A 57671-nucleotide genomic window follows, 5' to 3' on the forward strand; every position below is an offset into this window, starting at 1 on the left:
ATCACCGACCTGCTGCCCTTCAACTTCCCCAAAACCGCCACTGCCTGAACAGGCCAGACGCCGCCCCCGATACGAAGGCCATCCGTCAAAAGCGCAGGCGTCAACGTGCGGGGAAAATCGCGCTTACGGAATAGGAGTGTCGTTTGAATGCGACCCTCGACCTGGGACGCGCGGTTACGGTTCACGCTGACCGCAGGTCAGGAGGGCGATGCACCGCAAGCAGGCGCATTGATCGAGGGATTACCTGCTGAGGTCGTCATGGCCGATACAGCCTATGACGCCGATCACTTGCGCCAAGCCATCGCCGCCAAGGAGCGCTCGCCGTCATTCCCAACAACCCGTCACGTGCACTCAAATATCCGCTGGACAAGCATCTCTATGCCCAGCGCCATCTCGTCGAATGCTGCTTCTCAAGGCTCAAGCAGTTCCGCCGCGTCGCAACCCGCTTCGAAAAGACCGCCCGAAATTACCGCGCAGTAGTCACTCTCGCTGCCATCGTTTTATGGATGCGATAAGTGTCCACACTACCCAGTGGCTACCATTTCCCGTACCAATTCCCGGCTTGTACCATTTATGTCAACGATCTGCCATGGCAGCGACACCGTCTTGTCGCGTTTAAGGCTTCATTTGATGCGCGCAAACTTCTCGATCTCGCTTTTCTGAAGCGCGAAAGCCTAATCTTATATGCTGCCGAGGTGATGAGTGGCGCTCCCGTTGAAAACGTTAGCAAATCAGCCGGATTCGACTTCGGAACTCCAGGGCGTTTCGCTTAAGATCGCTGACAAAAAGCTCGTCACCTTACCAGGTCTCAAGCTGCCGTTGGCAATGTTGGCCGGGCTCAAGACACCGATTCGATCCATCGGCGGGTGGTGGACGGTAGGAGGCCGAAGCAGATCCACGTGGCGATCAAGTTCCAGTCTCGCGCGCGCTCGCCATCGACGACGGTAGCCACTACCCAGGTCTTCCTCGGCTAGCAAACTGATCTCTTGAACACCTATGCGACGCTCAGCCTCCCCTTCGTCGTGTCGCCCAATAAGCCTGCTCATTCAACGAATAGGAGTCAACGTTGCGCACGACCGCCATGACGCTCACCGGCGCTCTATTCATTCTGGGCACTGTTAACTGTGCGAGCTCGGAGCAGATTTCTCTCCGAGTGGCATATGCCTTCCCATCTCGAGATGCCGCTTACCGAGAGAAGATCGCCAACGAATTCATGCGTCGCTATCCGGATTTTCAAATCAAGCTTGAATCCAACGCCGCTGATTGCCCCGCATTGCTACAACGAACGTTGCTCTCCTCGATGACAAACGATTTGCCGGACGTCGCCGCGTCGTCTGTTATCCCGATATGCCTATCCTCGCCCGGCGGGGATCGTTATGCCTCTTAATGATTTCATTGCCAAAGACAAGTCGTGGAACGATGTGGGTTTAAGCGCTCGCCTGAGGAGGCGATGCCTCGCATGGTACGTGATGTAACGAGTCTTCTGCCGAAGACGTAACTGCCTGAACGCCAGATTAAGATTTGCAATCTACAAGGAAATAGCAATGTCCGGGACACTGATCTCCGCCAAAGAGGCGATGAAGCGAATCGACGGGGCCGATGAGCGTCATTTCGTTGCACAGCTCGGTACTGGGTATGTGAGCCTCAGCAAGAATCGTCAGTATTTTCGCGGATACTCTTTCTTTACGAGCAAGTTTCCAGCGAAAGAACTACATGAGTTGCCCAACGATTTTGTGGCGCGCCATCTGGTCGAAATGTCCATTGTAACAGAGGCGGTGCAAACTTCTTTCAACGCGAGGAAAATGAACGTCGCGCTCTTTGGGAACAACTTTCCGCATGTGCATTGGAATATCATACCGCGATACGGCACGGACCCATTGCCCGAAGACGCTATCTGGAGCATTGATCGCGAAATCGTGGAGAGCGTACACCCATCCGATGAGGATCTGTCGAGTATCCGAGATCAACTCAAGCTCGGAATAAGAAGGCTTGCTAATCGACATGAAATCGAGGTGTCGTTTGAATGCGAGCCTCGGCCCGGGATGCCCAGCTAAGCGTACATCAGTTTCCCGCGCCGATATCGCGTAGTCTCTTCGTCTTTGTTGGGGTCGATGCAGAGCTGCCGCTGGCAGATCGAGCATCTTTCGGCGCGGGGCTATTCGCTTACATTCGTCGGAGCAAATTGTGAGTTATCCGGAAGCAAGGGAAACGAGGTTTCGTCTCTATCCAGGTGAAGAGGTCGTGGCGATTGGCCGGCACAAGCTTCTGACCTATTATCGTGCCCCTCGAGTTTTCAACCTGCCGCTTGTCGTATTCGTCCCCGGTGGCGGGCACCTCGGTCGGATTTCCTATGGCTACCCTGAAGCCAAGCAATCAGATTTCTTGGCACACTGGTTGGAAGCGTTAGGATATGGGATGCTGGCGGTTTCCTATCCAAGAGATGAAGGAAGTCACCAGAGCAACTCCGGCGACTTGACGGTTAGGGAATGGGGCGAACTAACAGCGATTGCTACAAACCGTGCCATCGAGACTCATGCGCTGACACGAAACGTGATAGCCTGCGCTTGGAGCATGGGTGGACGAGTGGCCAGATCTCTGAATATGGCGCTTTCCGCCAAATCGCTTCAACTTGAGGCCTTCATTTCACTTGCCGCAACGCCGCCGATCCCTGGCTTAGCTCCTCTTGACCTCACAACTGTCAACGTCCGATATACAGGCTACATTGATTTTTGCGCCCCTAAAAGCGGAGCTAGGACCTACGCGGATGTGTGGGAAGAAGACTTGAGATTCCAGGACGCCCAAGAAGGCAGAATGATTATTCCCGCCTCCGTATATAGAGAGGAATTTTTAGCAGAAACACCTGTGTCTATCCGCGGAGAAAGTGACAGGTTCGCCGATGGTCGCTTATACAAGTCCTTGGCTCACGCGGCATCTGATATGGGCACATTCAATTTCCCCGAGTGGCCTATTGTAGGCGCGATCATACCAAGTTCGCCGCGAGATGCTGTGCATGTCTTAGCTGATAAGGCGCGGTGGACGTTCTTTAACACCCAGAAACTTCTTGCCGATTGGCAGACACCATCAGTCGACTTTTCCGCGTTGCATCCCAAGGAGTGGCAGAGGCTCTGCGAAATTGTACTTAGCGTCGGCAATAGGCTGACAGAGCATGTTCCGGGGAATCATTTCTTTTTTGTCGGCGAAAGCGGCGCTCGGCAAACCGCGCAGTCCATCTTTCGACTCGTTCAAGCCTCCTCACGCTTAAAGAAAGAGATATCGGAAGTCCTCGATCCCTCAATGAGGACACACGAGCAAAGATATTCCGTCTCATGATCTTCAGCTACTCACTTAGCTGAACTGTCCAAGCTCGAGTCCTCCAGCGTGTAGTCACAGAACAGGAGCCGACTAGCTCAACTAGCGCAGAAAGCAATCTATTCCATAAATCACTTCCAGCTAAACTAGAGACATAGTTTGAGGACCGCCAGACTTCAATGTATCGAAGAGGCGTCATTTCAATCGTATCGATGCTTTCCATATATGAGCTATTATTGAAGCGCGGATCTTGGGTGAGATCGACCATCAAGCCTTCAACCACCGCATCTAGATTCGGAAGTGTCGGTACTGAGCGTCTGAACAATTCAAGCGTTGATTTTTGAATTCCTTCAGTCGTTACGTCGTTCATCAGCCAGATCGCAGTAAAATAACCCTGACGACGAAGCAGCCGCAGGGCTTCCTTGAGGGTCTGCTCCGTGTCGACAAGATGAAAGCCATTTCCGATAACGATCCAATCGACCTTGTCTTGCGGCAAGCCCGTGGCTTCGGCTCGTTTGAGCACAAAATCGAAACTCCCGGCGCCGTTCCCAAGTCGGATTGCTTCATCGCGCATTGCTGCGTTAGGCTCGACTGCGTACCCCGAAGCATTCGCCTCCGCGAGCGCTTTGGTAAGTATCCCTGTCCCGGCGGCGAGTTCTACAACCACAGGGTTATCCTTGTCTTTCGCGATCATGTGCCGGATGCTCTCAACGACCCGGCTAGAGTACGGTACCCGAGCGCTATAGTGAGATGCGCATGGTGAGAAATCCGTTTGCTTAATGGCTTCAACTGACATCCTTCGATCTCCAATGATGATGATTATGATGGATGATGATCGGTCCACGCCCGGGTTGACCAAAGGCCAGAACAGGCTCCTTCGCCTAATTTCTGTTATCTCCAATCGACTCCGAGCTTAAACAGGCCGTCACCTTGCATCGTCGGTACAGGAAGGCGCCTACACAGTATCTTGCCACCCCGAGAAAACCGTACCTCCTTTGGAGAGCTCCAAGGTGCCTCGATATTGTGAATCCATCCAGCAATTTGATCAGCCTCGACCTCATCTCCTGGATTGACCGCGGGTTGAAACAATCCGGACTCAGGCGCGCAAACGGTTTCAGAGATGGGCAGGCGACGGATCAAGATCGTTTCCGTATCACTTTTCCGAGCCGGCTCGCGTAGAATTTTCAGATAGGCGAGTATGCGTAAGATCCCCTCTGTTAAGAAACGCAGAGCGTCAATGTTGATGGTTGCACCTCCGCCGAGCTCCGCAGCTATAGCTGACACTCCGACCCGTTCGCACGCGGCAAAGATACTTCCCGCGTTGTGATCTTCTTGGTCCAAAACGAATGTCATCGGCATTCCGAGGACTCGGGCCAGTTCAAAAAGCCTTTCCCGCTGTGTTGTCTCGGATATGGGCGGAAGCATCGCGCAACACGCATATTCGACGTTATGTCCTCCGGAGTGCGTATCCACAACGAGTGCAGCTCTGGGTAACAAGGAGGCTTCGATAAAATGGGCGAGGACCTGAGTAGGCTTTCCAATTGGCACCCCAGGGAACGCGGTATTTAGATTACCGTCATCAAATGGCGAGAGGCGCGATCCCGAGTGGACCGCGGGGCCGTTCAAACCGGGGATAATGATGACTTGACCACTTATCGTCCGGCATTTTAGCTCTTGCGATAGCAGCCGAAGGGCGATCTGACCTTCATACTCGTCACCGTGGCAGCCGCCAAGCAACAATGCGCAGGGACCATTCCCATTCTTGACGGAGATCACGGGTATTGCTGTCCAGCCGAAAGCACTTCGGCCTGTTGAGATGGGAACGCGAATAAGCCCTGAGTGATAGCCATCGCTAGCGAGATCTGTCGTTAAGACCGCGGCACTCATCTTTCGTGAAATCCGATCATTTGTTTTTGTTGCGAATGTTACTTCGGTTACGTGAGGTTGACGCAGTAAGCCTTTTTGCGAATATCGCTCAAATATTTCGGTCAGCTTTTCAGTGACGGCTTGCTTACCAATCGCCGAGGCGGATCGTTGAATGAGACTGGAAGAGAAACTCAGTGCCAGGAAGTGCGAAAGGCTCGTATCAAACTCCCAATTCCAATGCCGAACGTTCACGTCTTCAAATCTGCGGTCAGCACCGAGTTCGCTGTAAAAATCGATCGTTGAGTATGTTCCTGCCGCGGTGGTGAAAGTGCCTCTGCGGTACTCTGAAATGCACTGTTCGACGAACTCATGATATTCGGCAAGTGCCGGACTGTCCCAGTACCGGTGTCGATTGTGAACAAGCGCCAAGATGCCGCCTGGAAGTAATGTGCGCGCGACCTCGTTGTAGAACGCGGGCCTATCAAACCGATGGGCCGCTGTAGCGGCCGCGACGGCAGACACAGACCTGTCCGGCAATGGCAATTGCTCAGCTGGTGCAATACGGAAGGTGATTTGCAGACCGCTAGGTGCTGACTTAACAGCAACATGAGTCATGTCAGCGTTCGGATCGACGCCAATGACGGAGAGTCTTCCCTTCACTTCCGCGGCGAGCACCCTTGTGAAAAGTCCTGTGCCGCTCCCAACGTCCACAATTGCACCATCGAGATGTTTGTTGGTGACGTGATCAATGATGACCCTTGCGACCTCAGCGGGATAGCTGGGCCTATAAAGGTCATAGTTTTCGCCCTCGCCAGTGAACTCGGACCAAGGGGTCTCAAAATTGTGAAAGGTGGTTGTCATCGAAACGCTCTCGATCTCTAAAACAGTTACGCTTTGATAAGGTCGCTCACTATCGCGAGACCTTTGCGGAGTTCGTTGTGATCGGCGGCGACCCCGAGTCCTATCCGGAATCTTGTGTCACCTAGGGAGGAGCCGACGGCAAAGGAATCTCCGGCCCCGACGACAACGCCTCGTTGCTTCAGGGCTTCGACGAAATCGTTGAGGTTGGGGCCATTGGGCAGTTTGATCCAAAGGTGGTAACTTGCGGGATCGATATCGAATGGCATGCCGAACGCCTGCTGGGCGATATTGCGCCGATTTTGGATTTCGACGCGCATTGAATTTAGAATTTCAGCTGCCAAGCCGGTCGCTAGCCAATGGGTCGCGATTTCCGCGATGAGAGGCGCAACCATCCAATTCGTCGTTCTAACCCCAGGCCAAAATACCTTCTGCATCTTCAACAAACTTGGACCCGCAACGTAGGCGACCCGAAGCTGGGAGGCCAGAGATTTACTGAGACCCATGATGTACCAGCTGCGTTCGGGCGCGTACGCAGAGAGCGGAGGAGGAGCCTTTTGCGGGAGAACACCATAAATGTCGTCCTCAAAGATCGAAAGATCATAACGGCGTGCGATCTTCGCGATGTCTTGCCGCCTCGTCTCGGTCATAATCGCTGAGGTGGGATTATGAAGGGTGGGCATGCAGTATAAGGCGCGCGCGTTCCCGTTGAGTTTTATGCACGCTTGATTGAGGCTTCCGGGCTCGATCCCCTCCGCATCAATTGAGATCCCGTGCAACTTTACTCCTAACAACTGCGATAGCGGTTTGATCGCGGGATAGGTGAGCGCCTCCGTCAGGAGCACGCCACCTGGTTTAACATAGTACGCAAGCAACATAGCGAGGATGCTCTGCGTACCGTTAGCGAGCACTATTCGGTCCGGATCCGGCGTTCCTTCAAATCGCCGTGCGAGCCAATTGGCACCGGCTTCACGATCTTTCGCTGTGCCGGTGAAACGAGGAAATCGAATAGCCTCCGCAACGTCCGTCTTCGCAAGATAGGAAAAGGATTCCTGGATTGCTGTCCGGATAAGCGGACTCGGAGGTGGAAAATTGCGTCCGAAGTCGATGAGCCGTGCGGAAGCCTGTGCAACTTCGCTAACGTTCGAAAGATCGTCCATTTTTGCGTCCTTGGCTTCAAACTACAACGATGTTCAGTCGGCTTAACGGGCAAGACCCGCGACAGTTGCCAGCGCGATCGAGCCGGCGATTGCAAAGCCCGTCGCGATCGGCACCGCAATTCCACGAATGGCTGGGACGCGGATTGCAGTGGTCACGTGTAACGGCGCGAGTATGATGAAGGCTGCCGCAACAATCGTCGGAAAAACATCGTCCGATAACAACGGGCGAGCGAGCAGCAGGATAGTAAGGACTGGCGTATCGTACGAAACCGGAATGCCAATAAATCGCGCGTCAGATGTGAGTCCGACATTTTCGAAATGGCTGAGCCTGATCGCGCCCGCCAATACCAGCGCCAAGCTCGCGACGAGCGACAGCATCGTGCCTTGACCAAGAAGGATAATGATCATGGCCGGGAACACAACGCCATGAATGAGATCGGCAAATCCATCGAAGCTTTTCCCGAACTCCGCCACGCCTGGACGGCGAAGATGGCGCATCTTCCGGGCAACATGCCCGTCCCAATGATCCAGAGACCAGGTCCAAAGCATTGCCGCAACGCCGAACTCTATCTTTTGGTTTAAGGCCAGGAACAGCCCGATGACGGCAAAGAGATAGGCGAGGGCGGTGATGGCATTTGCGTAATCACGCAGATACCCGATCATCGCGTTGCTCCTGTCGGCGGGATGGAACTTGCCGCGGGAAATGCGGGACTCATCGGCGGCGCGAAAATCTTCTCCGCTAGGCGCAGATCATCTTCGCTATCGATCTCGAACCAGAGGGTATCGCTGCAATCCGCCGCTGAAAGCTGCAGCTCTCGCTTCTCGACAAGCAGCGCGAGGATCTGCTCGACATAGGCCGTACGATGCCCGCTTTTCACAGCGCGGTGCAGTGCTGGCACGAGCTGTTCGCGTGAGGCGTCTGCGGAAAAGCGCGTCAGGTTGATGGTCTTGAAGAGACCCCTGGCCCGGGCCTCGACGGGCGTCTGGTTCATGGCGAACGTGACGACAGAACCATCGTCAGCCAGCTCGACGGCGGAGCCACTCATTGCTGCGTTGAACGCCGCCACAGCCGCCACGCTCTGCTGGGTAGATGAGACCGTTCGAAGTGTTCTTTCGAGGACTTCGCGCTCAAAGAACACATCGCCTTCGAGAAAGACGGTGTCGCCGGCAAGCATTGTATTTCGCGCTAGCCATAAGGAATAGGCGCTGCCGGTCCGATCGAAGATGGGATTGTGGACATACTCGATGTCGACCTCCTCGAACCGATGGCCGCAGGACTGTTCGATGGCTTCTTCGCGATAACCCACGACGATGGTTGCTTCGCGAGCCCCGAGCTCAGACAACTGATGCAGCGCGTTGTGCAGCATCGCGGTTCCGTTCACCTCCACCAAAGGTTTCGGAACAAATTCCGTGTAGGGGCGCAGCCTGGAGCCCATTCCTGCGGCAAGGATCACCGCCCGTGTACCATTGAGCATTTTGAAACGTCCTTCTGGCAAGCTTCAGGCTGGTTGCCTGGTCTTCAGGCTGTTCAGGGTCTCGACGACGCGTTTCAGTCCCGTCTCCAGCAGGTCTGGTGGAGCACCGAAACAGAGACGCAGGCCATTCACGTCGCCAAAGGTACCGCCGGCAACGGATCCCACATCGGCTTCCTCCAGGAGCAATCGTGCAATGTCGTCGGTGGATCGAAGGTGGCCGCTGGCCGGCAAAGCTGAGACAAGCCTACTGAGATCGAGATAGAAGAAGAACGAGCCGTCGGCGCCCAGCGAGCTTACGTCCTGCAGACCAGAGAGGATGCGAAGACCATTGTTGCGAGCGTCGGACAGACGCTCATGCATCCTTCGTTCAAAACTGCCGTCGCCGACTTGAAGGTGATGCAGGATGGCATGCTGTGCGATTACATTGGCATTCGAGGTCGTATGGCTCTGCAGCTTCTTGGCCGCGGAAACGATCTCTGGAGGAGCTGCGAAGTAACCCAGGCGCCAACCGGTGATCGCCAGCTCTTTTGAGAAGGCGTTGACCAGGATTGTCCTTGAACGGACGCCGGGATGCGCCATGACGATCGACTCATGGCGCGAACCGGTGAATACGAAGCTGGAGTAGCTTTCGTCGGAAACGATCCAGAGCTGATAGTTGATCGCGAGATCGCCGATAGCTTGTAGAGTCGTTCGATCATACACTGCGCCAGTCGGATTGTTCGGCGAGTTTATGATAATGGCTTTCGTGCGCGGGGTGACAGCGGCACGGATTGCATAAATTTCGGGAATATATGTCGGGGGACGGGCGTCAACGAACACGGGCTTAGCGCCGACGAGAAGAACCTGGGACGAGAATGTCGGCCAGCAGGGACGAATGATGATGACCTCATCACCGGGATTGAACACGACCAAGGCAGCGTCGAGCAGGCCCTGCTTTGCACCCGCAGTGATAGCGATGTTATCCGTATTCCAGTCGATGCCTGTTTCCGCAGACAGCTTTGCGGCGACAGCGCCGCGAAGCGGCGTCAGGCCGATGGAATCGGTATACCGGTTCGCCCCGGCATTGATGGCGGCAATCGCTCCTTCGCGCACGGATGATGGTGGCTCGATGATGACTTCGCCGGCGGCCAGATCGATGATCTGACGGCCGGTCGCGGCAGCTATCTTAGCCGCCTCACGGGCGGCGGCAGTGCCCGAACCTGACAGCAAAGACATCCGTTGCGCCAACATGTGCGCTCCTCCTGCATCGATTGTCGAGTTTGTTAAGGTGATCGCAACCGCTTCGCCGCCGGTACGCGATCTGCCTCGGCGGATATCACTCTTCCGTTTGACAACCGCGTCGTAGCCAAATGGGCTTAAGAGTTCATTGAGACCGGCGCCCCCTTCATCGCGCCATGGCGCCCTTATGCACTTACACGAAGAAGGAGGGGCGCGGTTGGAGCAGACTTGAGCACACAGTATTTTGGAATCGAGGAGCCAACGTATCGATCGCGGCCGTCGGCCAGAACAGATTTTGAGTGAGTTTGCATGCTGAACTCCTTGCGGTTGATGTTTGCGTAGCCCGATGCTCATCCGTCAAATAGTTTGCTCCCATCAGTAGATCAAATACTAGCGTTGGTAGTTGACCCGGGCGCAAACGTAAGTCGTTAGAATTGAGACGAGAGTTGCGGCTCTACGGTGCTCGGAGTCGAGTACGTCTCGAGTGGCCCTTGGCGATGGCTTCTATCATTTGCAAGCATGTCCATGCACAAGGCGGTTGAAACATGCCGCCGTCCGATCCTGAGAGTGCCGCCCGCGCTACCGACGATGCTTATTGAGCTCAGAGTGGTGCGGATAAGCGATGCATCGATGTGAACGACATCGGCGGTCGCGATCTTCGCCTTGAGACGGGCCCCCGCCCGCCCCGCTTGAAGATCATGCGGTGGCGCACTGCACCCCACCGCTCGCGGATGCGTATCAAGCTGGAGTGGTCGGGAAGAGCGTCATGCGGTCCTTAGCCGACGAACCATCGGATGGCGACATTGGCTTGAGCCTCCGATCGTCGACGATGCCTAGTGACAGCGCAGCGAGCATCAACCCTACAGCGACTTCCGGATAATCGCCCGGCCATCGCCGAAGAAGTAACAGTGAGACTTCGTGGTGTAGCCGAGAAGAATAGAGTACGCGATCGACCCGAACCGCTCGGGGATTTGGTGGCGAAGCGAGGAGGTGACGAACAGCTCTATCTGATTCTGTTCCTTCTCAGCATGTGGCGCCCTCCGACCGCGACTCACAAGGAAAACGGAATCAGTCCGCGCGAACTCTTTTCGACAACCTCCACTCGGCAGCGCTGTCACGTGGCGTTCAGCACCTTGGCGGCCGCCTTGATGCCTCGTGGGCGTCCGAGACTCACTAGCTTGAGGCCGCGCAGACCCCGCCTGGCGAGCCTGCGCAGGAACGCCATCCGCGGATGGGCCGACATCCATGCCGGGGATTTCCGGCCGGCCATCCTGCACGATGATCGCGACGATCCCCGCGACCGAGACATTGCGACCCTGCTGGCGCACCCTCACGCAGGTGGCGTCGATCCACAGAGAGGGCCATCGCCCTCGACCGGACGGGCGAGGAACGCCCCGTCAACTATCAAGCCTGCTAATTGATCTAGATGTCAGAAATGGCGAGTGATTGCCGAATGAAGGTTGGGCTGCTCAGTCGGGCTCCTCAACCGTCGCTCCTGAGGTGTTCGGCATGAAATGTCAACCACAATCTGTACTCGCCAACGGTCCTGATCGATGCACCGCATCCTCGCCCGCAGAAGTGCTGCGTGCACAGGTGTGCTCCAATCTTGAACTCTCCTTCCTCATGGAAGCGCATGACGGCCTCTCCGCTGCGATCGCCGAGCGGGCAGGGTTCAAAGGTCTCTGGGCGTCCGGTCTTTCAATTGCCTCCTCTCTTGGGTATCGTGATGTCAACGAAGCGTCATGGTGCCAACTTGTCGATGCAGTCGAGCGGATCGTGGACTCGAGCAAACTGCCTGTTCTGGTTGACGGCGATGGCGGCTTCGGGAATTTCAACAATGCACGCCTCCTTGCCCGCAAGCTCCGTCAACGAGGCGCTGCCGGCGTTGCGCTGGAGGACAGCTGCTTTCCGAAGATGAACTCGCTCATTGGCGATCGTCACCCCCTCGCCGATATCCACGAATTCTCCGGCCGCCTGCGGGCAGTCAAGGATACAGTCGCGGAAGACTTGGTCCTCGTGGCCCGGATCGAGGCGTTGATCGCGGGGCATGGAATGGACGAAGCCATTTTACGCGCTCATGCTTACGCGGACGCGGGTGCGGATGCGATCCTCATTCACTCGCGAAAGAGCACCGCGGACGAGGTTCTTTCCTTCACGCGCACCTGGCAAAGCCGATTGCCCGTCGTGATCGTGCCAACGACATACTATCGAACACCAGTCTCTGCGTATCGTAATGCCCGCATCTCAACAGTGATCTGGGCCAACCACTCAGTGCGAGCTGCAATAGCAGCAATGGGACAGGCCTGCCGTCGCGTCATTGCTGAAGAAGGCGTTGCCGGCATTGAGCCCAATATTGCGACGCTCGACGAGGTCTTCGAACTGTTGAGGTATGACGAACTTGCCCGCGCGGAAGCGCGCTATCTTCATCCTCTTGACTGAGGGCAATGACCTCGCATTTACACGCAACAGACTCGTTCTCGAAGGACCACCGTCATGCAATCGGCCGCCTTACTGTTACGCTCCACCGCATGTTTCAGCGAAGCACAGGCGTTCCCTCTCAAAATTGGATGCGCCATAGACGGGCGCACAGCTCTTGCGCGGCTGATCCGAACATGCTGCAGATCTACGGGGCTCATTTCTCTTTTGAAGAGGCGCCAACGCGGACGGTGATCCGTCGTCCTCTTCAAGAAAGCCGGTAGACTCCACACCGCGACAGCAACCACAACCACAAGTAACATTTGAGACCGAGGGAGAGCGCTTATGTTAACGCAACGGATGGTTCTGCTCAACTCTTCGGGCACAGCCGCCAACGTGACAAATCTGCGTGGCGGCGCCGTTCGCAACGTGTTCTCCTTCAGTATGCGCCGCTGGCGCAAGCAACTGACCCGGCTAGGGTTGATTGGGACCATAGTTGTCGCCTCAGCTGCGGCTGGCAGTGTCACCGATGCGCTTGCGGGAGACGAGGCGAAGGCTGCCATGCAAACCCAAATCGGCCGGGTGCAGCCGGGCGCTAAAGCCATCTCTCTACCGGTTCCCGCATGTGGCGAGACAACCCAAAAATTTGGCTCCAATGATCCGAACGATCCCGTCGATGGCACCGTCAACAAGATGATCACCGAGTGGCTGCTGGCCGGCAACAAGGCCGCTTGGAAATCCAGATTCGGTCTTGATAGGCCCGCTCTTGGCGACGCAGAGTTCGAAATCGACACCTCCGGTTACGGGAAGGATCTCTTCCTGACCGGCCCCGAAGCCAAGACCCGCGGCATCGATCCGCATCGGAAGCAAGTACTGCCGCACCGCGGTCTGTTCGATAATTCCAAGGGCATTCTCGAAAACACCATTTCAGCCGCCGACAACGCGCTTAAGCACGGTTTCCACGGTGTCGAACTCGATCTTCGCGCAGATAGGAGCGGCCATGCCTGGATGATGCATGACACTACACTCGGGCGGGTTACCGGCGATCCGAACAATTGCCTGATTTCGGATGTCCCTACCGAGGAAATCAAGAACATGAACCTCTCGATATGGAATCCTTTCAATAATGAACGAATTCCGGCGCTTGACCGCAACGGCAATCCGCAAAAGATGGAAGACCTGCAGAATATGATCGATTACGTCCGCGAGAAGAATAGAAACGGCGAGGAGTTCAACGTTATCATCGACCCCAAGGACGAGGTATCGACGATCAGAACAATCAAGGCGCTGTCGGCGCTTGATAATGCTGACGTGCGGAGGCACCTCGGCATCAAGATCTATTCAACCTATGTGCCCACTACCGACCTGATTATTGCGAGCTGGGACAGCAAGACCAGAAAAGTACTTGATCCACTGAACTTTGCCAATGTGACTGTCTCGCCTGATAACAAGCTCAATCTGATTCCGCTTCTCATCAAGGCGGAAGACGTCCAGTCGTCTAACATCGATAAAGACCAGGCGACCCAGGCCAGCGATTGGCTGACCTCCTTCGATAGGCTGGGCAATCTCACCATGGTGGAAATCTCCCGTTTCAAGGGAACCGACAACTTCGACAAGATGAATCAGGTGACCGCGAAATTCCAGGCAGCGGGCAAGAAGTTCGCCAGTACGCCTGTCACGGCGTCCTATATCTCGGAAGCGTTCTCCGTTAACGGGCAGAAGTTTTACTATAGTGCTCAGGGCGTGCCGATCACCCTGCCCGGCCGTCCCGACATGGAGTTCCGCGCCACTTTCGGCGCGCTTGAGCCCTATGCCGACGTGCTGCTGTCCGACAATGCTTATTTGGAGACGCTCTATGCCGCCGGCTATATCACTGAGGGCAGCCATGCGGATTATGCCTTTCCGATAGATGCCCACTACAACCCGGCATCCATTATCGCCGCACCGAAGGTTATCAGTGGCAAGCCGAGCTGGATGAGCGATCCACGTCATCGGTGAGCCTATGGCCCATGGTGATCTGCACCACGATTGTTGCACGCCCCCTGCAGAAAGCTGCGAAGGGATATGATGAGCTGGCCAGTCGAAGGAATCCAAACATGAAGTCCTGCAAGAGTAGGACCGCGTCAGTTGGCGGCCCGCCATCGTGAATCGGCGGACGAGACAGCGCTTGACCTCCGCCTGCCGCATTCACGCAGAAGCACGTAGTGCTAAGCTCGTGCATGAGAGCAAAAAGCAGCAACCAGCCTAACCATCACATCGTTCCGTCGGCTGCCGAACGATCGCCTGCTGCTTGGCATGAAGGGCATCCGCGCCGTGTGCAGCGGTGCCGTTCAGTACGTGGCGACGTCGGGGAATACTCGCCGCGTCTGGCCGGCTCTCCTGTTCGCGCCGATGCATGAGGAGCGACACGACATGAACGTGATCACATCAGAACGCAATTCCCTGATCTCGGAAACTTGGGCTGCGAGGTGCGTCAGCCGATCCCGGCCAGGCCCGGACAGCGCGAGCGCTACGATTATGAGTACCGCCGCAACGGCACCGTCAATCTCTTCGTTAACTTCGATCCGCATCGTGGCTGGCGCAACGTCAAGATAGCAGACCGCCGCGCCGCCGTGGTCGCCCACTGCATGCCTGAACTCGTCGACGTCCATTATCCCGATGCCGCCAGTATCCGTGTCGTGCAGGACAATCTGTCGATCAGTCCGCCGGCGCGCTGTATCAAGCATTTGCGCCCGCCGAGGCCCGTCGCATCCTGCGTCGCCTCGAATTCTACTACACACCGAAACACGCCAGTTGGCTCAACATGGTCGAGTGCGAGATCAGCGTGCTGCAGCGCCAGTGTCTCGGCCGCCGCATCGACGACGCCAAACGGCTCCGAAAAGAGATCGCAGCATGGCAACAGAAGCACGAGACCGCATCAAATGGATGTTCACAACCGACAAAGCCGGCGCCAAACTCGGCCGCGCATATCCAACCATCGCCAAAGAGTCAAAATTACTGTGATGAACCACTAGCTAGGTCCAGCGGGCTTCCATAGCGATCCTTCAAGAACCTGGCGGCGCGCTCATGGATTCCTAGTTTTGAGCCAACAACGCCGCGTGGATTGTAGCTATCGACGACTCAAGCCAAGCTGAATACGCCGGAGAAGACTGGCAGCTCATATCGGGCGACAATATTGTTGAAGCGAACATGGGTATCTATCAGCTCTTCGAGATCGAACGAGAATGGAATGCCCATTTGCTTTACGACGAACGGTGTCAACACCGTCGGAGCAGGTGCTACGCCGATCTTCGCCAATTCTTCCAATCCATTAATCGTGTTCTCTGCAGCCTCAATTCCGGCCAGAAGGCAGCTTCCGGCTCCGAACCGACCAAACACGTCGACTGCGTCGGTAAAGATCGGCATGTACTCTTCAAAAGTGTATTCGCCCTTCAGGCCACGGATATACTTTCTTCGCATTCCGGCATCGACGATATCGACCCCCGTGTTGAATCGCGAAACGCCAGCATCTCTCAGAACTGAAAGGTAATTTCTTCGCTTATTTATCCCTGTCGTTTCGGATGCCCGGCGGAACCACCTGGGATACGTAAATACTCTTTGTATACCCCGCCTCTCTGAGCCGACGAGAGATTGTCGAATGTCGGTCCAATTCGGTCTTCTCATCCTTGATGCTTCCAGTGCATAGCCAAACGATATCGTATTTGTCATCAAACGTGTGGCCATTCCTGTCCGCATAATTCAAACACTCCTGAAAATTGGCCTTGTAATTAGTATCACCTCCTTGAATGGCCAGCGCCTCCCATTCATTTTCTTTAAAACAGAATTCGCGCGAATAACAGCAGTAAACATGATAATCGAACACGAAACTCCGGGCGCCATTCGCGCGCATCATACCGAAATTGTACATACCCGTAGGCGAGCGTTCGGGGTCAATATGTTGTCGACAACGGACTTGTTCAATCTCGTCGTTTATGGATGCAAGGAGGACCTCTCCGTCAAACATAAATGGCGAGTTCGAATTGATCCGTACGGTGATCTTTTTGACGAACTGCGGGCCAAATATTTCGATTTCGAGTCTCGGTATGATTTGCCCAAGAATTGGAAATGATATATCGGTCGTGAGAAGTTGAATTCCGTCTCTCAGTGCGCCAAGTCTGAAGACTTCCTCGATACGAACACCGTGCCTATTTTTGAGTGCAAGATCGAATTTTGCGATCCTCTTTTTCTGAATGCTCATGGCCGCACTCCACCTGCTGCAACGGATTCCTTAGATCGACCGAGCGCCATGCCTGCGACTTAAAATCCGTCACACGCCATGGCGGCCCCGACGAGATTGCTTGCTTTTGATGTCTGGGGCTTGCAGTGCTGCAGCTGCTTTCATGAAACGGCGACTTCCTTTGTCGAACTGCTTCAGCCTTGCATCCTTCCTCACTAATGATCAGAAAGCGATCATGCGCGCCAGGCGCGGATCGAGATTTGGTTGTGGATGCGCCATCAAGGCCGAGCAGGTGGATCAGCCGAAGCGCTGCGGCGAGATCAATCCGAGTAACCTGCAGTCCATCCTTGCTGGCCGATGCGCGCGCACGAGTTGTCATCACTTCCCAGTCTCTCAGTTGTGACGTTAAACGTGCGCCACGGTGGTCACAATTTACTCCATGCGATTTCACGACGGCCGTGATCGCAACAGATTGTTTGCCACTTATAGGCAATCGGCGTGCCACAAGAGATGCTGTGCGAGCCGTTGACGAAACGATGCGCTTTGCACTGCGCCAACGTAGAACCGAGTCTCGGTGTCGGGTCTCTGCCATAAACTTATCAAACCGAACAGTGCTGAACGCGACAACACGGAGCGTTCATCGATATCGAAGCCTGGAGCATCGTTTCTTTTTAAGAACTTCAACAACTCGATGGCTCGATGACGCTTGAGGCGTTTGCCGATGACGGAAGCCCGAGGTGACATCGAGCGCTGCAGACAGCAGGCATCCACGGCGCACGTATCTGGGCCGCCCCGGTACCCCAGGCATCACCGCCAAGGCCGGTAGCTCGCGTTCGAGTGCCTGGATCTGGCTTTTCTCATCGATGCCGAAGGACAAGGACCCCGTTCGTCGCTGGATAGGTAGCTAGAGTCTGACCGGCGAAGCCGGATGCGCCCTGCACAACGGAAATGCATCGTTCTCTCCACTTGCAAACAAGATTTGAAACAACCAGGCCGCGTGTCATGATGAGGAATGACTGTACGATACGATATTCGATCCGAGACGAATGGCTGGACGGTTTACGACATCCGCACCGGTTTTGCTGCTGATCAATGACGTCGCCCAAAATGGCCTTCCCCTGGAAGACGCCGACGACCTGGCCGATCTGTTGAATCACCTACAATCAGAGCAAGCCTACGTCACTAAGGGCTTCGCGGGCGCCGCGATTTTCGCTCTGGTCGCCGCCCTTTGGTGTGGCGGAGGATAAACGTGTATCGACGGGAGCTTCCACGGGTCTTCGAACTTCGCGACTTGGTCCAGTATTCATCATCGCGAGACGCTATTTCCAGAATTTTGAGAAATCGCTGTCGGAGATCCCTCAAAAACTGAAGCAGTTCCCGCGACATCGAGCGGGACTTCCGATGTCGACGAAGGCCTTGGCCATGCCGTGAAGGCCCAGCGCGTTGTGCTGACCAGCGGTCAAGCCGCCAATCGGGGCGATTGGCGATGGTGGGGGCATATGATCTGCACGCGCTGACGGTGACAACTGCTGACTCTAGTAGGTTTGTTGTTCCCACGCATGAGCTAGTGACTAGGTCGTTTTGACAGACACGCCTCGCGCACCAACAGTGCAAGCCCTGCACAGGAGATCCTCTATGTCGTCGACCGCACTGCGCAGCAGCTCTCTTGCGTTGATCCTTTTTGCCAGCGGGATCGTGGGGAGCGCGCGGGCAGACAATCCGCCGCCGCGCGCCAATGCCACAACGCCAGCCGGCCAGAACGGCGGCCCCGGCGAACGCGCCGGCCAAGCGCCGAGTACGCCGTCGGCGGTCGAGCAGCATCGCCTGCCGCCGGACTCCAGCACCAGGCAAACGCTTGATCTCCCTGGGCGGACGCTCTCTTTCATCGCGACGGCCGGCTCCATCCGCCTGTTCGACGAGAAGGGCGAGCCGGAGGCCGACATCGTCTATACCTCCTATCAGCTTGACGGCACCGATCGCGGCACGCGCCCGGTAACGTTCTTCTTCAACGGAGGACCGGGCTCATCATCGGCCTGGCTGCAGCTCGGCAACGCCGGACCGTGGCGGCTGCCGATCAATGCAGACGAGGTCACGCCATCCACTTTTCCGGAGGTGAGGCCAAACGCGGAGACTTGGCTCGATTTCACCGATTTGGTGTTTATCGACCCCGTAGGCACAGGCTATAGCCGTTTCGTGGGAACCGGCGATGATGTGCGCAAGCGGCTCTTTTCCGTTGACGGCGACGTCAACGCGCTCGCGCTGGTGGTCCGTCGCTGGCTCGAAAAGCATGACCGGCTGTTGTCGCCGAAATACATCGTGGGTGAAAGCTATGGGGGCATTCGCGGGCCAAAGGTTGTGCACCAGTTGCAGATGCGGCAGGGCATAGGCGTCAAGGGCCTGATAATGGTCTCGCCACTCTTCGACTACGGCCAATATGCCCGCACTGGCCTGCTGCAATACATCGCAACACTGCCGAGCTATGTCGCGACCCTGCGTGAAGCCGAGGGTCCGGTAAAGCGAGCCGATCTCGCCGACGTGGAAGCTTATGCACGCGGAGAGTTTCTGATCGACCTAATCAAAGGTCAGGCGGACAAGGAAGCGACCACGCGCCTGGCCGACAAGGTCGCGGCGCTGACCGGCATCGATCAGGCGGTGAGTCGCAGGCTCGCGGGCCGCTTCGACCTCGCCGCGTTTCGCCGTGAGTTCGATCGTAAGAACGGCATGTTAATCGGCAAATATGACGCCTCAGTGCGTGGCCTCGATCCGTTCCCGGACTCGGATTTCTATCTTTCCGGCGATTCGTCGAGCGACACGCTGCTCGCACCTCTGACCAGCGCCACTGTCGATCTCCTTACGCGCAAGCTAAACTGGTGGCCGGACGGCTCCTATGAGCTAGTCAACCACGCGGTCGGGCAGGCGTGGGATTACGGCCGCGGGCCTCCGGAGTCGCTGTCGGAGCTGCGCCAGATTCTCGCAACGGACCCGAAGATGAAATTGCTAGTCGGGCACGGCCTGTTTGACCTCGTCACGCCTTATTTCGGATCACAGATCGTGCTCGACCAATTGCCGCCATTTGCTTCAGCACCGCGCGTCAAACTCGTAGTCTATCCAGGCGGCCACATGTTCTATTCACGAGATGGCTCGCGCCACGCGTTTCGTGCAGAGGCCGAAGCGATGATGAAGTAACCCGCACCGAGAACTAGGTCACAAGCATGCTCGTGTTCGCACGAGCATAGTTATAGATGAAGCTGATCATGGCGCCGGCTTCGAGGCAAACTCCCTGGATGGCCGTGAGATCGATCTCTTTGCCGACCAGCCAGCTATGGATATCGCTTCGGCAATGATCTTGCCCTTGCCGTTGACTACGCAGATGGCGGTTTTGCGCTGAGAAATATCAAGCCCGACGTGTAAGTTCATGGTTCCCCCGGTTTTGGTTATGGACCAGGGGAGCCTCCTCCTTGTCGCTTGTGCCGCATCATTGTTGCCGACTCGGGTGAGGTTTGCCTTTCCCGACTCTGCGGGCGCTTGAAAACGGTTTCTTGAGTGTTCCTATCTACCCTTGCATTGCGTCAATCTTGTACAACCATCAAATTTCTACTGCCGTGGTAAATCTCCTCAGAGAGCAGTTCTGCACAACTGGCATCTTAGGAGCGTCAATGGGAAGCACCTCTGAGTGTCGTTCACAGCTAGTCGTAACTGTACACGGAATACCGAGAGGTTCGCGTTGCGCGAGGCAGTCTTACCCTTACGCGGTATTCCGCCGATAGTTCTGGCTACGCCCGCGCCGATCACGCACCGTACCGCCGAGGAAAATTTGGGGCTCGGTTACCTGGCGAGTATTCTCAGAAGCAAGGGGGCGAATGTCCAAATCATCGACGGTTGGCTGGGCGGTCTGACGAGCGACGAGATCGCAGATTCGATAGCCCGGCTGCCGGTTCCGCTGTGGATCGGATTTTCCTGCTATGGCTCGGGCAATCGAAGTCATGCAGCTGCTTCGTCAGCGTGGTCTACAAACCCCGATGATCGCCGGCGGCTACGGGCCGACCTTTCACCTGGATGAGTTCCTGAACGCTGGGTTCGACGTCGTGGTCCTCGGCGAGGCCGAAGAAACTGTCTGCGAGTTGAGCGAGCACTTCGCATTCGGTAAACTGGACCTCTCCGACATTTCAGGTATCAGCTACAAACACGACGGCAAGATCGTTCGTAGCGGGCGCAGGCCAGCGGTCGCGAACCTTGACGCCATACCTTTTCCTAGCCGCGACGCGATCCGCGCCTCACTTGAGCGGCGGAGCGCTGTGCCCGTGCTTTCGTCACGCGGCTGCGCGGCCCACTGCACGTTCTGCTCGATCGTTGCCTTTGCGAAGGTATCGGATGGTTCGCATTGGAGGCAGCGTTCGATCGAAAACGTCGTCGACGAGCTGGAGCAGGTTAGCCGCCTCGGGGCGACGTGTTTCAAAGTCATCGACGACAGCCTTATTGAGCCGCCTCGAGACGAGCTGTGGTGCCGTGAACTTGCCGACGATATTCAATCGCGAGGCCTGCGCGTGCGCTTGCGAGGTTCGATCAGAGCGGATCGCGTGACCGACGAGGCAATTAGGCAGCTCAAGCGAGCGGGCTTCTTCGCGTTTTCGTGCGGTATTGAGAATTATTCGGAATCCGCATTGAAGAGGATGGCGAAGAGTGCAAGCGTTGATCAAAACCTGCAAGCCCTTGATGTCTTCAAGAAACACGGCATCTACGTGCAAGCCGGGCACATTCTCTTTGATCACGGCGCGACGATGGAAGAGTTGCGGGAAAATCACCGTCGCATGTCGGACTACGTTTGGACGATCAGCAAGGGAATTTTCTCCGAGATGTATGCGGCCGAAGGAACGCCGTTCACGAGGCTGCTGCGAAAACGAAATCTGATCGACGCCAACGACGATGGGAGTGGCAGCCGAAACTATCGTCTGGCCGACGAAGACGTGGTTCAGGCCTATACGGGCCTAAAGCGCTGGCACAAGAGCCTCTTCGCCTTTACGACAAAGCGATCGACGCCATCAGCGCGCCAAAGGCACTCGAGGACGAGGACCTGGTCAAATTCCACGCGCTTGCGACCGAACTGCGGCGGCACGACCTCGCCTTCATGGAACTCCTCCTGGACGCCGTTGAGTCGCGTGAGCATGACGTCGATGGCCTTGTTGACGCTCAGGTCGCAGGGAACAAGATCAAATGCCAGACGCTGGCGACACGGGTTACCACGCCTACGCGTCGGCCGGGCTGGTGTATGACGCCGCACAGGCCGTAACCAAAAACGGCGAGTACGTGCAAAGCGCTTTCCGGTCTTCAAGGCCAGCAGTGCACGAGCGCCTGAACCGCGACGAGAGTTCGGAGACGATCAGCTCGCCGTCTGAGGTTGTTTAAGTGGGCAGATGGCGCGCAGCCCGACCGTAGGGTTCTATCATGCCAAGCCGGCGGCGGCCGACGCGGTAACGCGCCACCTGTTGGGCAAGGTGCTAGAGAGCGTTAGCCGATCAGGTTGCAAGTACCCTGCGGCCACGAAGTAGTTTGTGGATTCTGCGGGGGTGTAGGTGTCGACGATGCGGCCAACGGCATCCCAGAGACCATTGACCGTACGTTCGGCGGCCTTTCGCAAATTTGCTTTGAGCTTGGCGAAGGCATTCTCGATCGGGTTGAGGTCGGGGCTGTAGGGCGGAAGATAGAGGAGCGTCGCGCCAGCAGCTTCGATCATCTCGCGTATGCGCGGCCCTTTGTGGCTGGAGAGGTTGTCCATGATGACAATCGCGTCTTGCGGAAGCTCGGGAACGAGCACCTTTTCCACGTAAGTCTCGAAGGCATCACGGTTGCTAGGGCCATCGAGCACCCAGGGCGCGATGATGCCGCGCGTGGTTAGAGCAGCCACGCAGGTTGTTGTTTTCCAGTGGCCGTGCGGAACGGCGGCTCGTAGACGTTCGCCGCGCTGGCAGCGGCCATGTGTTCGCGCCATGTTGGTCGACGCCCAGGTCTCATCAATGAAGACGAGCCAGTCACGATCGAGCTTGCCTTGGCTCTCGCGCCAGGCTTCCCGCCGCGTCAAGACATCCGGGCGATCTTGCTCGGTGGCATGGGCGGTCTTTTTTTGCGCGTGATGTTGTGGCGCTCGAAGAAGCGACGGATCGTCCCATAGCCGAAGGAAAGATCTTCTTTGCTCAGGCTGTCACGCAATTCCTCGATGGTGATGTCAGGGGTTGCCTTGAGCAAGGCCATGATCCTCGCCTGATGGGCATCGATCCGGTGGGACTTGCGATCACCGCCATGAGCTCTTGGCTGGGCATCCCCTTGCTCTCGCTCTAGCATCCGCCATCGGCTGACGCTCGCCGCACTTACTTCAAACCGCTCGGCAGCCTGCCGGCCGGATACGCCGCCCGCAATGGTGGCAAGCCCTCGTTCCCGAAGTCCCTCGACAGCGGTTTCGCCATGCCCGCCGGCCTCCCGTCCCGGCGGGTAGCTTGAATCACCAAAACGCTGATTTGTGAATCCCCAACGATTCAGTCAGATGGGCTAACGCTCTAGTCACCATTAGCATCGACAAGTCCCGCGGTCAGAGCGCCAAAGATCAGTCCATCCACGCCTGACTCAGACCAAGGCCGTTGCGCTGAATTGGTTCGGCTTCAAGTGAATGATCGTGAACAAACCGTGGTGAGAACCCTCGTCCGCCCCCTCGAAACCGATTATCACTTGCCTCCCGGAAGCGCGGAAACCACAAACGAGGGTCTTCGATCTGGCGTTCGTTTCGGGACCCGCCACCAAATCGATCGAGAGAGCCCAGCAATCTCAAGAGATTGCTGGAGTTCGTTTTGAGTCGCTTTGGTCAAGCGATCAGTAACGGGAGGTGCCACCCGAATGTCCTCTGCACTGGCGCGTAAAGCCATAGCACGGGTTGATGCCGCATCCTGCATGCGTGCCCGACACCGTCGCCCTGCACTGCGCCGCTCGGTTTGCTGTCGCCCGCGATTGAAGAACGGACGACTTTAGATACCGACAACGAAATCCTGTCCCGCGTCGTGGGCCGGTTGTCGGTTCCAAACCAATGTTGTCGTGTTGACGACGCTAGGCAAAGCGAAAAATCAGAAATTTTCAGTCTGGCGCGTTGCTTGCTTTGTTTGCGCTGTCGGCGTCGATCGCCTGCGAAGGCATCGTGCATAGTTTGGCAACATTAAGCGAAGACGTGGAGACTGGCTGTGTCGCGAACTGAGATAGAGCGATTTGTCAACGATCTAGGGAAAAAGGGCAATCTGCTCGAGAACGCAAAACAGAGTGCTACAGGTCTTGCATCAATTGTAGCGGTCGGAAAAAGTCACGGCTACAATTTTACTCTTGATGAAGCGAAGAGTTACATCCGGTGTCGAAGCCGACAGGAGTTGATTAGTAAGCAGCTCGATGCGACTGCCGGCGCCAATCCTGATTCGAGTGTTGCGATCTCGAGCGGCGTTGTGCAGGCCGCCGGGTTGGCCAGGTCCGCTGCGGAGGTGCCCACGAGCGGCGTACAGGTCGCGGAAGCGCACTCTCACTTCGCCTCGGCAGTCGAGCCCGTCGCTGTTGTTCTGGTTGTTGTTGTTGCGGTCGTGGCCTGACATGCCTGTCGCTCTGACCGCATTGGCTCGTGCTCAAGGAGACGAGAAGTGCGACGAGAACATGAAAGCTGGCCTCGTCCGGGGTGAGATCATTGCCATTAGGCTTATAAGATGCTGCTTCAAGGTTTATCCGTAACGTGATGACGCGCGCTGCCACCGAACACTACCGACAGAGTTTTGACCGTCGCACCCCCGAGCAACTGCGCACCCTGTCGCACGTCAAGCGCTTCACGGAGCGGTTAGCCGGTGACGTGGAGTTCCGCAAGGCGCTTTCGGAGAACGTCGACGCCCCTCGCACGGTAACAGAGCGCTACGGCATCGAAGTTGACCCAATGGAAATGTTGCCGCTCTGGCACGGAGACTACCAAAAATACCGCTTCAAGCCGGAGTCTGCCCAGTGGCCGCTGGCTACGATGTGGGACGAGCATCTGCGCGAGATGTTGCGCCATCGCGACCTCCTGCGCGACGAAGGCGAAATGTCGACGATTAACCCTCGTTTCCATGCCTGGCGCGAGCGCCAAATCCGGCGCTGCAACGACGAATTGGGCGCATCGGCGCTGTCGGTCACGTACCCGATCATCGCTTTCGAGTTGAGCGAAGGCTGCACCGTTGGTTGCTGGTTCTGTGGCCTCTCTGCCGACCGGTTCAAAGGCTATTACGACTACAGCAAAGAGCAGGCAGAGCGTTGGCGTGGCGTAGTTGGCGTCGCGAGCGAGGTGTTTGGTTCGGCAGCCCGTACTGGCTTCTGCTACTGGGCTACAGATCCTATGGACAACCCACACTACGATCGCTTTCTGTTCGACTACTATCGGATCACGGGCGCATTGCCGCAGACAACGACCGCTGCGCCGCTTAAGGATCAGGCACTCACCAGACGCGTGCTCAGACTGTCCAGCCTGTATGGCACCACGCCGAATCGTTTCTCCGTGCTGAGCAAAGCACATCTCAATCAGATTCATATGACGTTTTCGCCAGAGGAGCTGCTAGGGGTCGAACTCGTCCTGCAGGGCAAGGAGGCGCCGACCGCAAAGGCTTTCGCCGGACGCGCGCGCGAGCGGAAGGGGAAGCTCAGGTCCGCCATCAAAGATGATGCAATCGCGTTGCTGGAACGCGATCATACCACGATCGCCTGTGTTTCCGGCTTCCTCGTAAATATGCAGCAGGGACGTTTGCAACTGGTGACGCCGGTACCGGGGAGCGAACGCTGGCCTCTCGGTTACCGCATCTTGGGTGAACGTTTCTTCAGGACGCCTGACGAGTTCCGGGAGGGGCTGCAGAGCATGATCGACCAGTATATGCTCGAGAGCCCAGCCACCCACCTGCCGATCCGCTTCCGCAGAGACCTGCAATACAAAGCAGGGAACCGGTACTTCCAGCTCCGCGCCCGCAACATGGAATACCGGGTGCCCGACCACGTCGCTCCGATTTCCGTTGGCGATCTCATCGCGTTCGGCAACTGCACAGCGTCGGAGCTGGTTATGCGGGTCACGACTGACGGAACGAGCGTACTTGCAGTCGCTGACTTGCTCGATCGGTTGTACGCGGCCGGGGTAATCGAAGACGACCTCGACGACCGCTTCGCCTGGCAGACCAGCAATTGGACGACGAGCCGCATCGAAGCTGCCAAGTACGCAGGCTCCCGCACGGACGGACGTAGATCATGCCGATTCGCACTGAGGTACTACGTCAGTATCAAGGAGCTGCGGCATCTTGCCATCTCGCAGTGTGGAGTGGGGTGGCAAGCCGTTTCGCATCCACCGTCCGCGGCTTCATGGCGCGCACAACCGACGTGACCGCAGAACTTGTTCTTGGCGTGCCGGGCTCTCCTAGGCTGCTCGAACTCATTCGGTCTACCACCTGCCTGAGCTCCGCCGGATGGGCTTTGGTAGCTCCACGCTGGAGGCGACCGAAGGACTTCCGCGCTCGCGCTTCGAGCCAAGTCCTGATTTTTTGCACATCGGCGAGTACGACTGGAACGCTGCACGCTCTTCGTCAAGAACGGCTCGACCCGACCCTTGGTCAATCAACTAGTCTGCCAGACGACCGTGCCGCTGGCTGTAGAGGCCGTAGCGCGTCGTGGCGCCTGAGCTTCACTGTCGGTCGTGCTACTAGCTTGCGACGCTCTTGGATTTTGATAAAGCCCGTATGAATGACGACGTCAATCCGTTCATTGATGATGAGAAACAGTGAGCCGTGCTCGGGCGTGGCGCCGCTTAATGTCGGGAGCGGGGCGGTGTGTCGGCTCATTCACCGCTCAGCTCGAGCAACCTCCGCTGGACTTGCGCGTTCATGCTTTCCAATCTCCAGGCAACGAACGTGACACGGAACCATGGCTCGAAGCGCGCCGCCTATGGCATTCGCTGAATTAGTTGACTTCATGTTCACGGCTCCAATCACGGAGCGCGCAGAAGTTCGCATTGCCGTCCAGCGCATGAGGCTGTGGCCGGGCGAACGCGCCCAGCCTACATCACCAGAAATAATGTGGCATCACATGAGTATCGATGTGCCAATCGTCTTAGTCAACATGCCTATGTCGGCGGTCGAAAGACCGTCCTTGGCGCTTGGTCTGCTGAAGTCAGCGCTGACCCAGGCTGGTCTGCAAGCCACTATAGCATATCCCAACATCTGGTTTTTGGAATACATAGGCATTGCCGACTATGGGCCTCTTGAGAGTTGCCCGCCAGAGGAGGCGCTGGTTGATTGGCTGTTCGCGGGGGTTGCTTTTCCCGACTTCGAGCCTGAAGAAAGCGCCTTTCTCGACCTTTATTTCGAGCGCAACCCGATACACGCAGGCAAGTCTTTGGCCGAGCGTCGCGCGAATTTCCTCAGGCTGCGCTCGCTAATCGGCGGGTTTATTGATTGGACGGCTGACAAGATATTGGAGCAACGGCCGGCCATGGTCGGGTGCAGCTCGACCTTCACCCAGCATGTTCCCTCGCTCGCGTTGCTGCGCCGACTGAGCGAGCGCTCACCGGATCTTGTCACTCTCATGGGCGGCGCAAACTGCGAGGCGGTAATGGGGCGGAGCACTCACATGCGTTTCCCATGGGTCGACTATGTCGTGTCGGGCGAGGCCGACTTACTCATCGGCCCGCTGTGTTGGGACATCCTTAATCGCGGCAGAGACATTCCGCCTGCTGACCTGCCATTCGGCGTTTTCGGTCCGGCGCATCGCGAGGCCGGTTATCCGGCGGCGTCGACGCGCGACTTAGTGCCCCGCGCAGTGATCGAGAACATGGGTGACCTGCCGCTGCCCGATTTCTCGGACTATTTTGCCGAGCTCAACGCGTCGCTCTACGCCGACCGCATCCATGCCGGGCTGCCGATGGAGTTCTCTCGAGGCTGCTGGTGGGGCGAGCGGAGCCACTGCATGTTTTGTGGGCTGAACGGCGGATCGATGACCTATCGCCAGAAGCCCGCGGGGCAGGCCGCAGAGGAGATGATTGAGATGTCGGCGCGCTACGGTTCGTCACGCATCGAAGCGGTGGACAATATTCTGGCCACTGACTACCTTGAAAAGGCGCTGCCTCGCCTCACCGCGCTACCCGAAAAGCTCGCGATCTTCTTTGAGGTCAAAGCCAACCTGAAGCGCCACGAAGTGGAGAAGCTGGCTGCCGCCGGCGTCCGCTGGATTCAACCGGGTATTGAGAGCCTGGATACTCGTGTTTTGAAGCTGATGCGCAAAGGAACGAGCTCAGCGCATAATGTCCAGCTCTTGAAGTGGTGCCGTCAGCACGGTGTGCGGGTCAGTTGGAGTTTGCTGTGGGGCTTCCCCGGCGAGAGCGACCCATGGTATGCGGAAATGGCTCCTTTGCTACCGCTGCTGCATCATCTACAGCCGGGACCTGCGGTGCGTTTGCGGTACCAGCGCTACAGCCCCTATCACTACGCAGCCGAGAAACATGGATTGAAGCTGCGCCCGGCCGTCTCCTATCGCTACGTCTATCCGTTGTCGGAGCGCGATCTGGCGGATCAGGTTTACTACTTCGAAGACAGTGAAGACGACGATGTCGGCGGTCATTTCGCGGCGCGCGACGCCAGTCGCCGCCCGGGGTTAAGGGCTGTCGCCAAGGGTATCGATGCCTGGCTGAAAGCTTGGTACGAGCCGAAGTTGTCTATGCTGTCGATGCGGGACAGCGGCGACGAGATCATAGTCGAGGACACGCGAGCCATTGCAGTCGAGCGCGAACACCGGGTCAGGGGCCTCGAGCGGGAAATTCTTCTGGCTGCGGACGAAGGCTCGCCTGAAACCCGCCTGCGCGAACAGCTGAGCGGGACGAATGTAATGCAGGCCGAGATTGAGGCTGCGATAGCTGACATGATCGCTCGCAAATTGATTGTGCGGCTGGACGCGCGGCTGGTTGGGCTCGCGCTCTGGCATCCATATACGCCAATCCCTCCGATGACTGCGTTCCCTGGAGGCTATTTCGACCGACGTGCCGCGCCATTGGGTACCTCGCGCGAATGAGGAAAACTGCGGGGGGCACCTCGGCGGCAGACGCTTCTTGTGGGGCGCACGACGAGATGCCAAGTATGGCGGAGCGAAGATTTCGAGCTTTTGGAAGTTTTTTCCCTGCATGTTCCTCTAAGCAAACCGATCTCTTGCTTCACCGACAGGATATTCTCCCCGCTCCCTTGCGAGAGAGCCAGCGTCGAGCGTGATGCCTGTCGCACGATTTCTCACTCGATGATGAGACCCTCAAAAATGGAGGCGAGAGCATTCTGACAAAGCAAGGGTGATCTCGGGCAATTGCTCTTTTGGCGATCGTCGCCATTGACCGTCCGTGTTGTTGTGTTGAGCTGTGTCTGGTTCAAGACGTCGATGTCCCAAGCCCGACAGTAAGACGGCAGCATTCCGCCAGCGCAGCGAGAGGCGCGTTGTTTCTCCAGGAAACGCTCGCAGAACGTCATTGGCACGTTGGTTGCTTGAGGGGGTGATCCGTTACGACTACGATGGCAACCCTTGTCTAAGAGTTCAGATGAAACTTGCTCGATTGATCCAAATCAGTGCCATGCTGATGCTGCCGCGCCCGTCACGTGCGTGGCCGTCGCGGGGCCTCTCATCTGCTGATGGCGTTTCGGTCTCCCGGCAAGGACAGGATTGCTCCGCCCCCCGGAACTGGATGGAACGACGCCAGTCAAGAGGTGCTGCGCACCATGTTCGAGGCGATGTACCGCGAGCCGTTCCAACAGATTGGTCTGGCGGACCTCCGCCTCCAGCTGAAGCGCGGCGATCTGACACCAGCAGCGAATGCGCAGGCAGTGTTTTCGGAGCTAACAGCCGACGGGATGCCGTCGGTGTTCGCTCGTAGATAGGCAATTAGCCGATGCAGGACGGTTGGGAACTTCGAGAAGCAATGAGGCGACGAGAAGAGCTCAAAGCCGAGATCTTCCGCGCTCAATCGGATCTGGCCAGGCGTAAGGCTGAGTTGGTGGACCTCGAGCACAGGACTCTGAAGAACCTTGACGCTAGCACAGAGCTGATCTGCTGGTAGCAGGGTTTGCCTGTCGCTCGCGCGATGAGGTCGCTTTGGCCTGATGGTCGGATTGTGTGATGGAAAGTTGGTGCTATGCAGAAAACGATCGATAGCAAGCTCGGAGTGGGTGCAGCTTCCGATGACATCCGGACAACCGCGAGTCCGGTGTCGCAATTTCGCGGGATCGATCATATTGCGATTGCTGTGCTCGACCTTGATGCCTCAATTCAATTCTTTCGGGACGTGCTAGCGTTTGAGTTGAAGCGCCGTTTTCACATCAAGGGTCGAGCGACGGGCATGCTATCTGCTGAGTTCGAGAGCAGGGGCATCAGGTTTGTTTTGTGTCAGGGTACTGAGCCGGCTTCTCAGGTCTCCGAGCTCGTGCGGCGTCACGGCGTTGGAGTTGCTCATATCGCTCTTGAGGTCGACGACGTGGATGCTGCTGTAGAGACCCTAAAGTCTCGTGGCCTGGGATTTGACACGAATGTGATACGTGGCCCTGGACTGACACAGGCCTTCTCGAGCCGCTCCATTGAGACGGGGCTTAGCTTCGAAATCATTCACCGAGATGGAGAGAGTGGTTTCCTCGAATCGAACGTCCAGCAGCTTTTTGACCAGCTTGAACAGTCCGGCAAATATTGAGCGAAGCGGCGTACGGCCTTAGACCTCCAGTCGTGCTCCGACGTAGGCGTGATTTCCATAGCTCCGTCCTCCTCCAAGGCTCCATGATGGATTTCCGGTTGCAAAGTTCGGCAATGAATTTCCTGAACGAGGTCTCGAGTCGGTTTCCCTCAGCTGTCTCGCTTGCGTCTGGTAGGCCGAGTGACCGGTTTTTCGATAGACTAAACCCCCATGCGCTGTTGAATGCATTCGGTGTGTACCAAAGGTATTGGGCTGGCGATCGTGGCCAAGTATGGTCTCAGTTATTGCAGTATGGTCGAACAGCGGGGATCATCAACGAGCTTGTTGCGCAACAGGTGCGATCCGATGAGGGGCTCCCCGCTAACGCGGATCGCGTCCTGATCACCTCAGGATGCCAGGAAGCGCTCGCTCTCTGCTTGCCGGCGCTGTGTCCCGAATCTTCCGATGTGCTCCTGGTCTGCAATCCCACCTATATTGGAGCAATTGGTGCAGCTAATGCTGCGAGGGTGCCTATTGCAGCGTTGTCCAACTCAGCGTCTTGCGTTGCAGACGCGATCGAGTCCGCCGTTTTGCAATTGGGCCGAAATGGTCGAAGTGCTCGGGCAATATATCTTATTCCCGATTTTGATAATCCGACAGGACGCGTCCTCGATGTGGTCGCACGACGGGAGATCCTCGAAGTGTGCGCCAAACATCGGATCGTCGTTTTGGAGGACAATCCATATGGGCCGTTTCGGTATGAAGGAGATGCGGTGCCTCCGATGGCCGTTTTGGATGAGGTCGGAAGTGTTATCTACCTGTCCACATTTTCCAAGACGCTAAGCCCAGCTCTTCGCGTCGGAGCAGCAATACTGCCCGATACCATCTTTGGAGACGCAGGTGCTTGCCGGACACTTTGGGAAGATCTGGTTCAGCGCAAGAGTTTCGTTACCGTGAATACGAGCCAAATTAGCCAAGCGATTGTGGCGGGGCTCTTGATCGAACAGCGGACAAGCTTACGTGGCTGGATCCGGCCAGCGCTGGATTGGTATCGTGCAAATCGCGACCTTATGTTGTGTCAGCTGGACGATGTGTTTTCGCCTTTGTCGGACCAGGTTCGATGGAATCGTCCTGCCGGCGGCTTCTTTCTGACTCTCGATCTTCCCTTCAGATTTGACGCGAACACCGCGGACGAGTGCGCAACGCATTACAATGTCATTGTTATGCCGATGAGCTTCTTCGCACTGGATAACTCTCAAGACTGCCGGATCCGATTGGCGTTCAGCTCGGTTGCTCCCGAGCAAATCTCGGCTGCTGTGAGAGGTTTAGGTCATTATGTGGCGCGGCGCGTCGGGCGGCAATTGCCCAGGCTACGCGACGGCTTGGCTGGAGCGTGAAGATGGCCGATCGGTCTCCTCCGCTGCACGCCGGCGCGCGTCTCTCGGTGGCCACACGCTCGGCGCGTCACACACGTGGAGGGTTTGTCATGGACGTGGGCTACGAACATCACGACATATGTGTGTTGGCCTCATCGAGTTGCGAAGTCGGCGATTGGGGTGGGCAACCACCTGCAGCCTCACCAATTGGTTCTACCGTCTTCGTTGGTGGTGGTACGCTAGCTATTAGGTGTGCAGAGCTAGCAATGGAGATGGGCTACGTCATCGGCGCGGCCCTGTGTGCCGACGCCATCTTCCGCGATTGGGCCGCTCGCGCCAATATCGTGTGCCTAGCGAGCGTTGAAGAGCTTGCCAAATTGCTCAATACCGAACCGGTGGAGTGGATATTTTCTGTTGCCAATCCGATTATATTGCCGGCGGACGTGTTTGGGCGAGTGCGTCGAGGCGCTTTCAATTACCACGGCGGTCCCTTGCCACGGTATGCGGGAACTCATGCGACGTCTTGGGCGCTGCTGGCCCAAGAGACCGAATATGCCATCGCGTGGCATCGCATAGATCATGGTGTTCATACGGGTGACCTGGTGGTTCAACGCCAAGTCCTGATTGGACCTACCGACACCGCCTTAAGCCTGAACCTCAAATGTGATGAAGCCGCAGTCGAGGGATGCCGCGAGCTTTTAACTGGGTTAACGAACGAAAGGCTTGCCGCCCGTCCGCAGGCGCTAGCGGACAGAAGCTATGTTCCGCGGCGCCGACGCCCAGATGCTGCGGGCTGTCTGCGATGGGATAGATCCGCGCAAGATCTCTCAGCGATGACGCGCGCCTTAGACTTTGGGCCGCATCATTCCAACCCTTTATGTCTGTCCAAGGCTCTTGTGGGCGACGACGTTGTCGCAGTCAGGTGCTTGGAGGTGTCGTCTGGCCGCTCGGGCTTATCGGCGGGTTCCCTGGTTGAAATCCACCCCAGCCACTGGCGTGTGGCGACAGGTACAGATGATGTTGATGTTTGGTTTGACAGCCTGGATGGTGAGGCTCTGGATGCGCGGGCACTCGCGAGACAGTCCGATCTGGATCTAGGGCATCGCCTCCCGATTTTAAGCGATGAAGAGGCTCGGGGCATAACCGTTGCCCATGAAATGTTGGCGCCTGGGGAGAGTTTTTGGCGACAGCGGCTTGAGCAGTGCAAAATATTGCAGCTTCCCTTTCTGTCGTCTTCAGAAGCTGTGGTTTCCCCCAGACGGCAGTCGAGTTCGTGGCTCGTTCCAAGTGCTTTGGCCGAACTGTCACCAGTTGATCGCGCTGAGTACTTGCTGAGTGCTTTACTGATCTATCTCGCCCGCATCACAGGTGAATCAGAGCTTCAATTGGGTTGGACTCCCGTACCGACTAGATCGCGAGCCGGGTTTAAAGCCGTGGAGGTGCTTGTCGCGTCTGTCGTGCCAATGGAAATTATCATAGATCTCGGTCATGATTTTGCGGAGGTGCGCAGGGCGGTGGCGGCCGAGTATGCTCAGCTGAGGGAGCACGATAGCTTTGCGCGGGATATTATCGCGCGCTACCCGACCTTGCGGGCTCATGAGGCGCTACGATCGCGCCGTCCCTGGTCGGTTGGCGTTACGGTTACTGCAAATAGCGGGTCTGCCGCTGGTGATCTTGCAAGCCTGAGTTTTAAAGCGCCCCTATCCGGTGATTTGCTGACGTTTGAGGTTTGCGCTCTGGAAGGGAGCTTTCGATGGCACTTTGATGCAGGTCGCTTGGCGCCCAAGCAGATCGACCGCATGACGCAGCATTTGCAGAATTTGTTGTGTGCTGTGATGGCCGATGCGCAGCAGCCGGTAGGACGAATTCGGCTCCTGTCGTCCGCTGAGCGCGCCTACGTCCTGGAGGAGTTGAACCGGACGGCGGCCCCCTATCCGGCGGAGCAGTGCATCCATCAGCTGTTCGAGGCGCAGGTGCGTCAAGCGCCGGACGCGGTGGCGGTGGTCGATGCGGACGCGCGCTTAAGCTATGGCGAGCTCAATGCACGGGCGAACCGCCTCGCGCATCATCTGATCGGGCTCGGGGTGAGGCCCGGGGATAGTGTTGCGACAATGCTGGACCGCTCCGTTGCGCTTGTGGTGGCGCAGTTGGCGACCCTGAAGGCGGGGGGAGTTTATGTCCCGATCGATCGCGCTCTTCCATCTGCACGACAAAGCTGGATACTGGCCGACTGTGATGCGCGCCTCGTGCTTAGCGAGAGTGACGATGACGATCTGGTTGAGGTGACGATCCCTGTTCTGCCCATTGAGCCGCTCATGGCCGGAACAGGATGTAGTACCAATCCAGGCCTGGCATTGAGCGCCGAGGCCGCCGCTTATGTAATGTACACCTCCGGCTCGACCGGCGTTCCCAAGGGAGTTGTTGTTCCTCATCGTGCTGTCAACCGGCTCGTCATCAACAACGGCTATGCGGAGTTCAGCTCGAGGGATCGTGTGGGATGGCTGGGCAATCCCGCGTTTGATATCAGTACGCTGGAAGTCTGGGCACCGCTGCTACACGGTTCGAGCCTGATTGCGATTCCATACACTAATGTGCTGGAGCCAGAAGTGCTGCGCAGTCTGGTTCAGCAGCACCGCATTACCGTCCTGCATTTGACAGCGGGGTTGTTCAGGCAGAGCGCTAATGATCTAGGCCCGGTGCTGGCGAGTTTGCGGTTGCTATTAGTTGGAGGTGATGCGGTTGATGTGGCGGCAGTAGCACGGGTGTTGAGGCAGAACCGACCGCAACATCTCTTGCACTGCTACGGTCCGACCGAGACGACGACCTTTGCGACAGTCTGCGAGATCAACGCGATTGATGAGCCATTCCAGCGGCTTCCCATTGGCCGACCGATCGCGAACACGCAGGTTTACCTGCTGGACGGTCATGCTGAGCCCGTTCCGTTTGGGGCGGTGGGGGAGCTTTACATCGGCGGGGCGGGGGTCGCGCATTGCTATCTGAACCGTCCCGAGCTGACGGCGGAGCGGTTTGTGGCCGATCCGTTCAGCGCTGAGGCGGGGGCGCGGATGTACCGGACCGGGGATCTGGCGCGCTATCTGCCGGACGGCAATCTGGAGTTTTTGGGCCGCAACGACGACCAGGTGAAGATCCGGGGCTTCCGGATCGAGCCCGGCGAGATCGCGGCACGGCTCGTCGAACACGCATTCGTGCGCGATGCGATCGTCGTGGCGCAACAGGATCGCACCGGCGAGAAGCGTCTGGTCGCCTATGTGGTTGCGGCTGCGGAGCACGCCGGCGAGGCTGAGGGATCTGACCTTGCCGGCACGTTGCGCGCGCATGTGAGTGCGCGGCTGCCCGACTACATGGTGCCGGCTGCGTTTGTGCGGCTAGCGGCGCTGCCGCTGACGGCAAACGGCAAGCTCGACCGCAAGGCGCTGCCGATGCCTGAGGATGCGGCCTATGCGCGCGCGGCCTATGAGCCGCCGCGCGGCGAGACCGAGACCGCGCTGGCGACGATCTGGGCGGAGCTTCTCGGTGTGGCGCGGGTCGGACGCCACGACAGCTTCTTTGAGCTTGGCGGCCATTCGCTGCTGGCGGTGCAGCTGATGGCGCGTCTGCGGCGGCTGTCGCTGGGGATCGCGGTGCAGACCTTATTCGCCAAGCCGGTGCTGGCGGATCTGGCCGCAAGCCTGGGAACTCATCAGGAGGTGGCGGTCCCGGCCAACCTGATCACCGCGAGCAGCACGGCGATTACGCCGCAGATGCTGCCGCTGATCGAGCTGACGCAGGGCGAGATTGATCGGATCGTCGCCATGGTGCCTGGTGGCGTCGGCAACATCCAGGACATTTATGGTTTGTCGGCGCTGCAGGACGGCATCCTGTTCCATCATCTGCTCGCCAGCCACGGCGATCCGTACCTGCTGGTGTCGCAGATGGCGTTTGCCGACCGTGACCTGTTGGATCGCTATCTTGCCGCGGTTCAGCGGGTGGTGGATCGGCACGACATTCTGCGCACGGCCTTTGTCTGGGAGGGGCTGTCGAGCCCGGCCCAGGTGGTGTGGCGTCGTGCGCCGCTGGAGGTGAGCGAGGTCGAGCTGGACGGGTCTTCTGGCTCCGGCCACGAGCAGCTTAAGGATCGGTTTGATCCGCGCCAGCACCGCATCGATCTCGGCCGGGCGCCGCTGTTGCGGTTTGTGATCGCGCGCGAGCCCGGCAGCGCGCGCTGGCTGCTGCTGGAGCTGCAGCACCATTTGATCGGGGATCAAACCACGCTGGAGGTGATGCATGCCGAGGTCCGGGCCGTGCTGGAGGGGCGCGAGCATGAGCTGATAGCCCCGCAGCCGTTCCGCAATCTGATGGCGCAGGCGCGTCTTGGTGTTGATGCCAAGGCGCATGAAGAGTTCTTCCGGGGGCTGCTGGCAGACATCGACGAGCCGACCATGCCGTTCGGGTTGAGCGAGATCCGCGGCGACGGCAGGGGGGGTCATGAGGCGCGGCGGATGCTGCCGCAGGCGCTCAACGCGCGGCTGCGGGAACAGGCGCGGCGGCTGGGGGTGAGCCTGGCGAGCCTGTGCCATCTGGCCTGGGGGCAGGTGGTGGCGCGCAGCAGCGGCCGCGAGCAGGTGGTGTTCGGCACGGTGCTGTTCGGCCGCATGCATGGCGGCGCCGGTACCGACCGCGCCATGGGCCTGTTCATCAACACCCTGCCGCTGCGGCTTGATCTCGACGGCACCGGGGTCGAGGCGAGCGTGCGCACCACCCACGCCCGGCTGGCCGAGCTGCTGGCGCATGAGCATGCCTCGCTGGCCTTGGCGCAACGCTGCAGCAGAGTTGCGGCACCAGCGCCGCTGTTCAGCGCGCTGTTGAACTATCGTCACACCACGCCAGCGGCCATGTCCGGTTCTGCATCGAATGATGGGCTAGAGGGGGTGGAATGGCTGGGCGGGGAGGAACGCACCAACTATCCCCTGTCCTTGTCGGTGGAGGATTTTGGCGAGGCGCTCGGTCTGACGGCGCAGGTGGCGGAGCCTGTCTCCGCGGATCGGGTCTGCGGCTACATGCAGCGCGCGCTCGAGCAAGTGGCTGAGGCGCTGGAGCATGCCCCCAATACGCCGGTGCGAGACCTGGACATCCTGTCGTCCGCTGAGCGCGCCTACGTCCTGGAGGAGTTGAACCGGACGGCGGCCCCCTATCCGGCGGAGCAGTGCATCCATCAGCTGTTCGAGGCGCAGGTGCGTCAAGCGCCGGACGCGGTGGCGGTGGTCGATGCGGACGCGCGCTTAAGCTATGGCGAGCTCAATGCACGGGCGAACCGCCTCGCGCATCATCTGATCGGGCTCGGGGTGAGGCCCGGGGATAGTGTTGCGACAATGCTGGACCGCTCCGTTGCGCTTGTGGTGGCGCAGTTGGCGACCCTGAAGGCGGGGGGAGTTTATGTCCCGATCGATCGCGCTCTTCCATCTGCACGACAAAGCTGGATACTGGCCGACTGTGATGCGCGCCTCGTGCTTAGCGAGAGTGACGATGACGATCTGGTTGAGGTGACGATCCCTGTTCTGCCCATTGAGCCGCTCATGGCCGGAACAGGATGTAGTACCAATCCAGGCCTGGCATTGAGCGCCGAGGCCGCCGCTTATGTAATGTACACCTCCGGCTCGACCGGCGTTCCCAAGGGAGTTGTTGTTCCTCATCGTGCTGTCAACCGGCTCGTCATCAACAACGGCTATGCGGAGTTCAGCTCGAGGGATCGTGTGGGATGGCTGGGCAATCCCGCGTTTGATATCAGTACGCTGGAAGTCTGGGCACCGCTGCTACACGGTTCGAGCCTGATTGCGATTCCATACACTAATGTGCTGGAGCCAGAAGTGCTGCGCAGTCTGGTTCAGCAGCACCGCATTACCGTCCTGCATTTGACAGCGGGGTTGTTCAGGCAGAGCGCTAATGATCTAGGCCCGGTGCTGGCGAGTTTGCTGTTGCTATTAGTTGGAGGTGATGCGGTTGATGTGGCGGCAGTAGCACGGGTGTTGAGGCAGAACCGACCGCAACATCTCTTGCACTGCTACGGTCCGACCGAGACGACGACCTTTGCGACAGTCTGCGAGATCAACGCGATTGATGAGCCATTCCAGCGGCTTCCCATTGGCCGACCGATCGCGAACACGCAGGTTTACCTGCTGGACGGTCATGCTGAGCCCGTTCCGTTTGGGGCGGTGGGGGAGCTTTACATCGGCGGGGCGGGGGTCGCGCATTGCTATCTGAACCGTCCCGAGCTGACGGCGGAGCGGTTTGTGGCCGATCCGTTCAGCGCTGAGGCGGGGGCGCGGATGTACCGGACCGGGGATCTGGCGCGCTATCTGCCGGACGGCAATCTGGAGTTTTTGGGCCGCAACGACGACCAGGTGAAGATCCGGGGCTTCCGGATCGAGCCCGGCGAGATCGCGGCACGGCTCGTCGAACACGCATTCGTGCGCGATGCGATCGTCGTGGCGCAACAGGATCGCACCGGCGAGAAGCGTCTGGTCGCCTATGTGGTTGCGGCTGCGGAGCACGCCGGCGAGGCTGAGGGATCTGACCTTGCCGGCACGTTGCGCGCGCATGTGAGTGCGCGGCTGCCCGACTACATGGTGCCGGCTGCGTTTGTGCGGCTAGCGGCGCTGCCGCTGACGGCAAACGGCAAGCTCGACCGCAAGGCGCTGCCGATGCCTGAGGATGCGGCCTATGCGCGCGCGGCCTATGAGCCGCCGCGCGGCGAGACCGAGACCGCGCTGGCGACGATCTGGGCGGAGCTTCTCGGTGTGGCGCGGGTCGGACGCCACGACAGCTTCTTTGAGCTTGGCGGCCATTCGCTGCTGGCGGTGCAAGTGCTTGAGAAACTCCGGCGGCGGGGTTTGATCCTCGATCTTTCCGTGCATTTCACGAATCCTCGTCTCGATCAGTGCGCCGAGAAGGTGCGCCCCGCATCGAAGAACCATCGAAAATCTGCGAGCCAACTTATTCCACTTCGACTCGCGAACAGTCAGCCACTTATCCTCTGTCACGCTTGTGGCGGAGGGCTGAGCGTCTATGATGACCTCGTGCGGGCGCTGCCAGCTACACAGACCATCTACGGTATACATGCCCTAGAGTTCGGTCACGAACTCCTGAACGTAGGTTCGATTGACGAGATTGCCCAAGTCTATGCTCGGGCTATTGTTCCTGTGCTGCCGGACATGGCTTGTACGCTCGCCGGATGGTCTTTTGGCGGTATGCTCGCCCACGCCGTTGCTGGGATACTAATCTCTGCAAACGTGAGGGTCGATTTAGTGGCATTGATCGATAGTGCCCATCCGTCGGCGCCAGAGACGCCTTCCACTCTCACCTTGGACCAGGAATGGTCTGAATTCCTTGCATTCATTGTCAACGAGGGAGGGTTGTTGCCTGAGCACGATGCAACCATGAAAATTCGACCGGGTGACTTCGCTACGCTCGCGAGCGCTGCTTTCGGTGCATGGAAAATCGGTGTACCGGCGCTTGAGGAAATCTTCCAAATGTTCATTCGCCATATTCGCGCGGGCAAACTATACGTGCCTAAGAAGGTTTCGGCGCTCTGCGTCTATTACACTGGGGACTCCGCTAGCGCAGCAACTCCATGGCACGCTGCTTTCGAGAGCGTCGTTGAAGGGCCCCCTCTTCCTGGCGACCATGGTTCCCTTCTGAAGCAGCCAAATGTGACCGTTCTTGCGGAGGACCTCTCACATCGCCTTCCCGGCGAGGCATTCGTTCGCCGTCCAACAAAAGCTTCAAAAGACGCACCTTTTCCAATAGATCAGGACCTGTAGTAGTGAAGTGGACCCCATCCGTGGGGTCCCGGGGACCAATCGCTTAGTTGGATTCTCGGCCTCTCCGATCTCCTGATATCACGCTGTGAACAGTACTGTCTGCTGCTGTTGTTGCGCCTGTGATGGTGTGGACGCCCCTCGATGGCATCGACGTACCAAAGTGAAGGGCGTTGAATCCAAAAGAGGAAGCGTCCGTGAACGAAGTTACAGCATTTTCCGGCCTGATTGAATCGCGAGGGATTCCCAAGGCGATGAGGATCTGATTCAAGCTTCGTGCTGGATCGGAGGCCAGCATGAATGGTAAAGGCGCTTTCGATTGATCTTCGTGACCGTTTGATTGCCGCACTGGCGAAGGGGATGTCGCACCGTCAGGCTGCGGAACGCTTTGGGTAAGCGCCACAAGATCCGTTGGTGCGCTCTTGAGTGGGATGTCGATGATGCCAGGCCGAAGCGGCAGGGCGGCGATCCACGCTCTCAGGACGGATCGAGGCGCATGCCACGCTATCCTGAGCATTATCGAGCAAGGATATCACGATCGCGGAGGTTCGAGCGAAACTGGCCGAGCAAGGTCTATCCTTCGGCATCGGCACACTCTGGCGCTTCTTCGATCGTCATCGGATCACGCTCAAAAAAGTCGGCGCGCGCCTCCGAACAGGAGTAAGCGTAAAACCAATGTCCCGCGATGAGCAATGAGAGTTGCGCGTCCTCAGCTTGATAGTGCGCAGAAGAGTCGGAGTGTGCTTAAATTTTGGGGCGCCGCTTAGTTCGTCGAGTTCCGCCAGAAGATTGTTCCGACATCGACGGCCCGCTGCGCTTTCTCCGGATCGACGTCAACGCCATGCGCGGCTTCATTCATGACGCGGAGAGAATCGAGAAACTGTTGCGTACTGGCGGGCGCGAGGCCGCGGCGCCGCAGCTCTCGAAGCATGATGCCGAGACCGGTCGGGGCGGCGGAGAAAAGCCGTTCGCGGTCGCAAAATCCCGCAGCGCGCGCTCGATCTCGATCCGCAGCCTGACGATGGACATGAGCGGAGATTCGCGAGCGAATTCTCGCTAACTCATCTTCAAGCTAGTTCCGATCGCATCTTTAGACAGGAGCGCCGGCAAGTCGGCGATCAGCCATCATGTCCAACGCCTACATCATCGAAGTTGAAAGCCATACCGCGGCATCGTCGCGAGGGACGAGCATGCTACCGCTTCTTTTCCTCAGATCGGATATCGACAGCCTCGAAGGCCGCGAGTTTCGCTCTCTGCGCACTGCCGAGTGTGCGGCGCGGGCGCTATTCCTAGTTAGGGCCAGGTGATCGGACCTGCGCGGAGGTTTGGCCCGTGGTAGCGGGGGAGGGACTGAAACCCCCGACTATCGTCAGCGCTTTCCCTCGTCGAATGCCGCTCCCCAGTTGAGGAACGGTGCACGGAAGGCGGGCAGGCGATCCCTGACCGCCGGGAATTCGCCGAACGGCTTGTGCGGCTCAGCTTGATACCAGAACGCCACCGAAGAGATGTCGTCCGCGCGGCGATTCGCATGGCCGTGCTCAATTGTGACTCGGATGTTTTTGCGGAGGATCACCGGGTCTTCGATGTGCCACCGATAAAGCGTCAGCGGTTTGAGCTCCAGTTCGGCCCGCCAGCGGCGATGATGCCATGATAGGGCGCGCTGTAGTCTTGAGTGGGGCACCAGGCCGTGTTGAAATAGTCTTCGGTGCCGGTGCCGTGCAGGGTGGGCGGCCAAGTATCGTTGGCGCCGGGGCTGAACCAGATCGTCTGTGCGCTACGGTTTTTCTACGGCGCGGCGAAGTCGCGGGACTTCGGATCGAAGACATCGACAGCGCCCGCGGCATCATCCAGGTGCCGCCACGGCAAGGGCGCGAAGGATCGCAACGTGATGCTGTCTGGGCATCCTGCGCATCTACCGGCGGCTCGCCCAGCCGCGGCTTTATCCGTTCCCTGGTCGTGACGAAGATCATCCGATCGATCAGACCGTGTTGCTTGCACGCCGCCTGTCGGTCGGGTTGCAGGACGGTCGGGTTGTCACGGAGATAGAACGTCTCGTCGCCGGTGGCGACCATCAAGACCCAATGCCGGCGAGTGATCTCGGCCGCCAGGATCTCGATTCCGTCGAGCGAAAGCGTAAATTTGCTCGCAAAGGCATTCCTATCTATTTTGACGGTGAGGCCCTATGCTCAGGCCCACCAAGGGGATGGACGCCACCCCCTCGCCGCCGCCGTCGCCCGCCCGCTGCGTTTCTGGTGAGGCGAGCGACGGCGGCTCCGAGGGGATGGCTCGGCCGGACCCCATGATCGATTTTGCAGAACTTGACGCACATAACTCGAGGCTCGAAGCTACGCGGGGCGTTGCCTAACGTTAATTGGGTTTGGCCGGTATCTCGGGCGATGGCGTGGCGCCTAGCTGCTCGGCTGATGAGGAAGTCGCGGCCGATGGCACGGTGGTCGACCGGGCTGCGCCCATTGGGGAGCGGCCGACGATAATGGTGAGCAGACCCTGGCCCCACAGCCGCTGTGCGGCCCTCTTGGCGTCCTCTAACGTCACTGCATCGACGACGGCGTTATGCTTTTTGACATAGTCGATCGGCAGCTTATCAAGCTGATGCTGCAGCAGCGTTCGCGCAAGCTTCGAGGATGTGTTGAGGGCCAGCATCTGTGAGCCCCTCAGGTAAGACTTTGCATCGTCGAGCTCCTGCTGGGTCGGTCCTTCCTCGGCGATTCGGCGCGCTTGCTTCTCGATCTGTTCGACCGTCTCGTCAGCGCGATCGGCGGGGGTGCCGCTATTGCCGACAAATATGGCGGAATGATCCATCCAGACCAAGCGCTCATGGACCGAATAGGCCAGCCCGCGCTTCTCGCGGACTTCGCGGAACAGCCGCGACGTCAGACCGGTGCTGCCGAGGATGTGGTTGACGACATAGGCCGCCATGAAATCGGGCTCGCTGCGGCGGACGCCGGGACCGCCGAAAGCCACAACGGTCTGGGGCACATCGAGCGGAATGAAGACGCGCTGCGGCGGTGTTGCTGCGACCACGTCGGGCACCGGCATCGACTCCGCCATGGCCGGCAGGCCGCCAAAAGTCCTGTCGAGCAATTTGCACAGGGCCTCTGGATCGACGTCGCCGACAACCGCGATCTTGAGCGTGTCTTTTGCCATCACGCGTCGGACATAGCCCTTGAGATCTGCGACGTCGATCTTTGGCACGCTCTCGATCGTGCCTCTGGCCTCCCGAGCATAAGGATGATCGTTAAAGGCGACTTCGAGGAATTTGCGATTGGCGAGGGACGAAGGATCGGTCGAGTCGCGCCGCAGGTTCGCAAGCATGCTGGCACGAATCCGTTCGACATCGGCCGCGTCGAACCGCGGCGAGGTTAGTGCCATCCGTAACAGGTCGAAGGCCTCGTCCCTGTTGTCTTCGAGCGTGAGCAAGGCACCGCGGAGGTGATCGCGGGTCGATCCAAAGCTCAGCTCAATGGCGCGACGGTCGAGCCGCTCATGAAAGGTCTGAGAATCTAGATCGCCGGAGCCTTCATCGAGTAGGCCAGAAACCATGTAGCCGACGCCGGGTTTATCGGTCGGGTCTTGGGTCGCGCCGCCGCCGAAAGCGTATTCCATCGCAATCAACGGGACAGTGGCGTCCTGCACGAACCAGGCTACTATACCGCAAGATGACACCAGGCGCTGGATCTTGGTCGCGGCACGCGTTCCGGTCGCGGAAAGCGAACGTGGCGAGGCGAGCATCGCGGTTGAGAGCGAGGCTCCGCCGACGAGGACCGCACGACGTGTGCAGGAGTAGGTCATGATCGCTTCTCCTCGTGGTTCCGCGTTGACCCTTTCATAAGATAGCCGGTCACGGAGCGTTTCTTGTCGAGCCATTTCCGAGCGGCCGCACGCACCTGGTGGGCGGTGACAGCGCGGATGCCGTCCTGCCAGCCTCGGATTTCGTCGATGCTGAGTCCAGTCGCGAGCCGAGCACCGTAGCAGGTCGCAAGCACTTCTTGGCTGTCCCGGGCATAGATTGCTCGCGCGATCAGCTGCGTCTTGACCCGCTCGAGATCCTCGGCGCGCGCGCAACTGTGCGCAATATCGACTATCACCTTGTCGATGGCGCACTCGATCTCCCCGAACCCGACGCCGGGTTTCGGGATCGCAGAAATCGTGAATTGCGAAGGGTCGAGCGAGATATAGTTGTAGAACGTCTCCGCCGTGATCGCGATCTGCTTGTCGATTACCAGCGCGCGATAAAGATGTGAGTTGGCGCCGCCACCCATCAATCCCGCGAGCACATCAAGCACTGGACTCTCGCCGGCGGCCGCGGGGTGAGCCGACGGCACGAGATAATAACGGCGCAAGGCTGGCCGCTCGACGCGGGGATCGGTCAGCGTCACGGTGCGCGGCGCGGCCGGCGTCGGCTCCTGCGGTCGCAGGCGTTCCGCGGGAATTGATGGTTGTGGGGGGATGTGGCCATAATTCTTCTCCACCATCGGGCGGATATCATTTGCGTCGACGTCGCCGGCGATGATCAGGATGGCGTTGTTCGGCGCGTAGAAACGCTTGTAGAAGGCGAGCGCGTCCTCGCGGTCGAGCTTTTCGATTTCCTGACGCCAGCCGATCACAGGGCGGCCGTAGGGATGGTTGAGGTAAAGCGCCGCCATCATCTGCTGGGCGAGCTGCGGACCCGGCCTGTTGGCGACGCAATTGAATTCCTCCAGCACGACGTCGCGCTCCGACAGCACGTTCTCCTCTTTGAGGATGAGACCGGTCATGCGGTCGGCTTCAAATTCCATCATCTTACCGAGCTGCTCGCGCGGCACGTGCTGGAAATAGCTGGTATGGTCGGTCCCGGTGAAGCTGCCCTGGTCGCCGCCGGCGCGCAGCACGGTCTGGGAGAATTCACCTGCGGGATGTTTGGATGTGCCCTTGAACATCAAGTGTTCGAGGAAATGCGCAAGCCCCGATTTGCCGGGTGGCTCGTCGGCGGAGCCGACCTTATACCAAATCATCTGAGTCACAACGGGCGTGCGATGATCCGCAATCACCACGACCTGCAGGCCGTTCTGAAGCGTGAAGCTGGCTGGTCGATCCGACGTGACCGTGTCCCGGGCAAGGACGCTCCCGTCTTCAGGAACGTACCGAAGGTTACCATCCGTGCTATCATACGTTTCGACCGCCAGTGCGGTGCGCGTCGTCAAATCGAAGGCACCAGCCGCAGTGCCTCCAATCTTGGCGGTTACCGAACTCAAGTTCTTCATCGCATCGCACTTTCGTTCCACAGAGAGCAACGTTCTGTGACAGACAATCCCGACAAAGCGGGGAGCCGCACACCGTTTGGCAAGCAGCGGAGCAAAGGCCGGGCCAACTGCCCGGCGGCCTGCGCACGGCCACGCTGCGCGCCAACTGGACGCAAAACAAAACGCGGGGCGCACGTTCTGGCCAAAGGTCAACAGTCGGCATGTCGTGAACACGACATTGCGCACGAAAGCGCACCATAACTTGGCGCCGACTGGCAGAATGGCAACTTGCAGCAAACGACAGACCGAGCGGCGATTACGACGCCGGCTCAACTTTCGCCCGGCTCGCTGTTACACGCATCAGGATGCGCATCCATCGAAAAGTCTGACGCACGGCGTCGTACCGACGGTCCAACTCGGGCGGGCAGTGAACGATTGCCTGTTCGTTGGAGCCAATCTCTGCGCAGCGGATGCCAGGGCATTGCAATCAACCTGGCTAATGGCTCACGTCTCCCTCTGCGCCGTGAGTGGCTTCGCAATATTTCTCATGATCGCGAGGCGGGAGTTGGCGAGCAGCTGCTTGGAGTGCACTCCGCCGAGATAGTGTAGGACGAAGATACCAGAATAACTTAGATTTCTCGGTAACGTGAATTAGGTTGTAGAGAATGGGCCGACTTCGCCAATGTGGTCGCGGATAACGTTGACAGCGTTCATCGAGTGAACCGCCTCGTCGGCAATCACCTCCCGCAATCAAGGAACGTGTTGTTCCCAAAGGCGTCGTAAAATGGCTTTTCTGCAGCATAGGCGCGGCAAGTGCACATCAAATGCGATCATAACCATCAGGGAGGATTCGTCTTTCAGATGTTCACCGATGGGACCAAATCAGGTGATCGAATGTCCAATCTCTCTCGAAGGTCCGTTTCGGATCCGTTAGCGACAGCTCGATGGTGCGGATGAATCCATCGGGCGTGGCACTCTTCGTCGGCCGCCCAGGCATTAAAGAAATGCCCCGGCGTCATCCGTAGCGATTAGTCCGACTGCGTCATAATTTTCACCGATTTCGACGTGAGATTGGCCTGATGCAACTTTCGGCGCGCCAGTAATCTCGATGTGCCGGACGGACGCGCACACGGGCAAAGCGCGAGGACAACCGTTCTGCCGTACGTACCCTCACGCCATGTGATCTTGTGCCAAGCATGTGATGGCAGGCCGATCGCAAGCTTCTTGGCCGAAATCGATCGGTGCGTAACCCTCCGGTGAGGCTTTCAATTACCCATAACTTTTGACCACTCGGTCTGATCCGCTGATCGGCGAGATCTTGAGTCGAAAGAATCGCTTGTGGTTCCTTGCTGAGCACCTGATTCGCGAGGGGGTGCTCTATGGGGCTGACATTAAAGGATCGATCGGCAAAAGGCTGCGTGCCATCCTTGGAAGGTGAATGTTGGATTGATCGAGAGATTGGTGAGTGCGAGTTTAGGGACGCGCGGCTCGGCGACAGATGGCGCTGGCAATAGTCTGACTCTTGCCCGGGCCGGGCGGGTCGAACAGTACATAGTCCGCGCCGCGCTGGGCGGCGAAGACGGCAGCGATCTGCGAGGAATCGGCCGAGAGCGGCGCGAACAGTTCGATCGGATCGATGATCTCGTCGCTGGTTCGCGCATCGATGAAGCTCGCCCCGGACCCATCGTAGCTGTGGGTCGGGGTATCGATCAGGTGACGCACGACGGCATTGCGCTTGAGCAAATCTGCGCGGTCGACGAGATCCTTCCATATCAGGTACTTGGTGAAGGATAGCGTCGCGAACGTGACCAGCTCGGTGACTTCCCAGCCCTTGATGCTCTTGATGTGGCGGCGGACACCTTCGAGCTGGGCAGGCGGATCGGCTCATTCTGAAATGAGGGGTTTGAGTTGCGCCGGTGCTCTCCGACTTGTCGGCCGGACCCAATTCGCAGGCTGCTGAAATACGAGCTGAAGAAGTTCGGCGGAAGCTGATCTGGATGATCGGGCTTGCAACGATGCTCATGGGCCTGTTCGCCTTACTGTTGGGTTGCCGCATCGCCAAAACAGTCGCTTCGATAACGCGCCAGCTCGGCGACGGCCGGTTCGATGTGGTTCTGCCGGGTAGGGGTTCCAAGAAATAGCCTCCACGTTAGACGGTACCGAGTTTGACGTCCTTCGTAGGCGGGAGCTTCTCCTTCAACTGCACGATCAACATGTTGCCTCAGGCAATTTTAAGCGTGTCGCCGCCGATCTCGCGGTTGCAAGGGCAGAGCTCATGAGTCTGTATCGCATCCAGAACGCGTAGCGTGTCCTTTGGGCTCCGGCCGACATTGAGGCTTGTCGCATAGACATGCTGGATCGTGTTCTCAGGATCGACGATGAAGGTGTAGCGATGCGCGATGCCATCACGCGAGCGCACTCCAAGGCCATCGACCAGTGCGCCCTTGGTGTCGGCAAACTGCCAGATCGATAGACGGTGCAGGTCCTTGTGCTCACGCCGCCAGGCGAGCTTGCAGAACTCGTTATCGGTGGAGCCACCAAGCACGATTGCATCGCGATCGGCGAAATCCTTGGACAGGCGGGCAAACTCAGCGATTTCGGTTGGGCAGACGAATGTGAAATCCTTCGGGTAAAAGAAGATGACTTTCCATTTGCCGGGGAAACTCCTCTCAGTCAGCGTCTCGAAGGCGCTCTGCCCGTTCTCCTCTTGCAGGTGAAAGCCGGGCTTCACGCCTGTGATGTCGAACGGCGGCAACTTACTTCCAATTCCAGACATATTGTCCTCACAACATCGCGTCACGCGGAAACTGCGTTCCGCGACTAGCAAAGCAAGCGATATGCCACCCGATCTGATGGCAAGTACCCACCATGCCGGTCATGAAACATTCGCCTTTGATGATGGCGGTGTCCTCGAACCCGATCTGCACCGTGTGGTCTCCTCAATCGTCCCGGGCTAAGGCCCGGCATTCCGCGTTCCGCGCTCTTTCGGCCGGCGCTCGTAGTGGAATCCACGCGCCGGGGCTTTGTCCGGTTTCTGTCAAAGCCCTTGCCGCTGTCGGGTCCGCCACGGCATCTGGTTTCGCACGTCGCGCTGTTAGTCGAGTGTGATCAGGCGCTTAACGCAGGTGCGAACGAAATGGCACGCCAGTTGCTAAATGGATGCAGCAACAACGAGTGAGGGCTGAGGGCACGCCGACGCCGATGGCGAGCGATGGCCTCCTTCCCGAAACCCGTGTGCCTACGTTTCTGAGAGAGAAACAGCCTCGCGCGTTCGGCGCGAAAAAAATTGGCAATCGCTTGATGGAGAGCAACATGTCTTCGCTGAGACAAATCGCGTTTTATGGCAAGGGTGGCATCGGCAAATCGACAACGTCGCAAAATACGCTGGCGGCCCTTGCTGAGCTGGGCCAAAGGATTCTGATCGTTGGCTGTGATCCCAAAGCGGACTCGACTCGCCTCATCCTGCACGCCAAAGCGCAGGACACCATTCTGAGCCTCGCGGCGAACGCCGGCAGCGTCGAGGACCTCGAAATCGAGGACGTCATCAAACTCGGCTACAAGGACATTCGATGCGTCGAGTCCGGCGGTCCGGAGCCGGGGGTGGGGTGCGCCGGAAGAGGCGTGATCACCTCCATCAACTTTCTGGAGGAGAATGGCGCCTATGAAGACATCGACTACGTCTCTTACGACGTGCTCGGCGACGTCGTCTGCGGCGGCTTCGCGATGCCTATCCGCGAGAATAAGGCACAGGAAATCTACATCGTGATGTCCGGCGAGATGATGGCGATGTATGCCGCCAACAACATCTCCAAGGGTATTCTGAAGTATGCGAATTCCGGCGGCGTGCGCCTCGGCGGCCTGATCTGCAACGAGCGGCAGACCGACAAGGAGCTGGAGCTTGCAGATGCTCTTGCCAAGAAGCTCGGCAGCCGGCTGATCTACTTCGTGCCGCGCGACAATGTCGTGCAGCATGCGGAGCTGCGCCGCATGACGGTGCTGGAATACGCGCCAGAGTCCAAGCAGGCGGATCACTATCGCAATCTCGCGACCAAGATCCACAATAATGCTGGCCAAGGCGCTATCCCGACGCCAATCAGCATGGACGAGCTCGAGGATATGCTCATGGAGCACGGCATCATCAAGCCTGTCGACGAGAGCCTGGTCGGCAAGACCGCCGCCGAGCTCGCCGCTGTTTCGGCATAGTTCATGTTGTCGGCCTTCTCGACCGGGGAAGGCCGACATCGTCCACTCAGAAGCTGGGCGACCTTCATGATTGGCACACAAGGAAAATTGGCCGATACGATGTCACCTGCTGTATCGGCAGCTCACGTCGCCGAGCAGCGCGATGCGAGTGAGCTCTACGGCCTTCTGACCGGGCGCCATCCAACAGAAGCCGACATCAGCGACAATGACGATTTCGATCGCCATGTGCTCGCTTGCATTCTCGCCGCATCCGCTATGGATGGCGGCCAACTTCCCGAACGGGCTGGCTTGACCAACCAGGAGCTCAATGCTCTCTTGGTGCAATACTTCCCATCCACCCCGATCAGGAGCTGTACCTGGCGCGAACAGTCCGCGTTACCGGCTCCTGACGAGACAATTATGGTGCGCGACCTCCTGCTTGCGCAACGTTCCACCCATGGCGAGGTCGGCAGCTGGTTGGCGACGATGATCGCGCGCCGCGCCATGGAACCTAATCACTTATGGGAAGATCTCGGTCTGCGGAAGCGGGACGAATTGTCCCGTCTCCTGATGCGCCATTTCGGGCCGCTGGCGGCTCGCAACACAAAGAACATGCGCTGGAAGCGCTTTTTCTATCGCATGCTATGCGAAGATGACGGCCTGGTGATGTGTACCACGCCGGTCTGCACGGAATGCAATGATTTTGATCTTTGCTTCGGTAAGGAGAGCGGGGATGGCCGGACGCCGGCGGGATCATCTGCGTCGTCTCGATGACTCCGTCCAAGCCATCCCAAGTTCGCAAGACTGAATTCATCATGGATGCCCCCTCCTCGGCGCCATTCCCGGTATATCGGAGGAGCTTTCGGTCAGCTGTCACATGAGGAGACTGAGGGCTTGAAAAGACACCGGGGTAAACGATTGCGCGCAGCCGGCCCGACGCGACTGCGCCTGATGATCGCGGGTTGATATTTGGCGGAGGCGACCGTCACATTTACCGCTGAGATGTTCTACGTTGACGCGCGATCGAGGCCAACATCCATCTCTCGATCGCGCCCACTGAATTTGTTTGCGGACGCCGACCTGTGGTTGAACTGAACCCGACGGCTCGCACCCGCCTTCCCGAAGTGCTGCAGCTTGAGGTGAGGCCCCAACCGTTGCCCGACTAGGAAGCTTCCAAGCTAGGCCCTGCGTTCAACTCGGTCGCAAGTGCACCGAACCTGGCGCTCCGCCGCTTCCACCCTGTCGGATTTGCGACACACCCGAGTCATCTAAAATTCGACGTCATTCAGAGGTTCTTGAGAATTCGAACGGGTTGGCACGGCAGTTGCTGAAGAGCTTCCGGAATAAACATACGGAGCCGCTGATGGCGTTCGCTGCCGCTAGGACCATCCCCGACGTTCATCGGTCGAAATCCATAGTCCTCAATGACACTACGTTGCGCGACGGCGAACAGACGCCTGGCGTGGCCTTCACGACAACGGAAAAGGTCTCGATCGCGCGTGCGCTGGCGGGGGCCGGGATCACGGAGATCGAGGCCGGCACGCCGGCCATGGGTCAGGAAGAGATTACCGCGATCCGAGCGATCGCCGAAGCGGGCGTTGCGGCCACGATCATCGGCTGGTGCCGGATGAAACTCGCGGACGTCGATGCGGCGATCGAGGCTGGTGTTTCGATGGTCAACCTATCGATCCCATCGTCCGACGTGCAGATTGCGGCGAAACTGGGTGGCGGCCGTTTGGCCGCGCTGCAGCGGGTGAAGCGCGTCGTTGGCTATGCTCGCGACAAGCGACTGGATGTCGCAGTGGGGGGCGAAGACTCTTCGCGCGCCGATGTCAACTTCCTGATCGACCTGATCGCAACCGCCAAGGCGGCCGGCGCCCGGCGCTTTCGTGTCGCGCATACGCTGAGCGTGCTCGATCCCGACGCGTCCTTCGCGCTCATGGCGGCACTGCGCGCCGGCACCGATCTCGAACTCGAATTCCACGGCCATGACGATCTTGGGCTGGCGACGGCTAATACGCTGGCGGCGATCAAGGCTGGTGCAACCCACGCCTCTGTGACGGTCATTGGCCGGTGCGAGCGAGCCGGCAATGCGCCGCTGGAGGAAGTTGCCGTCGCACTCAGTCAGCTCTGCGGCCGTGATACCGGCGTGCTGCTATCCGAACTGGAGAAAGTCGCGGCCGCCGTTGCAGCCGCAGCGTCCCGCACCATTCCGCTCAACAAGGCGATTGTCGGCGAGCATGTCTTCACCCATGAATCCGGCATCCACGTCGATGGGCTGTTAAAAGACCGGCGCACCTACCAAGCGCTGGACCCGCGATTGCTTGGCCGCTCCCACCGCATTGTGATCGGCAAGCATTCAGGGCTTGCCGCGATCACTTCACTTCGCTGTTGTCCGAGTTGCAGCTGTCGGTCACCGCCGAGCAAACGGAGACCATCCTCGCGCGCGTCCGCAAGCATGCCATCGAGCACAAAGGCCCGGTTGCCCAGGAAACGGTGGTGGCGATCTGGCGCGACATTCACGAGGGCTCGTCAACGGCGGGTGATCGGTTGGTCAGCCATGCGCGTCGCGCGATCAGGTTGAAACATTCGGTCTGGATGGTTTCCGGGCGCGGATCTAGATGGAGGTTGAGAATGACGACGGACGGCATCCTTTCGCAATTGAACAAGGCCTCGGCGGCAGAGGAGTTTTTTGCACTCCTCGGCGTCGAGTACGACGCGAAAATCATCAACGTGGCGCGGCTTCATATCCTGCGTCGCATGGGGCAATATCTCGCGGGCGAGGAGTTGACCGGTGCATCCGATCCTGACATTGCCTTGCGTTGCAAGGCTACGCTTGAGCGCGCCTATGCCGACTTCGTCACGTCCTCACCGATCGAACAGCGCGTGTTCAAGGTCCTGAAGGATGCGGCAGCGCCACAACCGAACAAGCATCCAGCATTGGTCCAGCTCGGCTCCTTGGTGTGAATTGAGTTTATATCTCGTGCTCCGGACCGTGAAGGTTCGGAGAACCTGACAGCCACCCAGGGCTTCGAATTCAAACGGAAGTTGCAGTGGCCTCGCGGATCCGCAGCTTCAACACTCATTCGGCTCTCCTTAAGGGCCAATCACGACCGAGCCCTGGTATGTCCATCCTTTCAAGCTGGTGCCCATGGCGCACCTATCTCCTGCAATGGTACGCCGGCAGCGGGAAGCGCACATTTGGCGAGGAAAGCGCACCAGATTCGGATGACTGTCTTCTGTCGCATTCCGAACACGCCTCGGCACGGTTATCGAATGTTCCGATCGTCATGAGAGGCTGCCAACCCGAGTTCCTTCAGTAAGAGTCTGTATTGGCGCTCAATTTTAATCGCCTGCGCAATTGGTACGACAATTGCTGACATATGCTCAGCTAATCTGGAGAAGCGCATGCACATCTTGGTCCGCATCGATTTTGTTTTTGACGCCGCGCAGGTTCGCGCGCGCTGCCTGTCGGCACCATGATGCGTCGCGACGCCAAAGCGATGGTCGCATATTCCGACCTGGCTGAGCTGAAAGCTGCGCTTGATCCGCGCCAAAGGTTCGTCGACGAAATCACCCCCGTTGACCGATCCATGGCCGAGGTTTCGCGGGGGCAGTCCTTGCTCTCCAGCGCCGGTCGCGCGGCGCCGTTGACGGGCGGCTTGACCGCCGGCCCTCGTGCCCGCGCCAAGAATTGCCGGCGTGTCGCTGCCATCGGCAGGATTGCGAGGGCATTCGGAGCAATGGATCGCGTTTCCCCGGCATGCACGCGACCGACGACGATACCAGCCGAGCCTCTGGCAGGCCTCGACCTGTTCCAGCTCGGTTGCACCTCGAAGATGAGGGGGACCAATCAATCGGCTCGCGTGACCGGCGCGATGGGTTCCTTACCAGTGCCCGTTGCCAAATGGTGGCCCAAAATGCCGAACCCGCAAGGAACCCGAAGCCCGTGCTCCGGGCTCGTCGAGAAAAGTACCAGCAATGGGTGTCTCGGCCCTGCGCTGCTGCCAGGTGGTGCTGACACAATGGCGACGGGCACCCGGCTCAACTTTTAACTGAAGCAATCTTCAAGCGCGAATTCAAAGCTGGAGGCGGAGCACGCTCCGCTGGCGAGCCGCTACTGAACACGAATGGGAGTACAGATGATGAGCACCGCACCCAAAAGCGCAGCTCCGGCCGCGGGTGGTGGTCGCGCGGCGACCAAGAGGGAGCTGCCTGAACGATTTAAGGCGTATAGGCACGTCTGGGTCTTCATCGAGCAGGAACGCGGGGTTGTGCACCCCGTCTCCTGGGAGCTGATGGGTGCCGGCCGCCGGCTCGCCGACAAGCTCAACGTTGACCTCGCCGCGGTTGTCATCGGCCCGGTCGGGGAGACGACACAGCAGGCGGTCGCCGAATCCTTCTGCTACGGCGCCGACCTCGCCTATATCGTCGCGGACAATCTGTTGGCCGATTATCGCAACGAATCCTATACCAAGGCGCTCTCCGAGCTGGTCAACACTTACAAGCCGGAAATCCTACTCCTAGGCGCAACTACACTCGGCCGCGATCTCGCCGGCTCAGTCGCCACCACACTGCTCACCGGCCTAACTGCCGACTGCACCGAGCTCGATGTCGATGCCGACGGCTCGCTTGCGGCGACCCGGCCGACGTTTGGCGGCTCGCTGTTGTGCACGATCTACACACTCAACTATCGTCCACAGATGGCCACCGTCCGTCCGCGCGTGATGCCTATGCCCGAGCGCGTGACGGGCGCCGTCTGGCGCGTCATCTCGCATCCGCTCGGGCTTGTTGAAGAAGATATCGTCACAAAAGTCCTCTCGTTCCTGCCGGACCGCGATTCTACAAAGTCCAACCTTGCCTATGCCGACGTGGTCGTCGCTGGAGGGCTCGGTCTGGGATCGCCTGAGAACTTCCAACTGGTACAGCAGCTCGCCGACGTACTTGGCGCCGAATACGGCTGCTCTCGGCCGCTAGTCCAGAAGGGCTGGGTCACCTCGGACCGCCAAATCGGCCAGACCGGGAAAACCATTCGGCCAAAGCTCTATATCGCGGCCGGCATTTCCGGCGCGATCCAGCATCGCGTCGGCGTGGAGGGGAGTGACCTCGTCGTTGCCATCAACACCGACAAAAACGCTCCGATCTTCGACTTTGCCCATATCGGCATCGTTACCGATGCCATTCGGCTGTTACCAGCGTTGACCTCTGCATTCCGCGCGCAGCTGTCGCCCCACTCGCACGACCGCATCGCCGGCTAGAGGAGCTTGTTATGATCGAGGAAAGATTCGACGCGATCGTCGTCGGTGCTGGCATGGGCGGGAATGCGGCGGCGCTTACCATGGCCGAGCGGGGCCTGAAAGTGCTGCAGCTGGAGCGCGGCGAGTATTCGGGGTCGAAGAACGTGCAAGGCGCCATCCTTTATGCCGATATGCTGGAGAAGCTGATCCCTAATTTCCGAGAAGATGCACCGCTTGAGCGACATCTGGTCGAGCAACGCTTCTGGATCGTGGACGAGTGTTCGCACACGGGGCTTCACTATCGCTCCGATGATTTCAACGAGGAGAAGCCGAACCGCTACACCATCATCCGCGCCCAGTTCGATAAATGGTTCTCGGAGAAGGTCCGCGAGGCGGGCGCTACGGTGCTGTGCGAGACCACGGTGACCGAGCTCCTCCAGGATTCCCATGGGAGGGTCGTTGGGGTGCGCACAGACCGCAATGGGGGCGAAATCCATGCAGATGTGGTCGTGTTGGCCGAGGGGGTGAACGGATTGCTCGGGACGCGGGCGGGCTTAAGAGGGCGGCCGGCACCGGATAAGGTGGCACTCGCGGTCAAGGAGATGCATTTCCTGTCGCGCGAGACAATCGATGCTCGCTTCAATCTGAAAGGCGACGAGGGGCTCGTCATCGAAGCCGCCGGAACCATCTCCCGCGGAATGACCGGTATGGGCTTCATCTATTCCAACAAGGAATGCATCTCGCTCGGTATTGGCTGTCTTGTTGCCGACTTCCAGCGTACCGGCGAGACGCCTTACGGCCTGCTCGAGGGCTTCAAGCGTCACCCTTCCGTCGCGCCGCTCATCGAGGGTTCGGAAGTAAAGGAATATTCCGCGCACTTGATCCCCGAAGGTGGGTACAAGGCCATCCCGCAGCTTTGTGGTGAGGGCTGGGTCGTTGTCGGAGACGCCGCCCAGCTCAACAACGCCATCCATCGCGAGGGGTCCAATCTTGCGATGACGTCGGGGCGTATCGCCGCGGAAGCGATCTGCCTTATCAAATCGCGAAAAGATCCGATGACGGCCAAAAACCTTTCACTTTACAAGAAACTTCTGAATGATTCCTTCGTGATCAAGGACCTGAAGAAGTATAAGGATATGCCGGCACTCCTGCATACCCACTCGCAGAACTTCTTTCTCACATATCCGCAGCTCTTCTCCAAGGCGATGCAGGATTACGTGCGCGTCGACGGCACACCAAAGCTCGAGAGAGAGAAGCTGATGCTCAACTCGTTCATCAAGGCGCGCTCGTGGAGTGGATTGTTCAGCGATGCCCTCCGCATTGCCCGGGCCTGGCGCTGATCACAAAGCAAAGACAACGACGAACGACGGAGCCAGAAACAATGCCGCGCGAGCCATCCCAACGTGTCGAGGACAAACTATTCTACAACCGTTATCTTGTTGATTCCGGCCGCGCCCATATCAAGGTGCGGCCGCACACCACGCCATCGTCGCGGCTCTTGTCGATGCTGAAGGCTTGTCCAGCACGGTGCTACGAGCTCAACGATAAAGGTCATGTTGAGGTGACAGTCGACGGGTGTATGGAGTGCGGCACCTGCCGGGTGATCTGCGCAGAAAGTGGTGATATCGAGTGGAGCTACCCACGCGGCGGTTTCGGTGTGCTATTCAAGTTTGGTTAAAAAATTCGGGTGAGGGTCTGGCCATGGCAGGCAGGCGCGAACTCGAGATTTCACCCGGGCACATTCAATCGGGGTCCCAATCTTTGCATCTGCCGGGCGGCCCTTGCATGGTGGAAGCGCAGCTTGCAGTGTCCGCTATAATATGCCCGTAGATAGCCAAAACGAGCGGATCCGAAACAAGCGCGCAACGCATTCGTGAGATTAGGTCGTCCATCTCGGATCTGGTCGACGGATCCTGGTTTTCTTCCCCAACTGGCCGGTTCCGTCCTCCTTGGAAGGTTCGCGGCGATCCGCCTGCCGCCACCATCTCGCGACGCTGCCTATCGCCTACCAACGAATGCTGGAAGCAGGACTTCGCGCGGCCGTAGCCACCGACCGACAACATGCGATCGGGCGCCTTGTAGACTAGAAAAGCACGAGCGAATCACGAAACTAGCGCTTTCTAACTCCGTCGCGCGGCCGCCGGTTCCGGGTTCGCCAGGCGGGCTGCGCGCATGCAGCACACAAGTTTGCACTTTCATTTGCCGGTATCGCCGCGATATATCGTCGGCCGGAGAGCAATGACGATGGTTCGAGTTCAAAAGAGCAGGGCAGCCGCTGACGCGCGGCGAGCAGAGGCACGCCGTGAGAGTTCGGTCGACGACATCCAGGCCCGCATAGCCGAACTGAGAAGTTTGCCGCGCGAGAAGCTCGCGGATGCGGTGTTCATGCTCTCGATGAACGCAAGACGGCAGCGCGAGTTGATACGCCAGGCGATTGAGAAGCGCGCCGAGGTCGACCTGGACTTTGATCCGCCGGCGAAGGCGGATTTGGCGAGCTATCTCGCCAATGATGTGGTCTCGACTTTACGCCACCACGTTGCTGACCTTCCGACCTTGCTGGACCTGTTGGTTCAGCGAGCGCCTCACGTCTGCTTCACCGTCCATCGGGACGAGGCCGTTTCGCTGCTCGCCGCAATCATTCGCGAACACCGGCTCGAAGGAGTCCTTGAAGGCCTCAGGCTCGCCGGGCTCCTGAACGAGCCAGCGAAGGATCGCCATGCCGGTATCGGTTCGGAAGCGGATTTGAGAGGAGCTGCCGAGGGCGCGTGAGTGTCCAGGCCACCTTGAGGGACAGTCCCTGCAGATGGAACGTCCACAGGAAACGGGACGACAGCAAATCTCGGCGCCTGCTTGCGAGGTCAAAACCGCGTCGAATTCGCTGCGCAGTTCCTTTGTCATCCGTTTAGCGTTGATCGCTGACGCGGAGCCGCTATGCGCGCTCGGTCGCAGTCCCCGGCCACGTCAAGCTCGGGACCTTCGCGTCGAGCACGAGATCCGCAGTCCTGAGCTTTCATGTTCAGTTGCAGCGCGCGGTGCGCTGCGCTGGCGGACCATGGAACCGTTCGCTAACAGCCAAGCAAGGGAAATCACTGCAGGACATGTCGTCCGAGCCGCGGCGATGCGCCAAAGCGGCGAAAGGCGGTCGCTCACCTCAGCTACGCGCTCTGGTGAAATCGACCGTCCGTGTTCCGGTAGTCGCTGGTTGCGCGCTGGCGGACGGCGGGGGAAGGCCTGGCAAGTACTCCGCGAGCCACTCGGCAATAGCAGACAAGCTCAGTGGCGGTCCGCGGCAAACTGGGCAAAAGGGCCTTCTCGGGGGCAGGATCGTCGAGATGAACGATCCGCCGCGCATCTGCTATACACGCCTTATCCTTGCTCGATATCCGGGGAAACGCGCCGGAAGTCGCCTCGCCTGTTCGCTCCGTTCGCGAGCCGCACCGGGATTTCGCCGAAGCTCGCGTGCACGAGCACGGCGAAGGCGTGGCCTAAAGCCGCGTGCTGCCGAACAGCGCGTCGCAGCCAATGCCGGCCTGATCGGTTAGTAAGCCCGCTCAAAGACCACGAAGGAGCCTCGCGTGCTGCGGCCAGCCGCAC

At 58.6% G+C, this 57671-nt stretch carries 40 protein-coding genes and 7 pseudogenes; 28 read left to right on the forward strand and 19 right to left on the reverse strand.

The window, feature by feature from the left end; genetic code table 11:
• Window positions 1–174: 174 nt before the first annotated feature.
• From GWG65_RS28030 to GWG65_RS28045, 4 genes and pseudogenes are all read left to right on the forward strand, one after another.
• Window positions 175–515: pseudogene (locus tag GWG65_RS28030) on the forward strand (IS5 family transposase); the annotation flags it as partial.
• A gap of 551 nt (window positions 516–1066) precedes the next feature.
• Window positions 1067–1387 (forward strand): hypothetical protein, encoded by a 321-nt coding sequence (locus GWG65_RS28035; protein WP_275198790.1) that lies wholly within the window; start codon window positions 1067–1069, stop codon window positions 1385–1387.
• A 157-nt stretch (window positions 1388–1544) separates the two neighbouring features.
• The gene (locus GWG65_RS28040) at window positions 1545–2054 is read left to right on the forward strand and encodes an HIT domain-containing protein (protein ID WP_275198791.1); all 510 of its coding nucleotides are present in this window, start codon (window positions 1545–1547) and stop codon (window positions 2052–2054) included.
• A 130-nt stretch (window positions 2055–2184) separates the two neighbouring features.
• Entirely contained in the window at window positions 2185–3330 is a 1146-nt protein-coding gene (locus GWG65_RS28045) for an alpha/beta fold hydrolase (RefSeq protein WP_275198792.1), read from the forward strand.
• A gap of 7 nt (window positions 3331–3337) precedes the next feature.
• Here GWG65_RS28045 and GWG65_RS28050 read toward each other — a convergent pair whose 3' ends face one another.
• From GWG65_RS28050 to GWG65_RS28080, 7 genes and pseudogenes are all read right to left on the reverse strand, one after another.
• The gene (locus tag GWG65_RS28050; RefSeq protein WP_275198793.1) at window positions 3338–4003 is read right to left on the reverse strand and encodes a class I SAM-dependent methyltransferase; all 666 of its coding nucleotides are present in this window, start codon (window positions 4001–4003) and stop codon (window positions 3338–3340) included.
• 197 nt (window positions 4004–4200) lie between these two features.
• Entirely contained in the window at window positions 4201–6036 is a 1836-nt protein-coding gene (locus GWG65_RS28055) for a succinylglutamate desuccinylase/aspartoacylase family protein (protein WP_275198794.1), read from the reverse strand.
• Between the two features lie 26 nt (window positions 6037–6062).
• Entirely contained in the window at window positions 6063–7193 is a 1131-nt protein-coding gene (locus tag GWG65_RS28060) for a PLP-dependent aminotransferase family protein (RefSeq protein WP_275198795.1), read from the reverse strand.
• 42 nt (window positions 7194–7235) lie between these two features.
• Window positions 7236–7856, reverse strand: a complete 621-nt coding sequence (locus tag GWG65_RS28065; protein WP_275198796.1) for a CDP-alcohol phosphatidyltransferase family protein — start codon at window positions 7854–7856, stop codon at window positions 7236–7238.
• Window positions 7853–8668, reverse strand: coding sequence for a phosphocholine cytidylyltransferase family protein (locus GWG65_RS28070; RefSeq protein WP_275198797.1), 816 nt, complete (start codon window positions 8666–8668; stop codon window positions 7853–7855). The genes GWG65_RS28065 and GWG65_RS28070 overlap by 4 nt, the downstream gene beginning before the upstream one ends.
• 24 nt (window positions 8669–8692) lie before the next feature.
• Window positions 8693–9898, reverse strand: a complete 1206-nt coding sequence (locus GWG65_RS28075; protein ID WP_275198798.1) for an aminotransferase class I/II-fold pyridoxal phosphate-dependent enzyme — start codon at window positions 9896–9898, stop codon at window positions 8693–8695.
• A 1105-nt stretch (window positions 9899–11003) separates the two neighbouring features.
• Window positions 11004–11282: pseudogene (locus GWG65_RS28080) on the reverse strand (transposase); the annotation flags it as partial.
• A gap of 182 nt (window positions 11283–11464) precedes the next feature.
• Here GWG65_RS28080 and aepX point away from each other — a divergent pair.
• From aepX to GWG65_RS28095, 3 genes and pseudogenes are all read left to right on the forward strand, one after another.
• Window positions 11465–12325, forward strand: a complete 861-nt coding sequence (gene aepX / locus GWG65_RS28085; protein ID WP_275198846.1) for a phosphoenolpyruvate mutase — start codon at window positions 11465–11467, stop codon at window positions 12323–12325.
• A gap of 321 nt (window positions 12326–12646) precedes the next feature.
• Window positions 12647–14299 carry a glycerophosphodiester phosphodiesterase family protein gene (locus GWG65_RS28090; protein ID WP_275198799.1) on the forward strand — a complete coding sequence of 551 codons (1653 nt, stop codon included), beginning with the start codon at window positions 12647–12649 and terminating at the stop codon, window positions 14297–14299.
• 458 nt (window positions 14300–14757) lie between these two features.
• Window positions 14758–15304: pseudogene (locus GWG65_RS28095) on the forward strand (transposase); the annotation flags it as partial.
• A 117-nt stretch (window positions 15305–15421) separates the two neighbouring features.
• Here the strand turns inward: GWG65_RS28095 and GWG65_RS28100 are convergent.
• From GWG65_RS28100 to GWG65_RS28110, 3 genes and pseudogenes are all read right to left on the reverse strand, one after another.
• The gene (locus GWG65_RS28100; protein ID WP_275198800.1) at window positions 15422–15760 is read right to left on the reverse strand and encodes a hypothetical protein; all 339 of its coding nucleotides are present in this window, start codon (window positions 15758–15760) and stop codon (window positions 15422–15424) included.
• 79 nt (window positions 15761–15839) lie between these two features.
• Complete coding sequence (locus tag GWG65_RS28105; protein ID WP_275198801.1) at window positions 15840–16538, reverse strand: hypothetical protein; 699 nt, start codon at window positions 16536–16538, stop codon at window positions 15840–15842.
• A 636-nt stretch (window positions 16539–17174) separates the two neighbouring features.
• A pseudogene (locus tag GWG65_RS28110) lies at window positions 17175–17394 on the reverse strand (IS630 family transposase); the annotation flags it as partial.
• Between the two features lie 169 nt (window positions 17395–17563).
• Here GWG65_RS28110 and GWG65_RS28115 point away from each other — a divergent pair.
• The 3 genes from GWG65_RS28115 (at window position 17564) to GWG65_RS28125 (ending at window position 21787) form a co-directional block, all read left to right on the forward strand.
• A complete protein-coding gene (locus GWG65_RS28115) occupies window positions 17564–17764 on the forward strand; it encodes a hypothetical protein (protein ID WP_275198802.1) in 201 nt (66 codons plus the stop codon).
• 388 nt (window positions 17765–18152) lie between these two features.
• Window positions 18153–19703 carry a peptidase S10 gene (locus GWG65_RS28120; protein ID WP_275198803.1) on the forward strand — a complete coding sequence of 517 codons (1551 nt, stop codon included), beginning with the start codon at window positions 18153–18155 and terminating at the stop codon, window positions 19701–19703.
• Window positions 19704–20479: 776 nt separating this feature from the next.
• Window positions 20480–21787 (forward strand): radical SAM protein, encoded by a 1308-nt coding sequence (locus tag GWG65_RS28125; protein ID WP_275198804.1) that lies wholly within the window; start codon window positions 20480–20482, stop codon window positions 21785–21787.
• A 170-nt stretch (window positions 21788–21957) separates the two neighbouring features.
• Here the strand turns inward: GWG65_RS28125 and GWG65_RS28130 are convergent.
• A protein-coding gene (locus GWG65_RS28130) for an IS630 family transposase (protein WP_275198847.1) occupies window positions 21958–22928 on the reverse strand; the annotation gives its coding sequence in 2 pieces (ribosomal slippage) (window positions 21958–22631 and window positions 22631–22928; 972 coding nt in all).
• An 809-nt stretch (window positions 22929–23737) separates the two neighbouring features.
• Here GWG65_RS28130 and GWG65_RS28135 point away from each other — a divergent pair.
• The 9 genes and pseudogenes from GWG65_RS28135 (at window position 23738) to GWG65_RS28175 (ending at window position 40478) form a co-directional block, all read left to right on the forward strand.
• Window positions 23738–24130: a Nif11 family protein gene (locus GWG65_RS28135; protein ID WP_275198805.1), complete on the forward strand. Its 393-nt coding sequence runs from the start codon at window positions 23738–23740 to the stop codon at window positions 24128–24130.
• 140 nt (window positions 24131–24270) lie between these two features.
• Window positions 24271–25923: a radical SAM family RiPP maturation amino acid epimerase gene (locus tag GWG65_RS28140; RefSeq protein ID WP_275198806.1), complete on the forward strand. Its 1653-nt coding sequence runs from the start codon at window positions 24271–24273 to the stop codon at window positions 25921–25923.
• A 698-nt stretch (window positions 25924–26621) separates the two neighbouring features.
• A complete protein-coding gene (locus GWG65_RS28145) occupies window positions 26622–28598 on the forward strand; it encodes a RiPP maturation radical SAM C-methyltransferase (RefSeq protein WP_275198807.1) in 1977 nt (658 codons plus the stop codon).
• Window positions 28599–29287: 689 nt separating this feature from the next.
• Entirely contained in the window at window positions 29288–29446 is a 159-nt protein-coding gene (locus tag GWG65_RS28150) for a hypothetical protein (RefSeq protein WP_275198808.1), read from the forward strand.
• A 254-nt stretch (window positions 29447–29700) separates the two neighbouring features.
• Window positions 29701–30249 (forward strand): VOC family protein, encoded by a 549-nt coding sequence (locus tag GWG65_RS28155; protein ID WP_275198809.1) that lies wholly within the window; start codon window positions 29701–29703, stop codon window positions 30247–30249.
• A gap of 83 nt (window positions 30250–30332) precedes the next feature.
• A complete protein-coding gene (locus tag GWG65_RS28160; RefSeq protein WP_275198810.1) occupies window positions 30333–31625 on the forward strand; it encodes a PLP-dependent aminotransferase family protein in 1293 nt (430 codons plus the stop codon).
• A 245-nt stretch (window positions 31626–31870) separates the two neighbouring features.
• Entirely contained in the window at window positions 31871–39421 is a 7551-nt protein-coding gene (locus tag GWG65_RS28165) for a non-ribosomal peptide synthetase (protein WP_275198811.1), read from the forward strand.
• A 297-nt stretch (window positions 39422–39718) separates the two neighbouring features.
• Window positions 39719–40054 (forward strand): annotated as a pseudogene (locus GWG65_RS28170) (IS630 family transposase); the annotation flags it as partial.
• A gap of 205 nt (window positions 40055–40259) precedes the next feature.
• On the forward strand, window positions 40260–40478 hold the full coding sequence (locus tag GWG65_RS28175; protein ID WP_148744138.1) for a hypothetical protein: 219 nt from the start codon (window positions 40260–40262) through the stop codon (window positions 40476–40478).
• Window positions 40479–40787: 309 nt separating this feature from the next.
• Here GWG65_RS28175 and GWG65_RS28180 read toward each other — a convergent pair whose 3' ends face one another.
• The 6 genes and pseudogenes from GWG65_RS28180 to GWG65_RS28205 all read right to left on the reverse strand — a co-directional run bounded on the left by GWG65_RS28180 (window position 40788) and on the right by GWG65_RS28205 (window position 46380).
• Window positions 40788–40991: a DUF2961 domain-containing protein gene (locus GWG65_RS28180; protein WP_275198848.1), complete on the reverse strand. Its 204-nt coding sequence runs from the start codon at window positions 40989–40991 to the stop codon at window positions 40788–40790.
• 29 nt (window positions 40992–41020) lie between these two features.
• Window positions 41021–41182, reverse strand: coding sequence for a DUF2961 domain-containing protein (locus tag GWG65_RS28185; RefSeq protein ID WP_342760674.1), 162 nt, complete (start codon window positions 41180–41182; stop codon window positions 41021–41023).
• Window positions 41183–41785: 603 nt separating this feature from the next.
• Window positions 41786–43168, reverse strand: a complete 1383-nt coding sequence (locus GWG65_RS28190; RefSeq protein WP_187436393.1) for a pitrilysin family protein — start codon at window positions 43166–43168, stop codon at window positions 41786–41788.
• Between the two features lie 56 nt (window positions 43169–43224).
• A complete protein-coding gene (locus tag GWG65_RS28195; protein ID WP_342760672.1) occupies window positions 43225–44904 on the reverse strand; it encodes a pitrilysin family protein in 1680 nt (559 codons plus the stop codon).
• Between the two features lie 841 nt (window positions 44905–45745).
• A pseudogene (locus GWG65_RS28200) lies at window positions 45746–45902 on the reverse strand (IS701 family transposase); the annotation flags it as partial.
• A 229-nt stretch (window positions 45903–46131) separates the two neighbouring features.
• Window positions 46132–46380, reverse strand: coding sequence for a hypothetical protein (locus GWG65_RS28205; protein ID WP_275198812.1), 249 nt, complete (start codon window positions 46378–46380; stop codon window positions 46132–46134).
• Between the two features lie 194 nt (window positions 46381–46574).
• Between GWG65_RS28205 and GWG65_RS28210 the strand changes: the two genes are divergently transcribed.
• Complete coding sequence (locus GWG65_RS28210) at window positions 46575–46799, forward strand: hypothetical protein (protein ID WP_148744142.1); 225 nt, start codon at window positions 46575–46577, stop codon at window positions 46797–46799.
• Between the two features lie 80 nt (window positions 46800–46879).
• Here GWG65_RS28210 and GWG65_RS28215 read toward each other — a convergent pair whose 3' ends face one another.
• Window positions 46880–47434 carry a peroxiredoxin gene (locus GWG65_RS28215; protein ID WP_148744143.1) on the reverse strand — a complete coding sequence of 185 codons (555 nt, stop codon included), beginning with the start codon at window positions 47432–47434 and terminating at the stop codon, window positions 46880–46882.
• Window positions 47435–47441: 7 nt separating this feature from the next.
• Window positions 47442–47585, reverse strand: coding sequence for a hypothetical protein (locus GWG65_RS28220; RefSeq protein ID WP_187436387.1), 144 nt, complete (start codon window positions 47583–47585; stop codon window positions 47442–47444).
• A gap of 385 nt (window positions 47586–47970) precedes the next feature.
• Between GWG65_RS28220 and nifH the strand changes: the two genes are divergently transcribed.
• The 8 genes and pseudogenes from nifH to GWG65_RS28260 all read left to right on the forward strand — a co-directional run bounded on the left by nifH (window position 47971) and on the right by GWG65_RS28260 (window position 56846).
• Complete coding sequence (gene nifH / locus GWG65_RS28225) at window positions 47971–48861, forward strand: nitrogenase iron protein (protein ID WP_026233535.1); 891 nt, start codon at window positions 47971–47973, stop codon at window positions 48859–48861.
• Between the two features lie 99 nt (window positions 48862–48960).
• On the forward strand, window positions 48961–49614 hold the full coding sequence (locus GWG65_RS28230) for a nitrogen fixation protein NifQ (RefSeq protein ID WP_275198851.1): 654 nt from the start codon (window positions 48961–48963) through the stop codon (window positions 49612–49614).
• 589 nt (window positions 49615–50203) lie between these two features.
• Window positions 50204–51360, forward strand: a pseudogene (gene nifV / locus GWG65_RS28235) (homocitrate synthase); the annotation flags it as partial.
• Between the two features lie 114 nt (window positions 51361–51474).
• Window positions 51475–51807: a nitrogenase stabilizing/protective protein NifW gene (gene nifW, locus GWG65_RS28240; RefSeq protein WP_275198852.1), complete on the forward strand. Its 333-nt coding sequence runs from the start codon at window positions 51475–51477 to the stop codon at window positions 51805–51807.
• A gap of 1178 nt (window positions 51808–52985) precedes the next feature.
• Complete coding sequence (locus tag GWG65_RS28245; RefSeq protein ID WP_148744147.1) at window positions 52986–54098, forward strand: electron transfer flavoprotein subunit alpha/FixB family protein; 1113 nt, start codon at window positions 52986–52988, stop codon at window positions 54096–54098.
• An 11-nt stretch (window positions 54099–54109) separates the two neighbouring features.
• The gene (locus GWG65_RS28250) at window positions 54110–55417 is read left to right on the forward strand and encodes an FAD-binding protein (protein WP_275198813.1); all 1308 of its coding nucleotides are present in this window, start codon (window positions 54110–54112) and stop codon (window positions 55415–55417) included.
• A 41-nt stretch (window positions 55418–55458) separates the two neighbouring features.
• Window positions 55459–55755, forward strand: a complete 297-nt coding sequence (locus GWG65_RS28255) for a ferredoxin family protein (protein ID WP_275198814.1) — start codon at window positions 55459–55461, stop codon at window positions 55753–55755.
• Window positions 55756–56429: 674 nt separating this feature from the next.
• Window positions 56430–56846: a hypothetical protein gene (locus GWG65_RS28260; RefSeq protein ID WP_275198815.1), complete on the forward strand. Its 417-nt coding sequence runs from the start codon at window positions 56430–56432 to the stop codon at window positions 56844–56846.
• The last annotated feature ends 825 nt before the right edge of the window (window positions 56847–57671 follow it).

The organism is Bradyrhizobium sp. CSA207 (genome assembly GCF_029051685.1).
Classification (GTDB): Bacteria; Pseudomonadota; Alphaproteobacteria; order Rhizobiales; family Xanthobacteraceae; genus Bradyrhizobium.

Excerpts from the sequence above, each read along its gene's own strand:
- GWG65_RS28040 (WP_275198791.1), top strand. The coding sequence starts at position 1,545 with ATGTCCGGGACACTGATCTCCGCCAAAGAGGCGATGAAGCGAATCGAC.
- GWG65_RS28050 (WP_275198793.1), bottom strand. The coding sequence starts at position 4,003 with ATGATCGCGAAAGACAAGGATAACCCTGTGGTTGTAGAACTCGCCGCC.
- GWG65_RS28055 (WP_275198794.1), bottom strand. The coding sequence starts at position 6,036 with ATGACAACCACCTTTCACAATTTTGAGACCCCTTGGTCCGAGTTCACT.
- GWG65_RS28060 (WP_275198795.1), bottom strand. The coding sequence starts at position 7,193 with ATGGACGATCTTTCGAACGTTAGCGAAGTTGCACAGGCTTCCGCACGG.
- GWG65_RS28065 (WP_275198796.1), bottom strand. The coding sequence starts at position 7,856 with ATGATCGGGTATCTGCGTGATTACGCAAATGCCATCACCGCCCTCGCC.
- GWG65_RS28070 (WP_275198797.1), bottom strand. The coding sequence starts at position 8,668 with ATGCTCAATGGTACACGGGCGGTGATCCTTGCCGCAGGAATGGGCTCC.
- GWG65_RS28075 (WP_275198798.1), bottom strand. The coding sequence starts at position 9,898 with ATGTTGGCGCAACGGATGTCTTTGCTGTCAGGTTCGGGCACTGCCGCC.
- GWG65_RS28090 (WP_275198799.1), top strand. The coding sequence starts at position 12,647 with ATGTTAACGCAACGGATGGTTCTGCTCAACTCTTCGGGCACAGCCGCC.
- GWG65_RS28100 (WP_275198800.1), bottom strand. The coding sequence starts at position 15,760 with ATGCGAAGAAAGTATATCCGTGGCCTGAAGGGCGAATACACTTTTGAA.
- GWG65_RS28105 (WP_275198801.1), bottom strand. The coding sequence starts at position 16,538 with ATGAGCATTCAGAAAAAGAGGATCGCAAAATTCGATCTTGCACTCAAA.
- GWG65_RS28115 (WP_275198802.1), top strand. The coding sequence starts at position 17,564 with ATGGCTGGACGGTTTACGACATCCGCACCGGTTTTGCTGCTGATCAAT.
- GWG65_RS28120 (WP_275198803.1), top strand. The coding sequence starts at position 18,153 with ATGTCGTCGACCGCACTGCGCAGCAGCTCTCTTGCGTTGATCCTTTTT.
- GWG65_RS28125 (WP_275198804.1), top strand. The coding sequence starts at position 20,480 with ATGGCTCGGGCAATCGAAGTCATGCAGCTGCTTCGTCAGCGTGGTCTA.
- GWG65_RS28140 (WP_275198806.1), top strand. The coding sequence starts at position 24,271 with ATGACGCGCGCTGCCACCGAACACTACCGACAGAGTTTTGACCGTCGC.
- GWG65_RS28145 (WP_275198807.1), top strand. The coding sequence starts at position 26,622 with ATGAGTATCGATGTGCCAATCGTCTTAGTCAACATGCCTATGTCGGCG.
- GWG65_RS28150 (WP_275198808.1), top strand. The coding sequence starts at position 29,288 with ATGTTCGAGGCGATGTACCGCGAGCCGTTCCAACAGATTGGTCTGGCG.
- GWG65_RS28155 (WP_275198809.1), top strand. The coding sequence starts at position 29,701 with ATGCAGAAAACGATCGATAGCAAGCTCGGAGTGGGTGCAGCTTCCGAT.
- GWG65_RS28160 (WP_275198810.1), top strand. The coding sequence starts at position 30,333 with ATGATGGATTTCCGGTTGCAAAGTTCGGCAATGAATTTCCTGAACGAG.
- GWG65_RS28165 (WP_275198811.1), top strand. The coding sequence starts at position 31,871 with ATGGAGATGGGCTACGTCATCGGCGCGGCCCTGTGTGCCGACGCCATC.
- GWG65_RS28175 (WP_148744138.1), top strand. The coding sequence starts at position 40,260 with ATGCGCGGCTTCATTCATGACGCGGAGAGAATCGAGAAACTGTTGCGT.
- GWG65_RS28190 (WP_187436393.1), bottom strand. The coding sequence starts at position 43,168 with ATGCTCGCCTCGCCACGTTCGCTTTCCGCGACCGGAACGCGTGCCGCG.
- GWG65_RS28215 (WP_148744143.1), bottom strand. The coding sequence starts at position 47,434 with ATGTCTGGAATTGGAAGTAAGTTGCCGCCGTTCGACATCACAGGCGTG.
- nifH (WP_026233535.1), top strand. The coding sequence starts at position 47,971 with ATGTCTTCGCTGAGACAAATCGCGTTTTATGGCAAGGGTGGCATCGGC.
- GWG65_RS28230 (WP_275198851.1), top strand. The coding sequence starts at position 48,961 with ATGTCACCTGCTGTATCGGCAGCTCACGTCGCCGAGCAGCGCGATGCG.
- nifW (WP_275198852.1), top strand. The coding sequence starts at position 51,475 with ATGACGACGGACGGCATCCTTTCGCAATTGAACAAGGCCTCGGCGGCA.
- GWG65_RS28245 (WP_148744147.1), top strand. The coding sequence starts at position 52,986 with ATGAGCACCGCACCCAAAAGCGCAGCTCCGGCCGCGGGTGGTGGTCGC.
- GWG65_RS28250 (WP_275198813.1), top strand. The coding sequence starts at position 54,110 with ATGATCGAGGAAAGATTCGACGCGATCGTCGTCGGTGCTGGCATGGGC.
- GWG65_RS28255 (WP_275198814.1), top strand. The coding sequence starts at position 55,459 with ATGCCGCGCGAGCCATCCCAACGTGTCGAGGACAAACTATTCTACAAC.